This is a genomic window from Paenibacillus nuruki (assembly GCF_963311185.1).
GTDB classification, from domain to species: Bacteria; Bacillota; Bacilli; order Paenibacillales; family Paenibacillaceae; genus Saccharibacillus; species Saccharibacillus nuruki.
This window is the reverse complement of the sequence record NZ_OY725677.1, coordinates 4,348,014-4,405,684: the sequence shown is the minus strand read 5'-3', so window position 1 is coordinate 4,405,684 and position 57,671 is coordinate 4,348,014. Positions and strand designations below refer to the sequence as shown.

Annotated in this window: 56 protein-coding genes and 1 riboswitch (2 of these 57 cut by a window edge); of the genes, 17 read left to right on the top strand and 39 right to left on the bottom strand. The window is 40.1% G+C overall.

Going from position 1 to position 57,671, the window contains the following annotated elements:
• A protein-coding gene (locus RCP16_RS19565) for an FtsX-like permease family protein (RefSeq protein ID WP_308641104.1) crosses the window boundary here: on the top strand, positions 1-1,201 show its 3' portion. Its footprint begins 692 nt before the window's first position; 1,201 of the gene's 1,893 nt are visible here — the last part of the coding sequence; its start codon lies off the left edge, out of view; it ends in the stop codon at positions 1,199-1,201.
• A 148-nt stretch (positions 1,202-1,349) separates the two neighbouring features.
• Here the strand turns inward: RCP16_RS19565 and RCP16_RS19560 are convergent, their stop codons facing one another.
• Positions 1,350-2,444 carry a metallophosphoesterase gene (locus RCP16_RS19560; RefSeq protein WP_308641103.1) on the bottom strand — a complete coding sequence of 365 codons (1,095 nt, stop codon included), beginning with the start codon at positions 2,442-2,444 and terminating at the stop codon, positions 1,350-1,352.
• Positions 2,445-2,663: 219 nt separating this feature from the next.
• On the opposite strand from RCP16_RS19560, the gene RCP16_RS19555 reads away from it, so the two are divergent.
• Positions 2,664-2,849 (top strand): hypothetical protein, encoded by a 186-nt coding sequence (locus tag RCP16_RS19555; protein ID WP_308641102.1) that lies wholly within the window; start codon positions 2,664-2,666, stop codon positions 2,847-2,849.
• A gap of 184 nt (positions 2,850-3,033) precedes the next feature.
• Here RCP16_RS19555 and RCP16_RS19550 read toward each other — a convergent pair whose 3' ends face one another.
• The 5 genes from RCP16_RS19550 to RCP16_RS19530 all read right to left on the bottom strand — a co-directional run bounded on the left by RCP16_RS19550 (position 3,034) and on the right by RCP16_RS19530 (position 7,330).
• Positions 3,034-4,479 carry a DEAD/DEAH box helicase gene (locus RCP16_RS19550; protein ID WP_069326535.1) on the bottom strand — a complete coding sequence of 482 codons (1,446 nt, stop codon included), beginning with the start codon at positions 4,477-4,479 and terminating at the stop codon, positions 3,034-3,036.
• A 191-nt stretch (positions 4,480-4,670) separates the two neighbouring features.
• Positions 4,671-5,246 carry a hypothetical protein gene (locus RCP16_RS19545; RefSeq protein ID WP_308641101.1) on the bottom strand — a complete coding sequence of 192 codons (576 nt, stop codon included), beginning with the start codon at positions 5,244-5,246 and terminating at the stop codon, positions 4,671-4,673.
• A gap of 107 nt (positions 5,247-5,353) precedes the next feature.
• Positions 5,354-5,857 (bottom strand): GNAT family N-acetyltransferase, encoded by a 504-nt coding sequence (locus tag RCP16_RS19540; RefSeq protein ID WP_308641100.1) that lies wholly within the window; start codon positions 5,855-5,857, stop codon positions 5,354-5,356.
• A 73-nt stretch (positions 5,858-5,930) separates the two neighbouring features.
• Positions 5,931-6,416 carry a transcription elongation factor GreA gene (gene greA, locus RCP16_RS19535; RefSeq protein ID WP_069326531.1) on the bottom strand — a complete coding sequence of 162 codons (486 nt, stop codon included), beginning with the start codon at positions 6,414-6,416 and terminating at the stop codon, positions 5,931-5,933.
• A gap of 236 nt (positions 6,417-6,652) precedes the next feature.
• Positions 6,653-7,330: a TIGR00266 family protein gene (locus tag RCP16_RS19530; RefSeq protein ID WP_069326530.1), complete on the bottom strand. Its 678-nt coding sequence runs from the start codon at positions 7,328-7,330 to the stop codon at positions 6,653-6,655.
• A 263-nt stretch (positions 7,331-7,593) separates the two neighbouring features.
• Between RCP16_RS19530 and RCP16_RS19525 the strand changes: the two genes are divergently transcribed.
• Positions 7,594-9,087, top strand: coding sequence for a peptide MFS transporter (locus RCP16_RS19525; RefSeq protein ID WP_308641099.1), 1,494 nt, complete (start codon positions 7,594-7,596; stop codon positions 9,085-9,087).
• Between the two features lie 88 nt (positions 9,088-9,175).
• Here the strand turns inward: RCP16_RS19525 and RCP16_RS19520 are convergent, their stop codons facing one another.
• The 6 genes from RCP16_RS19520 to RCP16_RS19495 form a co-directional block, all read right to left on the bottom strand.
• Positions 9,176-10,471 (bottom strand): glycosyltransferase family 2 protein, encoded by a 1,296-nt coding sequence (locus tag RCP16_RS19520; RefSeq protein ID WP_308641098.1) that lies wholly within the window; start codon positions 10,469-10,471, stop codon positions 9,176-9,178.
• Complete coding sequence (locus tag RCP16_RS19515) at positions 10,464-10,607, bottom strand: hypothetical protein (RefSeq protein WP_175425122.1); 144 nt, start codon at positions 10,605-10,607, stop codon at positions 10,464-10,466. Before RCP16_RS19515 ends, RCP16_RS19520 begins: the two co-directional genes overlap by 8 nt.
• A 32-nt stretch (positions 10,608-10,639) precedes the next feature.
• Positions 10,640-11,545: a GGDEF domain-containing protein gene (locus tag RCP16_RS19510; RefSeq protein ID WP_273592777.1), complete on the bottom strand. Its 906-nt coding sequence runs from the start codon at positions 11,543-11,545 to the stop codon at positions 10,640-10,642.
• Positions 11,546-12,661, bottom strand: coding sequence for a glycosyl hydrolase family 8 (locus tag RCP16_RS19505; RefSeq protein ID WP_308641097.1), 1,116 nt, complete (start codon positions 12,659-12,661; stop codon positions 11,546-11,548). It abuts the gene before it with no gap.
• A 248-nt stretch (positions 12,662-12,909) separates the two neighbouring features.
• Positions 12,910-14,010, bottom strand: coding sequence for a dual-specificity RNA methyltransferase RlmN (gene rlmN / locus RCP16_RS19500; protein ID WP_069326525.1), 1,101 nt, complete (start codon positions 14,008-14,010; stop codon positions 12,910-12,912).
• Positions 14,011-14,053: 43 nt separating this feature from the next.
• On the bottom strand, positions 14,054-14,371 hold the full coding sequence (locus RCP16_RS19495; protein WP_069326524.1) for an ArsR/SmtB family transcription factor: 318 nt from the start codon (positions 14,369-14,371) through the stop codon (positions 14,054-14,056).
• A gap of 168 nt (positions 14,372-14,539) precedes the next feature.
• Between RCP16_RS19495 and RCP16_RS19490 the strand changes: the two genes are divergently transcribed.
• Positions 14,540-14,917 carry a nuclear transport factor 2 family protein gene (locus tag RCP16_RS19490; RefSeq protein WP_308641096.1) on the top strand — a complete coding sequence of 126 codons (378 nt, stop codon included), beginning with the start codon at positions 14,540-14,542 and terminating at the stop codon, positions 14,915-14,917.
• Positions 14,918-15,185: 268 nt separating this feature from the next.
• On the opposite strand, the gene RCP16_RS19485 is transcribed toward RCP16_RS19490, so the two are convergent.
• Genes RCP16_RS19485 through tenA form a run of 4 tightly spaced genes read right to left on the bottom strand, consistent with a single transcriptional unit; the run spans position 15,186 to position 18,799 of the window.
• Positions 15,186-15,926, bottom strand: a complete 741-nt coding sequence (locus RCP16_RS19485; protein WP_308641095.1) for an energy-coupling factor transporter transmembrane component T family protein — start codon at positions 15,924-15,926, stop codon at positions 15,186-15,188.
• Positions 15,923-17,521, bottom strand: coding sequence for an ABC transporter ATP-binding protein (locus tag RCP16_RS19480; protein WP_308641094.1), 1,599 nt, complete (start codon positions 17,519-17,521; stop codon positions 15,923-15,925). The genes RCP16_RS19485 and RCP16_RS19480 overlap by 4 nt, the downstream gene beginning before the upstream one ends.
• The gene (locus tag RCP16_RS19475) at positions 17,499-18,095 is read right to left on the bottom strand and encodes an ECF transporter S component (RefSeq protein ID WP_308642513.1); all 597 of its coding nucleotides are present in this window, start codon (positions 18,093-18,095) and stop codon (positions 17,499-17,501) included. Before RCP16_RS19475 ends, RCP16_RS19480 begins: the two co-directional genes overlap by 23 nt.
• Before the next feature lie 17 nt (positions 18,096-18,112).
• Entirely contained in the window at positions 18,113-18,799 is a 687-nt protein-coding gene (gene tenA / locus RCP16_RS19470) for a thiaminase II (RefSeq protein ID WP_137224091.1), read from the bottom strand.
• Between the two features lie 144 nt (positions 18,800-18,943).
• A riboswitch (TPP riboswitch) is annotated at positions 18,944-19,047 on the bottom strand.
• A 171-nt stretch (positions 19,048-19,218) separates the two neighbouring features.
• On the opposite strand from tenA, the gene RCP16_RS19465 reads away from it, so the two are divergent.
• Both RCP16_RS19465 and rluF read left to right on the top strand, forming a co-directional pair.
• Positions 19,219-20,115: a TIGR01777 family oxidoreductase gene (locus RCP16_RS19465; protein ID WP_308641093.1), complete on the top strand. Its 897-nt coding sequence runs from the start codon at positions 19,219-19,221 to the stop codon at positions 20,113-20,115.
• 116 nt (positions 20,116-20,231) lie between these two features.
• Positions 20,232-20,939, top strand: a complete 708-nt coding sequence (gene rluF / locus RCP16_RS19460; protein WP_083243365.1) for a 23S rRNA pseudouridine(2604) synthase RluF — start codon at positions 20,232-20,234, stop codon at positions 20,937-20,939.
• 84 nt (positions 20,940-21,023) lie between these two features.
• Here rluF and RCP16_RS19455 read toward each other — a convergent pair whose 3' ends face one another.
• Entirely contained in the window at positions 21,024-21,380 is a 357-nt protein-coding gene (locus RCP16_RS19455) for a nucleotide excision repair endonuclease (protein ID WP_069326517.1), read from the bottom strand.
• A 160-nt stretch (positions 21,381-21,540) separates the two neighbouring features.
• Complete coding sequence (locus RCP16_RS19450; RefSeq protein WP_308641092.1) at positions 21,541-21,942, bottom strand: GNAT family N-acetyltransferase; 402 nt, start codon at positions 21,940-21,942, stop codon at positions 21,541-21,543.
• A 137-nt stretch (positions 21,943-22,079) separates the two neighbouring features.
• Here RCP16_RS19450 and RCP16_RS19445 point away from each other — a divergent pair, with 137 nt between their 5' ends.
• Positions 22,080-23,438, top strand: coding sequence for a hydroxysqualene dehydroxylase (locus RCP16_RS19445; protein ID WP_308641091.1), 1,359 nt, complete (start codon positions 22,080-22,082; stop codon positions 23,436-23,438).
• A 115-nt stretch (positions 23,439-23,553) separates the two neighbouring features.
• Here RCP16_RS19445 and RCP16_RS19440 read toward each other — a convergent pair whose 3' ends face one another.
• Complete coding sequence (locus RCP16_RS19440) at positions 23,554-24,321, bottom strand: TIM barrel protein (RefSeq protein WP_308642512.1); 768 nt, start codon at positions 24,319-24,321, stop codon at positions 23,554-23,556.
• Positions 24,322-24,475: 154 nt separating this feature from the next.
• On the opposite strand from RCP16_RS19440, the gene RCP16_RS19435 reads away from it, so the two are divergent.
• Complete coding sequence (locus RCP16_RS19435) at positions 24,476-27,055, top strand: winged helix-turn-helix domain-containing protein (RefSeq protein ID WP_308641090.1); 2,580 nt, start codon at positions 24,476-24,478, stop codon at positions 27,053-27,055.
• 339 nt (positions 27,056-27,394) lie between these two features.
• Positions 27,395-27,937, top strand: coding sequence for a hypothetical protein (locus tag RCP16_RS19430; protein ID WP_308641089.1), 543 nt, complete (start codon positions 27,395-27,397; stop codon positions 27,935-27,937).
• A gap of 68 nt (positions 27,938-28,005) precedes the next feature.
• Here RCP16_RS19430 and ypfJ read toward each other — a convergent pair whose 3' ends face one another.
• On the bottom strand, positions 28,006-28,848 hold the full coding sequence (ypfJ, locus tag RCP16_RS19425) for a KPN_02809 family neutral zinc metallopeptidase (protein ID WP_069326512.1): 843 nt from the start codon (positions 28,846-28,848) through the stop codon (positions 28,006-28,008).
• Between the two features lie 262 nt (positions 28,849-29,110).
• Between ypfJ and RCP16_RS19420 the strand changes: the two genes are divergently transcribed.
• Together RCP16_RS19420 and RCP16_RS19415 are read left to right on the top strand one after the other, a co-directional pair.
• Entirely contained in the window at positions 29,111-29,965 is an 855-nt protein-coding gene (locus tag RCP16_RS19420; RefSeq protein ID WP_308641088.1) for an alpha/beta fold hydrolase, read from the top strand.
• Positions 29,966-30,173: 208 nt separating this feature from the next.
• On the top strand, positions 30,174-31,694 hold the full coding sequence (locus tag RCP16_RS19415; protein ID WP_273594622.1) for a diguanylate cyclase domain-containing protein: 1,521 nt from the start codon (positions 30,174-30,176) through the stop codon (positions 31,692-31,694).
• Positions 31,695-31,746: 52 nt separating this feature from the next.
• Here the strand turns inward: RCP16_RS19415 and RCP16_RS19410 are convergent, their stop codons facing one another.
• From RCP16_RS19410 to RCP16_RS19400, 3 genes are all read right to left on the bottom strand, one after another.
• Positions 31,747-32,250, bottom strand: coding sequence for a GyrI-like domain-containing protein (locus tag RCP16_RS19410; protein ID WP_308641087.1), 504 nt, complete (start codon positions 32,248-32,250; stop codon positions 31,747-31,749).
• A 63-nt stretch (positions 32,251-32,313) separates the two neighbouring features.
• Complete coding sequence (locus RCP16_RS19405; RefSeq protein WP_308641086.1) at positions 32,314-33,255, bottom strand: helix-turn-helix transcriptional regulator; 942 nt, start codon at positions 33,253-33,255, stop codon at positions 32,314-32,316.
• An 86-nt stretch (positions 33,256-33,341) separates the two neighbouring features.
• Positions 33,342-33,917 (bottom strand): GNAT family N-acetyltransferase, encoded by a 576-nt coding sequence (locus RCP16_RS19400; RefSeq protein ID WP_308641085.1) that lies wholly within the window; start codon positions 33,915-33,917, stop codon positions 33,342-33,344.
• Between the two features lie 191 nt (positions 33,918-34,108).
• Here RCP16_RS19400 and RCP16_RS19395 point away from each other — a divergent pair, with 191 nt between their 5' ends.
• Entirely contained in the window at positions 34,109-34,990 is an 882-nt protein-coding gene (locus tag RCP16_RS19395) for an arylamine N-acetyltransferase family protein (RefSeq protein WP_308641084.1), read from the top strand.
• Between the two features lie 96 nt (positions 34,991-35,086).
• Here the strand turns inward: RCP16_RS19395 and RCP16_RS19390 are convergent, their stop codons facing one another.
• Positions 35,087-35,884, bottom strand: a complete 798-nt coding sequence (locus RCP16_RS19390) for a class I SAM-dependent methyltransferase (RefSeq protein WP_308641083.1) — start codon at positions 35,882-35,884, stop codon at positions 35,087-35,089.
• Between the two features lie 240 nt (positions 35,885-36,124).
• Here RCP16_RS19390 and RCP16_RS19385 point away from each other — a divergent pair, with 240 nt between their 5' ends.
• On the top strand, positions 36,125-36,949 hold the full coding sequence (locus RCP16_RS19385; RefSeq protein WP_308641082.1) for a YkgJ family cysteine cluster protein: 825 nt from the start codon (positions 36,125-36,127) through the stop codon (positions 36,947-36,949).
• Positions 36,950-36,991: 42 nt separating this feature from the next.
• On the opposite strand, the gene RCP16_RS19380 is transcribed toward RCP16_RS19385, so the two are convergent.
• From RCP16_RS19380 to RCP16_RS19360, 5 genes are all read right to left on the bottom strand, one after another.
• Positions 36,992-37,279 (bottom strand): hypothetical protein, encoded by a 288-nt coding sequence (locus RCP16_RS19380; protein ID WP_069326606.1) that lies wholly within the window; start codon positions 37,277-37,279, stop codon positions 36,992-36,994.
• A 335-nt stretch (positions 37,280-37,614) separates the two neighbouring features.
• The gene (locus RCP16_RS19375; protein WP_069326504.1) at positions 37,615-38,667 is read right to left on the bottom strand and encodes an LLM class flavin-dependent oxidoreductase; all 1,053 of its coding nucleotides are present in this window, start codon (positions 38,665-38,667) and stop codon (positions 37,615-37,617) included.
• Positions 38,668-38,827: 160 nt separating this feature from the next.
• The gene (locus tag RCP16_RS19370) at positions 38,828-39,610 is read right to left on the bottom strand and encodes an isocitrate lyase/PEP mutase family protein (protein WP_308641081.1); all 783 of its coding nucleotides are present in this window, start codon (positions 39,608-39,610) and stop codon (positions 38,828-38,830) included.
• Between the two features lie 26 nt (positions 39,611-39,636).
• A complete protein-coding gene (locus tag RCP16_RS19365) occupies positions 39,637-40,707 on the bottom strand; it encodes a bifunctional transcriptional activator/DNA repair enzyme AdaA (RefSeq protein WP_308641080.1) in 1,071 nt (356 codons plus the stop codon).
• A 166-nt stretch (positions 40,708-40,873) separates the two neighbouring features.
• Positions 40,874-41,215: a zinc ribbon domain-containing protein YjdM gene (locus RCP16_RS19360; protein WP_273592798.1), complete on the bottom strand. Its 342-nt coding sequence runs from the start codon at positions 41,213-41,215 to the stop codon at positions 40,874-40,876.
• 173 nt (positions 41,216-41,388) lie between these two features.
• On the opposite strand from RCP16_RS19360, the gene RCP16_RS19355 reads away from it, so the two are divergent.
• On the top strand, positions 41,389-42,150 hold the full coding sequence (locus RCP16_RS19355) for an AIM24 family protein (RefSeq protein ID WP_137224669.1): 762 nt from the start codon (positions 41,389-41,391) through the stop codon (positions 42,148-42,150).
• A 106-nt stretch (positions 42,151-42,256) separates the two neighbouring features.
• On the opposite strand, the gene ulaA is transcribed toward RCP16_RS19355, so the two are convergent.
• The 4 genes from ulaA to RCP16_RS19335 form a co-directional block, all read right to left on the bottom strand.
• Positions 42,257-43,525: a PTS ascorbate transporter subunit IIC gene (ulaA, locus tag RCP16_RS19350; protein ID WP_273592799.1), complete on the bottom strand. Its 1,269-nt coding sequence runs from the start codon at positions 43,523-43,525 to the stop codon at positions 42,257-42,259.
• A gap of 25 nt (positions 43,526-43,550) precedes the next feature.
• Complete coding sequence (locus tag RCP16_RS19345) at positions 43,551-43,817, bottom strand: PTS sugar transporter subunit IIB (RefSeq protein ID WP_069326492.1); 267 nt, start codon at positions 43,815-43,817, stop codon at positions 43,551-43,553.
• Positions 43,814-45,880: a BglG family transcription antiterminator gene (locus tag RCP16_RS19340; RefSeq protein WP_308641079.1), complete on the bottom strand. Its 2,067-nt coding sequence runs from the start codon at positions 45,878-45,880 to the stop codon at positions 43,814-43,816. The genes RCP16_RS19345 and RCP16_RS19340 overlap by 4 nt, the downstream gene beginning before the upstream one ends.
• A gap of 417 nt (positions 45,881-46,297) precedes the next feature.
• Complete coding sequence (locus RCP16_RS19335) at positions 46,298-47,443, bottom strand: glycerate kinase family protein (protein WP_308641078.1); 1,146 nt, start codon at positions 47,441-47,443, stop codon at positions 46,298-46,300.
• Positions 47,444-47,715: 272 nt separating this feature from the next.
• On the opposite strand from RCP16_RS19335, the gene RCP16_RS19330 reads away from it, so the two are divergent.
• Complete coding sequence (locus tag RCP16_RS19330) at positions 47,716-48,642, top strand: prenyltransferase (protein ID WP_273592801.1); 927 nt, start codon at positions 47,716-47,718, stop codon at positions 48,640-48,642.
• A gap of 80 nt (positions 48,643-48,722) precedes the next feature.
• On the opposite strand, the gene RCP16_RS19325 is transcribed toward RCP16_RS19330, so the two are convergent.
• The 5 genes from RCP16_RS19325 to RCP16_RS19305 all read right to left on the bottom strand — a co-directional run bounded on the left by RCP16_RS19325 (position 48,723) and on the right by RCP16_RS19305 (position 55,139).
• Complete coding sequence (locus RCP16_RS19325) at positions 48,723-49,805, bottom strand: type II asparaginase (protein WP_069326603.1); 1,083 nt, start codon at positions 49,803-49,805, stop codon at positions 48,723-48,725.
• A 280-nt stretch (positions 49,806-50,085) separates the two neighbouring features.
• A complete protein-coding gene (locus RCP16_RS19320) occupies positions 50,086-52,227 on the bottom strand; it encodes a carbohydrate-binding domain-containing protein (RefSeq protein WP_308641077.1) in 2,142 nt (713 codons plus the stop codon).
• Positions 52,228-52,267: 40 nt separating this feature from the next.
• Positions 52,268-52,954, bottom strand: a complete 687-nt coding sequence (locus tag RCP16_RS19315; protein ID WP_137224681.1) for a DUF4956 domain-containing protein — start codon at positions 52,952-52,954, stop codon at positions 52,268-52,270.
• Positions 52,947-53,714, bottom strand: coding sequence for a polyphosphate polymerase domain-containing protein (locus tag RCP16_RS19310; RefSeq protein WP_069326486.1), 768 nt, complete (start codon positions 53,712-53,714; stop codon positions 52,947-52,949). Before RCP16_RS19310 ends, RCP16_RS19315 begins: the two co-directional genes overlap by 8 nt.
• 237 nt (positions 53,715-53,951) lie before the next feature.
• On the bottom strand, positions 53,952-55,139 hold the full coding sequence (locus RCP16_RS19305) for a hypothetical protein (RefSeq protein WP_273592803.1): 1,188 nt from the start codon (positions 55,137-55,139) through the stop codon (positions 53,952-53,954).
• Between the two features lie 135 nt (positions 55,140-55,274).
• On the opposite strand from RCP16_RS19305, the gene RCP16_RS19300 reads away from it, so the two are divergent.
• Entirely contained in the window at positions 55,275-55,955 is a 681-nt protein-coding gene (locus RCP16_RS19300; RefSeq protein ID WP_137224687.1) for a response regulator transcription factor, read from the top strand.
• On the top strand, positions 55,955-57,235 hold the full coding sequence (locus RCP16_RS19295) for a sensor histidine kinase (RefSeq protein ID WP_308641076.1): 1,281 nt from the start codon (positions 55,955-55,957) through the stop codon (positions 57,233-57,235). Before RCP16_RS19300 ends, RCP16_RS19295 begins: the two co-directional genes overlap by 1 nt.
• Before the next feature lie 93 nt (positions 57,236-57,328).
• On the opposite strand, the gene RCP16_RS19290 is transcribed toward RCP16_RS19295, so the two are convergent.
• Positions 57,329-57,671, bottom strand: the final stretch of a protein-coding gene (locus tag RCP16_RS19290) for an ABC transporter ATP-binding protein (RefSeq protein ID WP_371748128.1). Its footprint extends 1,460 nt past the window's final position; only the last 343 of its 1,803 coding nucleotides appear in the window; its start codon lies beyond the right edge, outside the window; it ends in the stop codon at positions 57,329-57,331.

Genomic DNA, 57,671 nt, shown 5'->3' with positions numbered 1-57,671 from the left:
CATTATGGTGAGTATCGGAACGTATCTGTTATTCACACAATTGAGCGTATATATAATTCATCGCCTTAAAGAACGCAAATCTTTTTTCTGGTACAAAACGAATATGTTACTCCTTTCCGATCTTGCTTATCGGATGAAAGATAATGCTCGTACATTTTTCCTTGTTGCTATTGTATCGACCGTCTCATTCTGCGCGATTGGCTCGTTATATGGTATTCAATCGGTGTTGATCGCTAATACCACATCGTATAGCACTTATCCAATAACGTATTTCTCGACAGCCAAAGATACTGCGCGAGCACAACATCTTCAGTATATTAACGATACATTGAATACACATGCGATAGACTTAACCCCTGCTACATTAGACGTATTACGTTATAAAATTTCTGAGTCTGCGGATCCAGTCAGTATTATTCGTCTGTCCGATTATAATGCCTTTGCTACTTTGTTAGGAGAGCCTACAATAACATTGACTGATCAACAAACGGCTATTCGAACAACATCAACGATTGGCAATCGTTTTAACGATGAACTGATCAACAAAAACATCACTTTAGAAAAAGGTCTTTCGATTCAGACCGCTTCTCAAGCGACTTTATCTCAAGTTATACCCGCGCTAAGTGAGTATCTCGTCGTCCCTGATATATTTTATCAAAAACTACAACACCCGACGGCAACCGACCAAATTGATGTGTGGAATGGAAAAATGGATTCGTCTACGGCTATTCAATTAGCGCAAGACATTCAACAGTCGGTCAAGCCTTATCAAGCCCATTATGTCTTCTTTGCTAAAGAGTATGAAGTATATAGCCAGAAGCAACAATTTGGCTTACCACTCTTTATGAGTTTATTTATCGGTATTGTATTTTTTGTCTCCGCAGGTAGCTTCTTATACTTCCGTCTATACAGTGATCTAGAAGAAGATAAGCAGAAGTTCAAAGCGATCTCTAAATTAGGGCTAACCACCAAAGAGCTAACTAACGTGTTAAACTGGCAGATTGCCTTACTGTTTTTTGCTCCGATTGCGGTTGCTTTGATTCATGGAGCGGTTGCTTTGACTACATTATCGAATATGTTCCACTATTCCTTGCTCAAAGAATCCAGTATTGTACTAGGTATTTTCTTACTTATACAAATGGTTTACTTCTTTATTGTACGTCACTTTTATATCGGACAAGTGAAATCGGCTTTGCGCTAGATGTTAAAACACATGCAATAACATAACAAAAAAAGCTTCCTGTTCACCACCATTCGCTGGCGTGTCATCAGGAAGCTTTTTACGTATATTGTCACTACATAGGATACGTACAGCATGATGTTAATCAAGTGCTGTATCGGATCTGATTTTATTTTTGGAAATGAATATCAATTTCGACAATCTCTGAGCGTGTGCCTATTCTCATCGGTGTTCCCCAGAATCCATATCCTGACGATACAATCGAATGAAGTTGCCCTTTTTGCAAATAGCCCCAATCGTTCTCATAGATACGATTCGTAATCAACTGTGCTGGAGCGACCTGTCCACGATGGGTATGACCGGAGACGACTAGATCGGTTCCTAATTTCTGCTCAGCATCCAGTTCATATGGTTGATGATCCATCACAATAATCGGCTTCGAATGATCGACTGATTCTAGCAATTTCGCTAATTCGGCGCGTGGACGATCACTATAATCTTGACGACCCACCAGTGTAATGCCATTATCTAACACAATCGATTCATCATAGAGGATATTCAGATCACTATCATCTAATACTTGAATCAGATTGATCCCTTTTTCAAAACGATCATGATTCCCAAGAGACGTGTATACAGGGGCTTCGATCCCTTTAAGAGTATTCGGAATATTGGTTTTGACAAAGTATGGTAAATTATCGTCGATCACATCGCCCGGGAATAATACCAGATCCGGCTTTAATTCGTTGATCATTTTTACCATTCGTCTCGCATGAGATTCATTGGATAGTACACCGAAATGGGTATCGGATACCACAATGACTTTCATGTCTGACTTGCCTGTGACCGGCTTATCGATCTGAATATCATAGTTACGTACGACAGGACTATAAGCATTAAACATTCCGATAGTCGCTACAATCACAAACACAAACAATGTACTCCATCCCGCCCATACAATGACTAGATGTTGAGATAAGGATGTAAAACGAGTTATCAATACTCCTAAGTTCATTACGGGTAGCCACAATATCAAAATGTATAACATCATAAACCAGACTGCACTTATTAACTTAATGGTGATACTTTCACGTACCCAGAAGTTCAAGAAGAATGAATAAGCTAAAATAAGCAGCACCACAACAAAGATATATCTTACAAAATGATGATCTGGTAACACCTGTCCAAACCATACCCAACCATTCCATCCCATATACAGCAAGATCAGATTATACACAACAAAAACAATGATTCCGATTAACAAATAGGTTGACTCCTGTCTCTATTTTATAATGATTACTTTTTGCTTGTTACTATCTCTATATAAGTATATACGATATACAATCATGTACCAAATGATAAAAGTATAATTTATTTCTTAATTATAGAAATACGCAAATACGAATTTTTTGCAGTAAAAAAGTTGTATACTAATCTAGACTTCATTTCTACTACTTACTTAGCTATCGGAGGTTACTATCCTGTGTCTGAACTACTGGATCCTCTTGAACTACCCAAGTTAGAGCAGATGACTACTCCATTAGAAGGAAGTCCACTGATCAATTGGTTATTGTTTCTTAAAGGTACTGATCCATCACACTGGGAGGTGCTATCTATGAATGAACCTGAATTAAAAAAAGCGATGACTACTCTGGAATTTCTAAGTTAGGATCGTGAAGCTCGTGTGCGCTATGAAGCCGCCAGAAATTTTTGCATGATGAAGCTTCACTTGTCGATTCTGCAATGGCAGAAGGCGAACGCCGTGGTGTTGAAGCTGGTTTTCAAAAAGGAATTGAACAAGGTATAGAAATAAGTAAGAGCCTATCAATAGTGATAGGCTCTTTTTTTCAACTTTATTTCAACGCTTTGTGCACTTTGAGTAGTTTACCTTTAACTGTCGTATCCTTCATCACTTTCAAAACATGAGGACCTTTACCGTTCAGAATCTCAACATATGTCACATTATCTTGAATCGTAATAATTCCAATATCTTCAGCGGTTACGCCTTCGATACGAGCAATCGTCCCTACGAAATCGACAGCACGTAGTTTTTTCTTTTTGCCACCATTAAAGTACAATTTCATAATTTCTTTGTTCAACTGCTCACTTTTGGCAGGTTTACGTTCTGCACGAATCCCCATTTTACCTTCAAAAGCTTCACGCGCACGATCCACTTCTACCGCATCAGGAGCTTCTTTATGCGGAATGGCAAATCCAATATAGTCTTGAATTTCACGCAAAAATTTATCTTCAAACGGAGTCACAAAAGTGATCGCTAGACCGCTTTTGCCTGCACGTCCTGTTCGTCCTGTACGATGCACATAGCTTTCTTTTTCCAGCGGTAGATCATAGTTGATCACATGTGTAATATTGTCGATATCAATTCCACGAGCAGCCACATCGGTTGCTACCAGATAACGGAATTGTCCACGTTTGAAATCTTCCATCACAGCAAAGCGATCTTCTTGCAGCATTCCGCCATGAATCTTAGCACATGTGTAATCATTAGCGGTTAACCGTTCACTTACCATATTCACGTTATCCTGTGTACGACAGAAAATAATACAGCTATCTGGATTTTCAACGACTGTAATATCTTGCAATAATGTGAATTTATCTGCATCTTTTACTTCATATAACGCATGTTCAATCGTTGCTGTCGTAAGCCCTGTCGCTTGAATCTCAATATGCTCAGGCTGACGCATATGACGGTGACATAGACGTTCGATATCTTGTGGTAATGTTGCAGAGAACAATAACGTCGTCCGGTCTTTAGGCAATGCTTTGATAATATTTTCAACCTGCTCAATAAAGCCCATATTTAGCATTTCATCGGCTTCATCGATAATGAGGAATTCTATTTTGTCCAAAGCCAGTGTGCCCCTCTGAATATGATCCAATACACGTCCAGGTGTACCGACAACCACATGACTTTTCTGTTTTAATTCAAGTGTTTGCTTCGCATAAGGTTGTTTTCCATAAACGGCTGTCGCTTTGATTCGTTTAAAGCGCCCGATATTTGTAATATCTTCTTTCACCTGTGCAGCAAGCTCGCGTGTAGGTGTTAAGACTAACGCTTGTGGTTTATTTTCGTTCCAATCGACTAACTCACACAATGGAATCCCGAAGGCAGCCGTTTTACCACTACCGGTTTGCGATTTCACGACAAGATCTTGACGCTCTAGTGCAACTGGAATGACTTTTTGCTGTACTTCAGTAGGCTGTGTATAGCCCAGTTGTTGTAATGCTTTTAAAATATCTTCACTTAATTCATACTCTTGAAAATTAGACTGACTCATGAAATACCTCTTCTTTTTATAAATTAACATGTTCGATCGCTCGACCCAACATGCTGAATAATGAACATACACTTACTTGGATAACGATACCCAGCGATCATGTAACAGATCATATCTACTTTGACTGACTCTATCCAGTATACGCTATATTGGTAAGTAACATTTGAGAAAATAGTAAAAAAAGCAGTATCTTACTTCTCAAATTCAATAATAGTGATCCTTTTTAATAATTCTTCGACTTCTGTTGTTACTTTATCCCAGATGATAGTCGCTTCTTGCGCTAACACATGTTGACGATCTGTATCACTTCCCGCTTGCAGGGGATGGCAAATAGCTAACGTTCTTCTTGCAAACACATGCATAATAGCTGAAGTATCTACACCTTTTCCAGACAAGTGATCTAATTCCAATTGATTAAAATAGTAATCCAGTTCCTCGGATAATTTACTGCGAATCTTAGTCGTGTCTTTGCGGGATAAATCTGCATCTTGAAAAGCTAATTCGATAGCCGTCGTCATCATATATCTGGCTTCGTATCGATTGAGAGCGTATTGTTGATGTTGCATATGTAGTAGAAATGCTAATTGCAAAGCAGTCAGCCGAAACCAATATAATTCTGCACTGATCGCATTTATTTCTTTAGTGGATAACAGCAATGAAGAATCATGAGCAAGAGAGAATCGTTCACTTTGAGGCAAACGAATCAGTGATTTGGCAATTTGCCGTGTAGCTTTTCCCAAATGGATACGAGTAGGGAGTTGATCCATAGTAACGATGTCTCCTTCAATCCAGCAAAATAGACGTAATACAACTCCTTACCCATTACGTTTAACAAAGAAAATAAAATATAATTGTACCTGTATACTTGAATTCGTTAGATGAGTTCCAATACCATTTTTTCTTCGTCCCAATACTGCCCCTCATACTTCAACGCATTCTTTTCCAAGCCACATACTGTAAAGCCTAGACTGATATATAATTGCTTAGCCGCCCTATTTTCAGAAATGACAGTCAATCCGATCTGCTCTAATCCTTCCAGTACACTAGCTCTTTGTACCAATTCTTTCATCAACGCTTTGCCTATCTTTTGACCTCTACAAGACGGTGACACGTACATCGCATAGATGTTGCCTTTATGTATCGTTTTAAGATGTTGTTCTCTAACAAAAGTCACCATTCCTACAAGCTCTTGCTTATCAAAACAACCTAATGTAAATCGATTACTTGAGGATTGAAGCTTATGTTGTATCTCTTCGATCGGTTTGGAGACTTCGCTATCATATGTAACTAAAAAAGCTTCAGGATTTTCTTGTAATGACCTTAATCGAAGTGCACGATAGGACACTGCATCTTCACTTGTTAAACGTCTGATGTCCATCTTATCCCCTCCTACCCTGATATAAAAAAACAAAGCCCTCAGAAAATCTTTGGCTTTGCCTTTTGCACTGCAATTATACGATTTTGATTTCCAACAGTTTATACTTGAATGTTCCCATAGGCGCTTCAAAAGTAATCGTGTTACCGACTTTTTGTCCGATCAACGCTTTACCTAGCGGGCTTTCATAAGATAACTTGTTGTTAATAACGTCTGCTTCAGCAGGTCCGACAATTTGGTATTCGATATCTTCACCGAACTCCAAATCATGTAGGAGTATCGTAGAACCGATACTGACTTTGGAAAGATCCAAGTTATCTGCATTTACGACCTGTGCATTACGTAACATTTTTTCTAAAATCAGAACTCGTGTCTCCATAAATGCTTGATCGTCTTTTGCCGAATGGTATTCGCTGTTTTCTTTCAAGTCTCCATAACTGATTGCCAGTTTCAGACGTTGTGACAACTCTTTACGGCGTGGTCCCTTCAGTTCTGCAAGCTCATCTTCCAGCTTATTGATACCTTCTCGGGTCAATATAATTTCTTCTTTTTCCTTAGCCATGTGCTCAACTCCCTCTTTAACAGTATACGCTATATTGGCACACTTTCGTTACTTTAATTGTAAAATAAAGTGATTAAATTTAAGAGGTATGCTGTTCTGATCGCAATAAAACGCATACATTGGTTAATCATCAACTTTCATCCTTATTGTTGTTGCCTTCTACATCTGTATCTCAATAATAAAAGCCAAGCACATCTCAGAGAATCTGAGTTAGCTTAGCTTTTTCGGTAAAACGCTTATTTATTCGGAATAAACTGCTTAATCCAACTACCAAAACCAGCAGGATTACGAGATTGGATCAGAATCACACCTTCACCGCGGAAGCGACAAACGATTCCTTCTCCACTGGTGACACTGGATAACCAGCCTTTCGATGCTTTTTCGATTTGATAATTCATATATCCTGGCCATGCGACCAGGTGAGCATTATCGACAATCACTTCTTCCCCATGAGCTAGATTAATCGCATGAATCGACCCGTAGGAAGATAAGAAGACTGTGCCTTTTCCACGAATTTCAATAATAAAGAATCCTTCACCTGAAAATAACCCTTTTTTCAGATTTTGCATCTGTGTGCCGACTTCGATGCCTTCGGTACCAGCAAGAAAGCCGTCTTTTTGTACATACAGACTATAGGATCCATCTAATTCAACAGCAGTAACGTCTCCTATACTGGAAGGGGCAAGTAATACTTCTGCTGGGCCACGCGTCGAACGCAGTTCTTGAAAAAAGAATTTTTCTCCAGTTAACATACGACCCAGACCGCCCATCAGTCCGCCATCCATCGTTCCTTTAATATCTACATTTGGAGACATAGAGACCATAGCGCCTGACTCGGCTTTGATCGCTTCTCCTTGCTCTATATGTACCTTCAACATGGCAAACGCGCCTTCATACAAAATATCATATTTCATCTTTGTTCACCTATCCTCTCAATGTATCAAGCTTATTTTATATTATGACATTTCACCTTTGGCGTTGTATATATGCGCTCGGTTCAATCGTCTCGGCAATTTCTCATTGATGATATGAAGAATATGTTGTATTCTGATGGTTCGATTGCTGAAGTGACGTGTAAATATTTTCGATAGCCCTATATGATGATATGTAAATATTTAACGTTCTATTCTGTATTCTATCATGAAAATAAAAGATGTTCAGAGCAGGAGGTTCATTTGTGTCAGATGTGAATAAGCAACAAGTTGTAGACAGTGTACCGCAGAAAGGATTCTTCGGTCATCCGAAAGGATTATTCACTTTATTCTTCACTGAATTCTGGGAGCGATTCTCTTATTATGGAATGAGAGCGATTCTTGTATTCTATATGTACTATGAAGTATCTAAAGGCGGACTCGGCTTCGATGAAGCAACCGCACTTGCGATCATGTCCATTTATGGATCACTCGTCTACATGTCCGGTATTATTGGAGGTTGGTTAGCTGATCGGGTATTTGGCTCATCCAAAGCGATCTTCTATGGCGGAGTCTTGATTATGATCGGTCATATTGTGCTCGCTATTCCAAATAGTGTACCGCTATTATTCGTATCAATGGGCTTAATCGTACTCGGTACAGGATTACTCAAACCGAACGTTTCGAATGTGGTCGGCGAAATGTATGCGGAGAGCGACAATCGTCGTGATTCCGGTTTTAGTGTTTTCTATATGAGTATTAACTTGGGTGGATTTATCTCACCATTGATCGTCGGTGGATTGCAGACCAGTTATGGCTTCCATTGGGGCTTTGCTACAGCAGCTATCGGAATGTTTATCGGGCTAGTTGTTTTTGTTTTGACGAAAAAGAAAAATTTAGGTCTAGCAGGTACAATCGTAGGTAATCCATTATCTGCTGACGAGAAGAAAACAACGATCAAAATTTTTGCAATCAGTGCTGTGATTATTGCGATTATCGTCGCTATAGCGATTATGATGGGCTGGTTAACGTTAAAATCTTTTGTAACTGTAGTGGCTGTACTCGGAGTACTTATTCCAATCTGTTACTTTGTCACCATGTATCGCAGTAAAAAAACAACCGATGTAGAGCGTTCGCGTCTACTTGCTTATATTCCTTTATTTATTGCGGCTGTGATGTTCTGGTCAATTCAAGAACAGACATCAACTGTACTCGCAACCTATGCAGATAAACGGACACAATTGGACTTTATGGGTATTCATATTGCTCCTGCTTGGTTCCAATCGCTCAACCCGTTATTTATTATTGCGTTATCACCTGTGTTTGCAGCAATCTGGCTGAAGCTTGGTAATCGTCAACCGATTATTCCACGTAAATTCTCATTAGGATTGTTGTTCGCCGGGTTGTCTTTCTTGGTTATTCTTATTCCTTCTTACTTCGGTGGTGAAAATGCACTTGTAAGCCCGCTGTGGCTTGTACTGAGCTATTTTATTATTGTCGTTGGGGAATTATTCCTTTCTCCTGTCGGGCTGTCTGCAACCACTAAGCTTGCTCCTGCGGCTTTCTCTGCACAAACGATGAGTCTATGGTTTTTATCCAATGCAGCAGCGCAAGCGATTAATGCGATTCTTGTGCAATTTTATAGCCCGGATACAGAAATGATCTATTTCGGAGTGATCGGCGGCGTGTCGATTGCTTTAGGTGTTATTCTGTTTATTATGGGACCTAAAATTCAAAGCTTTATGAAGGGCGTACTGTAAAATAAATAAGTACACTCTAATAAATAAAAGCCAGCCTCTACAATAGAGACTGGCTTTTATTTTGTTTTTATAATTAAAGCTTATTATTTTAGCCAAAGCGTTTGGTTTTGTACCATTTGCTTTCTCTACCTGTAATTCGATCATACGTAATCGAGAAGAATGCTTTGACCGAAATAATCAGGAACAGTTGCGAATACGTGAAGTACGAGACGCACGATAAAATAAAGTTACGCGTATTACTTTGTCCGATATCTGTTGCCAGTGCCATATTAATCTGTAATACATAGATATAATACATCAGTGCCCAACCAATCACGAGATACACATAGACATCGCCTACAAATTGGAATGGCGAAATCACGGCTGGATTAAATAGCTCAATGATCTGATACACAATATTGGCGAGGAAAATGATATCCGAGACGATAATCGCAATCATAAACCAGAAGTAGCTAGCCGCATAATACATCACATGAAGCTTAATACGCCAGCTTGTTTTATCGAACAAATGATGAATATTGTCCATAACTACGCTGTAATTGCCTTTCGACCAGCGTTCCCGTTGCTTCATATAAACACTAAGTAGTTCCGGTTCTTGTTGGTACGCTTCAGCTTGTGGAGCCAGTGCAATTAACTTGCCACGGGTCAAAATTTCAAATGAAATCGCGGTATCTTCGGTAATCGCCTGCGGGTCCCAACCACCGATCTCTTCCATCAAGTCTTTGCGTACAATAAAGTTCGTACCCGGAATCGTTCCAAGCCCAAATAACTCCCACATGCCTGTGTGATGAACACGCTGAATCGTAATCAACTCTAGATTGATACAACCGGACAAAAAGTTCTGACTACGATTACGTGCTTTGTTCCGACCAAATACAGCGCCATATTTCTCCGGTTGTTCCATCGCTTTTTGAGTAAGAAAAAGAAGTGCATTTTTCTCAGGTGCAGCATCTGCATCATATACACATAACCATTCCCCTGTAGAAATGACCATCGCATCGTTTAATGCTCCTGATTTTCCCCCGCTACCTGTCCGTTCCATAATCGTAAAATCACGATCTCGATATGCCTTTTGTTCTTTTAATGTATGGAGGCGACTGGCTGTATTATCGCTACAATTATCAGCAACGATAATAATCTGTACTTTGTCTTGCGGATAATTCAGCTTGAGAATATGTTCGACTGTAGACATAATAACGATCTCTTCGTTATGAGCCGGAACAATAACAGTCACCTTAGGGAAATGATCCATATTTTCAGGAATCACCGTCGGGATTTTGTTCTGCTTAAACATAAAACGAATCGCGCCCCACATAATCACAATGGATTCAAATACAGCGATCCAAATACTCATAATCGAGATGAGTAAAATAGCATCAGACATGATTTTTCCCCCGGTCATACTTTCTATTTACATTGGCACGAAAAACCAGTGTCATGATCGTCAATACAATAATAGCGATCCCAAATAAACTGCTAATTACAATACAAAGCGGGATAAACCAACTCGTATATTCCATGTATTATTACCTCCTTTTCAATAGACATTGTGTTAGATATATTCTGCAATCAAATCCGTCTCGGTGTTGCGTTCCAAAGCAGCAATAATCTCATCAATATTCTCGTATGTGCTAAACTGCTCTTTTTGAAATACGAAAGCTCCTGCACGAATAACCAGCTTCAAGTCATTGCCTTTTTTGTCCAAAAATTTCATATCCATCATGGCATTCTTGATCCGATCGGTTAGTAATTGTAAATACTGCTGATCCGTCATAGGACACAAAATAATAAAACGTCCATCTTCAATCGAAAATTTATAATCTTCATAACGAATCTGCTTCTGAATCGTCTCCGACAACTCTAGCAATAGTTGCGAGTATAGCTGACTGCCTAACGATTCTTGTACCAATGCCAAAAATTCGATCTTGAACATCGCTACCGAGAATGTGTATCTATCTGAATAACGTCTGGCTAAATTCGATTGCTTCACTACCGTATCGCCTAATGCTTTTTTATTACCTAACGATGTATACAAATCCACTTCTGGATCACGTTTACGTAAAACTTCTAGGCGCTCACTGACCCTTTTGTTACGGATCAATGTCGATTTGATAAACGCGGCTATTAGAATATTGGCAGGAATCAAAAACAACTCAAAAAAGATCAACGTATTTACAGGCGCATATGTCACCATCCATACAAAATAAGTCACTAAAAATATAAAAATAACAACTACTGCAATGCCCATAGAAACTACAAATCCGAATAATAAAGCACACATCGCAACGATATTTAAAGATATTTCTAGCAGACTATACGAGTGACTGGTATAGATATTGAAAAAAACAAGAATTTCTTGCACCATTGCAAGTACAATCAAAATAATATAACCCCATGTCATCTGGCTAATAAGGCTCGTATTCGTACTTAATTCTTTACGTTTCCGACTCGTTCTCATTTACTTCGTTTCACTGCCCTTCTGCAAAAGTGTCTCCGCTAAAAGAGGAAATAAATTGTCAAAAATATGGGTATCGCCATCAAATACATAGCCCCCCGGATAAGCTTGATCCCAGCCTCGCATCGTCAACATTTGAGCATATAACTGTTCTGCCCAAGCCTGATCTTTCTCCTTAAGGGCTAATAAAATTGCGAGTCCGTAGACTGCTGGTGATTCGTAAGCCACATCTGCTGTCTGGTTTGCACGCTTATACCGACCGGCTAATTGATGGTGTTGCTCAAATTCTTTTTTCATAAAAGCGGTCAATTCGATTGAAGGTTGCCCCAATTCACTACGATGCAGAGCCAAAATCAATTGATCAATCAGATTAATCGTATCGTCATAATTGTATTTGCCTGTAGCTACACTATACGTTCTAGGGTAAAACACTCCATCATTCGGAGTATTCCGCAATAGATCGGTGTACTTGTTATACTCTTCAGCAGAAATCATATTTGTCTGCTTCATCTGTCCCAGAGCAGGGACATCAATATACGTTAAGCTCAGGACATCTGCGGAATATCCGTGTTCAAAATCATGATAGTCTACCAGATAACCATGTTGTTGATCTGAAGCAAGTAATGTATCGACAATTTGCTTGGCTGTTGTGGTATAACTCTGCTGTTGCCATTGTGTAGATGCTTGTAATAATGCACCTACGATTCGCAGATCATCACCCAGTGCATTCGTATTCACTTTGGACTGGCCATTCGGCTCTAATTTCCAATAAATATAATGCTTCTCTGGATTCAAAAAATACTGATTCAACAACGTATAACTGTGTTCAAAACTCTTCTGATCATCGGTCATTAATGCATATTGCATCCATAATCCTAACGATTCAGACAAGGCTTCTTTCCCTGCGACAATATCAGGATTGGTTGAAGGAGCAGGTAAAAGGCGACTGGCTAACGTTCCATTTTCATTGACCATGTGTGATGTAATAAAGGTTGCTGTAGGGGGGATGCTGGGTTGAGACCGGTATGTATAGACTCCCCATATAATTCCGATGATGATAATAAATGCTAGCATAAAGAACATCCATTTCTTTACAAAATGATGTTGATTTCTTCTCATATCGTTCTCCTATGGTGTATGTTCTTATTTTCCGTTAGCTCGTGATGATACTCTATTTATCGGCTAACTTTTGATAGATAATTACTTTTTCTTTTAAAATTCGACAAGATGTGCGATCTGACTATGATTGAGCTACGATCGATGCATTATAAAATAAATTAAAAAAAAAGCTGCCGAAGTTGACCGACAGCTCGCATTTTCACGTATTTATCTAGTTAACGATAAGAAAGGCTTTATCCATCTGTTTTTTAAGAACCGACAACTACTGGATTTTCTTCTTTTTCTGCTTGTGCTGCTTTTTTGATCTGTTTACTGCGCAATTGTCCGCAAGCGGCATCAATATCTGTACCGTGCTCTAAGCGAACCGTACAGTTCACACCATTCTTTTTCAACGTATCATAGAAGGTGATAATCGATTCTTGGGAGCTGCGTTGATACTGACTATGCTCATCGACCGGATTATAAGGGATTAGATTGACACTCGCTGATTTGTTCATATGAGCGATCAGATCTGCTAATTGCTGTGCATGTTCTTGATGATCATTCACATCACGTAGCAAAATGTATTCTAACATAATACGGCGATTCGTTTTGGTCAGATAATACTCTACAGCAGACATTAATTGCTCTAGCGGATACGCACGGTTAATTTTCATAATACGTGTACGTAGTTCGTTATTCGGTGCATGTAATGAAAGTGCAAGATTGACCTGAAGATCGCTATCTGCAAATTCTCTAATCTTATCAGGTAGACCACTTGTAGATACAGTGATTCGTTTAGGAGCGATAACTAGACCTTTGCGGTCTTTCACGATATTTAAGAAATCAACCATATTTTCAAAGTTATCAAATGGTTCGCCGATACCCATTACTACGATATGAGTCACCAATTGGTCTTGCGCGGCTGCATCCAGATGAAATTGTACTTTCATAATCTGCTCGACAATCTCACCTGCGGTTAGATCACGACTTTTCTTAATCAGACCACTAGCGCAAAAGCTACAACCAATATTACAGCCCACTTGCGTGGTGACACAGACCGATTGACCATACTTCTGACGCATCAATACGGTTTCGATCAAGTTGCCATCTTCCAAACGGAACAGAAATTTTACTGTACCATCGGCAGATTCTTGCTTCACATGTTCAGTTAATGTTTGAATCGCAAAGTGCTCGGTAAGCAAAGCGATACAAGCAGGATTCACTTCAGTCATGTTATTAAATTCAGTTACACGCTGACGATACAAATAATCCCAGACTTGACTTGCGCGGAATTTCTTATGTCCACGTTCACCTAGCCATGCTGATAATTGATCTAATGTTAATCCATAAATGGACGGTTTATTCATGGTATACCTTCTTTCAAAGCGAATAAATTTGAGAATATATAGATTACACTAGATCTTCTTCTTCGGTTTGAAGAATCGATGTTAGTAATCCAGGAAATTGAGTGTCTAGTTCACTGCGGCAAATGCTATAAAAATGCTGTCTGCCTTCGATGCGTAATTGGATAAGCCCTATTTCGCGTAATATTTTAACATGATGAGACAATGTTGATTTGGAAATATGACTCATCTGAAAACCTGCACAGCTTTTTTCTCCATGATGGGCAAGACACAGTAGTATTTTCAGTCGCACAGGATCACTTAGTGCACTGAATACGTCTACAAGCTTGATTGGTGTCGGTGCTACAGCTTCTAATATTTTCATACTCTTCAACTTATCATTTATTGGAGCAAGTATCAATTGAAAAGTACGATTTTGGTCGAACTATTTATTACTTTGAAAGTATGCTACACTTTAATAGTTCGATTTTCATCAAACTATTAATCAAAATAACGGTATGATTGTGTTTTTAATCAAAGGGAGATTTGTAAAATGACAACCGCGGTACACACACTAAATGACTATTTTCGCTTATTCGATGCTTCACGTACTGATGAACAAGCGATGGAACAATTACTGAGTTTATTTATTCCTGATGTAGAGATCGTATTAAATGGATCATCACGTAAAGGATTCAAAAACTTTATCGACATGTTCTATCAATATAATATCGATATCAAACATATGCATGAACCGTGGGAACTGCAAAACAACGGAACCTACGAATCCCGCTGGGCAGTATGTGGAATGTCGAGCGAAGGAACCGTATATGCCAAAACAGGCATTGATATTGCTCGTGTAAATGAAGAAGGTCAGATTGTCTATTTAGAAAATGTACAAGAGAATCAAGATGCTTTTAGTAAATATTGATACTTCTATGTAGATTAATGTCTATGTTTATTGCGATAGGATCTGACAGCTGTGATTGTGATCCATGTAAATAGTGCAACGATAGCAATCAGTATTCCCATCGTAATAAACAAACTGCTCCATACGATATGCAAAAAACTCACCTCTTTTTTTATTAAAGACTATTGGTAATTATAGTAAGTTTACATAAGCTGTGATCGGCATGCAAATACTATAGAAAGTAAAAAAAGGAGCATCTTGACTACAACAAGATGCTCCTTCTATGAATCTATGTTTTTAATACTACAGCTATACACAGAACAACCACCAATAACAATCCACAGTACCATCCATCTCTCCCCGTTAATTGCGGAGTCAGATAATACGTGCGCTGGCGCGTGCCTGTGAATCCGCGTGCTTCCATAGCTATCGCTATTCGTTCAGACTTCCGAATACCCTGAGTGAATAGCGGTAGGGCGTAGCGGATGAAGGATTTCCAACTATTCTTCTGCTTATATCCTCTAATCTTATGTGCTGATTTCATTTGAGCTAGTTCCGTCTGAAAAAGCGGGATAAAGCGAAATCCAGCTAACAGTCCATAAGCCCATTTAGGCGACAATCGGCATTGATGTACCAGACTCATAATCATAGCGGTCAGATCGGTTGTAGACGTGAACAGCAAGCCATAAGTGACAAAGCCAAGCATACGAAGTGCGATCATTAGTCCATTGTTTAGACTTTCTTCGGTGATATGGAACCATCCCCATTGCCACAGAGTATGCTCCCCTTTACCAAAGGCCGCCATCATCCAAAAAATCATCACAAAAAAGATCGTATACGGCAATAACCGTTTGAGCAAATAAGGAATACGCCATCCACCTAACGTCAATCCAATCACCAGTGCTACTATCCAGATCGCTAAGGTGATCCGAGGATCAGTGACTGCCATCAATACACACATCACTAACAAATGAGTTACCAACTTGATCGTCGGATTCAATGTTGATAACCAGGAATCATTGCTTTTCATATAATACTCCGCTCCTTCTCTGGCTTCATCAGTTGATAATGAAGCGGAGCAATAATCGCATGATGACCGATAGATTCGGGATGTGTAAATAGATGATACGGTGCACCATTATAGATTACTTTGCCCTGATCAAACACAATCACTCGATTGGCGTATTCATCGACCAGATCCATATCGTGTGTCACCATCACAATCGTAGTGCCTTGCGCTTGCCGTTGTTGTAATCGCTTGATTAATTCAGCCGATGTACGTGCATCTTGTCCGAAGGTCGGTTCATCTAATAGAAGTAAAGATTGGTCAAATAACAACATGGTCGCTACACTCAAGCGCCGCTTTTGCCCCAGACTGAGTGTAAATGGATGTTGATCCTGATAGTTTTCTAAGCCGAATTCCTGTAGCAACTGTACCGTTCTGGCATACACTTCTTCTTCGCTCCAATTGCGTTGTCGTCCTCCAAAAGCAATCTCATCAAATACAGTATCTGTCACAAATTGCAGTTCAGGATTTTGAAAAACAAATCCTGCTTGCTCATATAGATCGCGATCACTCCACTTTTTCAAAAGGATATCTTGAAAGTAAAGTTGTCCGCTACGGATACGTTCTAGACGGATCAGGCTTTTGAGAAATGTGCTTTTGCCACTTCCATTCGCACCGACAATCGCTACCCATTCCCCTGACGGAATACGGATATTCATATCACGCATCACAGACTTTTGACGATAACCGATATCCAGTTGCTCGGTTACGATGATAGCAGACCCACCCTTACCTTCTTGGTCTGCATCTAATGCAGAAGCACGTCGTTGTTGTAAAGTCTGTTGCAATCGCTGTGCTAACGGATGCGAAGGATGATCTTGCACATCGTCCCATGTATACGGAAATAATTTGGGTTGCCAGATGCCTGCTTCTTGCATCTCTGCTCGATATCGCTGGATCATCTCTGCTGGCTCTCCTTGCGCAATCATACTGCCTTGCGCATTCATAAGAATGACTCGATCCATCCACTGTATACAGCCATCTAAAGTGTGCTCGACAAATACCATTGTCTGTCCATGCTGATCTGCTAGTTCATGTAGCAATTGAAAGATTTCTTTACGACTGACTGGATCTAATTGTGCGGTCGGTTCATCGAAAAAAAGAACTTCTGGTTCAAGCGCCAACAGACATGCTAATGCTAATCGTTGCTTCATGCCACCAGACAATGTCTCGATCGGCGTATGCCCATCTATATCCAGACCTACTTGCTTCATGACAGTCTCTATCATGGCATCCATTTGAGCACGGGGAATCAAGCGATTTTCTAAGCTAAAAGCGATCTCTTCATCCACATGAAGCATGCAGAACTGGGAATCTGGATCTTGGAACATGACTCCACATTGAGGGGCTAATCGAATCTCACCTTCCACCTCGGCTTCTACATGTTCAGGAATAATGCCTGATAACACAGATAATAGTGTCGACTTCCCACTTCCACTAGGTCCCAAAATAAGTAATTTTTCACCTCGTGAGATCGACAGATCAATACCGTTCAAAACGTTAGCTTCTCGATTATAAAAGCGTACCGACAGGTCTTTACACTCCAGAAGCGATTCCATTAGGTTTTCCCTTCTTCCGCCGTGCTTTCATAATTTCGTATTGATCCAGCACTCCTGTTTTGCACAAAGCTTCTACGACAATCTTAGCTAACCCTCCACCTAAGATCATTCCACTGATCATTTGAATAATCAGCGTTAACAGCAATATCTGAGTTGTATAGTAACCGAATCCGTTAGCAATAACGTTATAAAGGACTCCACCTACCGCTGCCAATGCACCGGACAACATGAGAGTCATCAAGTTATATCGTTTGTAGCCAAATAGAGCGAAAGCAATCTCTGCTCCAATCCCTTGAAACACACCGATCAATAAGGCAGATAAGCCAAAATGACTACCGGTTAATAGCTCTACCGCCGCAGCCGCTACTTCAGCGATCAATGCCGCCCCTGGCTTACGAATAATATAAGCCACAATCGGGCTTGCTATAATCCAGATGCCAAACATAAATCCTGCACCTACCGGTCCAACCAGTGCTGAGATCGGTATCCATAACGTAGACCAACCTAGATAAATCACACCGCAAGCTACAGCTAAAATAACTGTTAATACAACCTCTTTCATTTTCCATGTCATATGGATCGGCTGAGCATTCATACGCGTGCAACCTCCATCGGTACAGGCCAATCTTGTAGCGTGTAAGCCATGTCCCAGAACATATATTCAAATTGACAGCTCAGTAGAAAATGTTCTTTCATACGTGCACGATGTGCAGGTGTTGTCTGCTCTGCCCATTGATCTAAGCGAGCGCAAAATTGATGCGTTATTGTATCTGTTCGATTGCCATAGAAGCTGATCCAATCATAAAAAGGATGAGATGCATCAGGCTTCACCTCTTCCAGTAACTTCACACCAATTTCCCAGTATGTCCACGGACAAGGCAATAATACAGCCAAAATATCACCCAGATCACCTTCATGAGCTACTGTTAACATATGACGAATATAATGATGAGACGAAGGCGAAAGCGCATATCCTTGTAAATCTTCATATCTTACGCCTGCTACATCACAGAAATTATTATGAGGATGAATTTCACTATGAAGCACAAATGAAATCTGTTCATTAAACATCGCCATATCTTCGCGTGTTGGACACTTGGCAATCGCTGTTCCATAGATACGCATAAATGAATTCAAATACTCAAAATCTTGTTTTACATAATGGATTAACTGCTCACTACGCAGATCACCTTTGGCAATGCCTTGAACAAAGGGATGATTGAAAATCGCTTCAAAAATAGGGTCTGCTGCCTGTCTAATTTCCTGTGAAAATGTCATAATTGTATCCTCCTTAGATTGAAGCATCAGGATCGATGCTTGGTTAATAAAGAAGGACCACTGCTGGAATATATGGAAAAATACATGCAAAAAAGCCGCCCCGTGATGGAGCGGCAGAATAGGTGTACGTATTGTACAGGTACTCTTGCACAGTCTCCACTTTCCTACGCTAGTATGAACTAGATCAGGTTCCAAGGGTCCGGGATCTTCCCGTCTCAGCCTACACAAAGGCTCCCCTAGTGGTCATTCGATTCATTTGCATCTTACTGTACACACGATTGAAGAGACTGTCAACTGCTATAAGAATCTTGTGGTTTCCTTTTTTTACCGTTATACACTTATAAAATGGTGTAAAATATAGATATTATTAGGTATTTGCACGCAGATTAAAATATCTGAATAGAAGTGAGTTGATGGGGATGACACGTAAAGTGGTATTAGCAGGCGGTACCGGATTTATCGGGCAGTATTTGGAAAAAAAATTTACAGCTATGAATATAGATGTTCAGATCATTTCCAGACAATCTCCACATATCGCATGGGATGATTATCAAGGAATTGTGCAAGCGTTAGATGGCGCAGAGATGGTGATTAATCTGGCGGGGAAATCGGTCAATTGTCGTTATAACGAGCACAACAAACGTGAAATTATGAATTCCCGAGTAGAAACCACACAGACTCTTGGAAACGCTATCTTGGATTGTGAGCATCCACCTGCGGTATGGATGAATTCCAGTACAGCGACTATTTATCGTCATGCAGAAGATCGTCCGATGACCGAGACGAAAGGCGAGATCGGAACTGGCTTTTCAGTCGATGTTGCCAAAGCTTGGGAAGAAGCTTTTTTCGCGTTTAACCTTCCTCATACACGACAAGCAGCATTACGAATAGCGATTGTACTCGGTCCGGGCGGTGGGGTTATGACTCCTTTTCAAAATCTTGTTCGCTTTGGACTAGGGGGTCATCAAGGATCAGGCAAGCAGATGTTTAGCTGGATTCATGTTGAAGATTTATTCCAAATTATTTTATTTATTCAAGAGTGGGAATCTCTTGAAGGAGTATTTAACTGTACGTCGCCGAATCCAGTCACCAATCGAGAACTGATGGCGACCATGCGTAAAGTGATGCATCGTAAAGGCGGTCTGCCTGCTTCCACATGGATGCTGAATCTAGGTGCTCGAATCATCCGTACCGAGCCTGAATTGGTACTTAAAAGTCGCTGGGTGGTTCCTAATCGCCTGATCAAAGAAGGATTCATGTTCAAATACGGTCGCTTGGAAAAAGCACTACAACATATTTTGCATACCAAGTCATAATCTATAGATCTGTGAATGATTCTTTTAAAATACAGCAAAAAAGGGTATCGTAGAGATAGACTTGAGTTCGAGCAGAATAGCTGACTCAAAAATTAGAGTTAAAGGTGTGCTTATACGTGCGAATTAATAAATATATTAGTGAATCTGGAATTACATCCCGCCGGGGTGCTGATAAATGGATCAATGAAGGTATTGTCACGATCAATGGTGTGGTTGCCGAGCTTGGAAGTCAGGTGGAAGAAGGCGACGACGTTCGAGTGAATGGCAAGCCGATCCAAGTGGAACAGGAAAATGTCTATATTGTGCTTAACAAACCGGTAGGCATCACCAGTACAACCGAGCGTCATATTCGGGGAAATATCGTTGATTTTGTTAATCATCCTTTACGTATTTTTCATGTCGGGCGACTCGATAAAGACTCGGATGGCTTGATTATGCTGACCAATGACGGCGATATCGTCAACGAAATTTTACGTGCTGAAAATAAACATGAAAAAGAATATATCGTAACGGTCGATCAACCGATTACGCCTTCTTTTCTAAAAAACATGGCGTCTGGTGTAGAGATTCTCGATACGGTTACATTGCCTTGTCAGGTCGTTCAACAATCCAAATATGTATTCAAAATCATTTTGACTCAAGGCTTGAATCGTCAGATTCGCCGGATGTGCTCTGCTCTTGGTTATGAAGTACGTGCGCTACGCCGTACACGTATTATGAATATTCGTCTGGGTAATTTACCAACAGGCAAGTGGCGTGATCTTACCACCGATGAACTCAATCGCTTATTCCGTGATCTGGAATATACGCCGAAAAAACGCTAACACAACGAAAAATAAAAAGACCTCTTTGATGATCTGTTACCGAATGTAAGGTAGCGGATCAAATAAAAGAGGTCTTTATTACGTTTACTTGTAAAATACTTTTTCTACATTGTATTTTGCATGTAGTGTATTGATAATGTACGTCTCATAAATCTCACGATCCATAGCGTTGTCGATCAAGCAGACTTCAATTTTCGTCACTTCATCACGGTGATCTTTGATCGGTGATACGGTGTCTTCGAAATGCTTTTTGACGCGTGGTCTAAGCTTACGTGCTTTACCAACAAATAGTAATTCATCTTGTTCGTTATAGAACATAAAGATACCGCCTGTTTCACGCGAAATCAGATGAAAATCGGTAAATCCATAAATATGGCTAAGCTCAGGGTTAATTTGTTTCGTAATGGTAACATCCGCTGTTGGGATTGTTATATTAATCAATATGGTCACTTCCTCATTCTATATAGGTGTTTATCCTATCATAATTTGCACTCGAAAACTACGAATACTCTCATCTTACCATGTTGTAGACCATCATCTCTATAGGTTTCTAATGATTAGCAGTCAGTATCATTTGTGAAAACCAACGTTTTGAAAAATTCTATTCCTTTTTCCACCACATGCCCAAGGAATGAGGAGCTGTATAAGTAAATCCGTACTGAGCATACAATTGATCTGCTGGTGGATCTGCAAATAATACCGCATGGGATTGAGGAGATGCATTCTCTTCTAAGTATGTTTTGATTTCACGCATAATCGCTTTGCCGTATCCGTTACCTTGATATTCAGGACGTACACAGATATCGGTAATATGAAAAAACAATCCACCATCGCCTACGACTCGACCCATCCCTATCGCTTGCCCTTCTTCTTCAAGCACAACAGCAAAAAGTGTATTCGGCAACCCTTTAGTGGCTCCTTCGACACTCATTTCACTTAAACCTGAAACCTTGCGTAGAGCCAAATACTCTTCCACAGATGGAATACGATGAATAATCTGCATCTCATTTCAACCCCTTTTTTATCTCAAATCATAACAAAGAATCTATATACTGAATACAAATGTATACAAATAAAGTTGATGCTCCCTATTAATGGTTAATACTTTAGTAAAAGATGAAAAGGTTGGTGAACTTAATTATGGTACATATGCAAAATGACTCTTCGCTAGAACCTACCATTATTATTGGATCAGGACTTGCTGGTCTTTGTTGCGCATTTGAATTAGCGGATAAAGGTAAGCGTGTTATGGTACTTGAAGCCGCTCCTTATATTGGTGGACGAACTGCTAACTGGGTAGAAGATGGGATGGAAGTGGAATCTGGATTTCATAAATTTCTAGGTTATTATACAGTGCTTCCTGAGATTCTAAAAAATGCAGGCATTTCGATGAGTGACATGGTGCATTGGGAAGAAACAACCAATATTCGTCATACCGAAGCACAAGGTACATTTGGACTCGATCCGTTCAAAGCCCCTCTCAAAACAATTGCTGGTGCGTTGGGTAATAACGATCTTATTTCCCCCGCCGATAAAGCGTCTCTAATTCCTTTTTTCACAGCTGGATTTAAAGATTATATCAGCAAACCACATTACTTGGATCAATACTCGATCAAAGCGTATGCGGAAAAATATAGCGTGTCGACAGATGCAATCGAACGATTGATTCAACCGTTATCATCAGGCATATTCTTTTTACCTATCGAAGAATACTCAGCGTATGCGTTTTTCGGTCTATTCGCTCCTGCTTTACCGCGTCTAGCCAAAGTACGTATTGGTGCTTTCAAAGGAGGCATGACCGATGTGATAACAGGTCCTCTTGCCAAAGCGATCGAAGAACGTGGTGGACAAGTGCTTACAGGTAAAACGGTGTCTCATTTATTATATGACAATGAAAAAGTAGTCGGTGTGCAGTTAGAAGACAGTTCACAGATTTATGGAGAGCAAGTAGTTGTTGCCACAAATATTCGCCGTGCTCAAATGTTATTGTCTGAACATTTCCATAATCATGAATGGTTTCAGGATTTCTTGTCATTAGAATCGATGCCTTATGTAACTGCACAATTTGAAGCGACAGAGAAATTAGCAGATGCTGATCATACAACGTTTGGCCCGGGTACACAATTAGGGTCATTTAGCGAACAATCTCGTACAACATTTAAGCGTCCAACAGGACGAGCTTCGATTATTCTGGTTGATCCTGATAGCTTAATTGATCTGCCGGATGAAGAAGTCTGGGAAATCACCAAAAAATCGCTACACGAAGTGGATCTACCTAATGTAGATACGATGACCCAATATCGGATTATACGAGGGAAAGAGAATTTCTATCGTCTGGCTAAAGGCAATGAACACAAACGTCCCAAACAGATCACTCCGATCGATGGTCTTTTTCTAGCTGGCGATTATACAGACCAACCGTTACTTGCTACTATGGAAGGTGCGGCAATCTCTGGCAGACGAGCAGCTACTGGTATTTTGACAGGACGCGTCCTATAAATATAAACAACAATAGATAAGCAGAAAAAAGACCTTATATCCGTCTAGCATGGGTTAAGGTCTTTTTCTGTATTTTGATATTGGTGTATTTTTTATGGATCAGGTACTTATGAACTTATGATAATGCTGCAAAATACTTCGCACTTTCCACCATAGGTGTACAATCGCTGTGATCGCCTACAAGATTAATTTCAAAAATATAATCTTTCCCCTCTACAAACGACTTCACCATCTGCCAATCGATAAGACCCTCTCCTAACGGTAAAGAATCATGCACTTGTCCCATACTATCCACCAGATGATAGTACACTGCATAAGGTGCTGTACGCTCAAGCACTTCACGTAATTTATGATTATCTCCCCGGAAGGCGATAAAGGTATGACTGACATCTACATTTAAAGGCAATGATAATGGGATAATCAGATCATCGATTAAGTATGGATTAGAATAGCAAAACAGTCCTTCTGTTGAATCTTCCCAGACAATCTGTTCTCGTCCGTATTCTAAAATAGCTGCAATCTCTTCTCGCAAAGCTATCGTTCGTTCGCGTGATACTTCTGCATTCTCACTGCGTACATAATGTGCATGTAACACACATTTAGCTCCTTCTTCTTTACAAATTTGAACCAATTGTTGAGTCGATTCATGATAAAATCGGCGCAATTCTAAATTTGTGCTCATAATATCTAAAAAGGTATGTTGATATCGGGATGGATGGTGTAAATATACTGTAACTCCTCTGGCTTTTAACTCGCGTATTCGAGTACGAATAAAGTCTGTTCGTTGCATATCTGTAGCACTCAGGTAAAATTCAATAATCTCAGGGTTATAGGAAAGCCGATTATCTAAGCTAGGCTGATCTAAGCTTCCTTTTAGTCGCATATAATTCACTGTATTCTCTCCTTTTTTCGCTCTATCTATTCTATCGTTTTTGATGTATCTATATATTACAATATACGAAATAAACCTTGATCAATTAGGATAAGAGCCTTTGTAAAAACCTTTTATCTTAATCCAAGGAGACAGGACGGGATCTATGGAAAGTTCTATATTGTTAAAAACAAAAGTCTCTAAACCGATGATTCGAACCTATACGATCGACCGTCCCGAATGGATTCATCGTGTAGAACAAGGCATGAATTTTAGAGTCAATATGGTGTATGCGCCAGCAGGTAGCGGCAAATCAACTCTGCTTGGACAATGGCTATATGAGAAAAAACAACCGTATGCGTGGTTATCGTTAGATGAACGAGATAACGATCAGCGCAGGTTCTGGCGTTATATTATCTATTCGTTATCTTGTTATCGGATTCCTGATCTGGAAGAACGATTGTTACCGCTATTGTCCAGTTCATCCATAAGCGGAATGACTTCTTTTATCGATATGTTTATTTATGAATTAGAAAAAGTAGAGCAACCGTTAGCGATCATTTTGGATGACTATCACTTTATTCGAAGTTTGGATATTCATAACAATCTTTCGTATCTCATCGACTATTTACCGAGGCATGTGCATCTGTATATCTCTTCTCGTCATGCTCTTCCTTTTGTACATATCGGCAAATGGTTGGTACGACAGCAATTAAATATTATAGCTGCCGGCGAAATGGCTTTTTCAGAAGAAGAAGTGTCTTTATTTTGCAAGCAAACGATGGGCTATTCATTACCTTCAGAAATGATTCATATGCTTGTTGAACAGACTGAAGGCTGGATTGCCGGTATTCAGTTGGCTTTGATTTCAATTCAACAAGGTGATGATCAGCATCGCTTTTTTCTAGATTTTAATGGAAAGCATCGTAATATTGCCGATTACTTATTTCAAGAAGTGTGGAGTCGGTTAGACGAAGAACTGCAATCTTTTTTGTTACAGACTTCGATTTTGAAGCGTATCAATGCTGGACTCTGCGATCAACTTACCGGACTCAGTGATAGTCAGGATAAACTACATCGTCTGCAACGATTGACTCTATTTCTGATTCCACTCGATGAAGAAGGCAAATGGTATCGGTACCATCATTTATTTGCTGAATTTGTGCAAAATGTATTACGTCAATCATCTGAATCGCTGTGGATCGAAGGGCATCAAAAAGCCAGTCAACTCTACAAAGATCGTCATTGGATCGAAGAAGCGATCGATCATTCTTTGATCGCACATAACTATGAACAAGCTTCTCAATTAATAGATGAACATATTGAAGAATGGCTAGGCAAAGGTGAACTGGATACGTTACTGCACTGGTTCACCTTGTTCCCTGATGACTACGAACGTACGATTAAACTGTGTTTGATTCATGCTTTTATTTTGAGTATTACAGATCGTTTTGAAGAATCAGCACAGTTACTCAAAGCTTGCGAGCAACGTATACAAGAGCTAGGTCTTACAGGCAGTGCTTCTAAGCATCTAGGTATTTTATTTCTGGTCAAAACCAATATGATTTTTGTCTCGCGTAACTTTGATGAATGGTTTTCTTTTATGCATCATGCAGGTCGGGAATTACCTCAAGAATCGGTTTTTTTCAACTTTAATTATAACAAAAGTGAACCTTTTGTTCGAAATACAGCTTTTGGTCTAAAAGGTCTGCTGAACCAACAAACAGCCAATGTCGGCAAAGAAATGGTACATTTTCTTACTCAACATCATGGAGAACAGTCCCTACTCTGTCAGTATATTATGCAAGCGATTGCGGAAGGGGCTTATGAACGCAATGATCTGACGACCTGTATGCACTGGTTGCAAGTGGTATCCAAACAAGAAAGTTACCGTATGGTTCCGGGAATACTGGTTCCTTTTCGCTTAACGACTATTAAGTTGAAACTAAAAGAAAAGCAGTATATTACAGCGCGGACGATTCTGGAAAACACTTTACAACTGCTTGAAGAAAGTGCACATCATAACTGGCGCAAACATCTCTATGCTTTTAGTGCATGGATAGACCTATACGAAGGCAACATCGAGCAAGCGGTTAATACACTCGATTCGATTGCGATCACACCACAACATCGTGTTTCTTTAGAACAATCTCTAGCATTTACAGTATTAGCACGTGTACTTATGGTCAAAAAAGAATACAATACTGCTTTAGAAATCTTATCTTCGATTCGTTTTTTAGCGGAAAATGAGCATGCGATTCATATTGAATGTACGTCTATTGTGCTTCAGTCTATTTGTACTTATCGCAAAGGACAGACCGATACTGCTGTGCTATTACTTCAGCAAGCGATCGAATTAGTACTGCCTTTTGACTATATACGGACATTTGTAGATGAAGGCGATATCGTCTATATCTTATTGCAAAAGTTAAGCCATACCCGTAGCGTAGCCAACCATCCAACGATGTCTGAGTATATTACCAAGTTACTACGTGTGTTAGAAGCAGAAGGCAAAGTGCCTTTTCCAACAACTACTCATCTTATCGAAGCATTAACACCCAAAGAATTAGCAGTGCTTAAGCTGATCCATCAAGGTCATTCCAATCAACAAATTGCAGATCAATTAGGACTCACCATCGGTACGATCAAAGTATACATCAACCGAATATACAACAAGCTTGAAGTGACTTCTCGTGTACAAGCTCTGCTCAAATCACAAGAATTGGAATTGTTTTCAGAATCTTAATCTGATGAAATGATATATAGTACTTCATAAAAAAGTGACTCCTCTGTCATAAAAATCTATTGAAGTTAACTTTAGTTAATAGATGCGTACTTCTTGGTTTGCTACAATAAAAACAACCCGGATCATGGGAGAATAATTGACATTAAATATAAAATCTTCTGTTATCTTTCGAATCTCTTCTATGATCACACCTATCCGAACGGTTTCCTCCCATCATATCTTTGTAGACCTCGATTCGGCAGATTACATCGAGGTCTTTTTCTCTTATTTTCAGCTTAGAAGCCAAGGGATATGGTTGTTATTTATGTCAGCATTACTTTATACACAAAGGAGTCGTTTATGATGAACTATCGTATGCAAGTCTGTTCCAACGCTATGTATCAAGAACAATATATGACCTTTGTTTTGGAAAATCATGTGAAACTTCCTACGCCTCATCCTTTATTATTCACACTTGGTTTTACGCCGTTTCCACTGCTTTTGGAAGAGGAATGTTTTATCAGTCTGGATGCTTATCAGGAAGTGGTAGGGGCTTGGAGTTACTTGTATGGAACTGCTGAAGATGCTTACTATAACACCGACGTTATACAGATTCAGTCTATTATTTTCAGCCCTAAATATCGCAAAACTAAAATGTTTACACATGCTCTGCAACATTTAGTAGAACATATTGATCAGTCTGGACGGGGGATCAAAGAAGTTCGCTTCTGGATTGCTTCTGAACCTTCATTACAGCGATTATGTTCCAAGCTAGCGAAAAAGAATTCTACATTAGCCACTCCACAAGGATTAATTGAAGAATATCGGGTTCCTTTCCAACAACTTTATCATTATGCTATGAACTTACATAGCAAACAACATGCTATACAAGGACAACAATAAAAAAGTCTGGTAACAGGATTTCTCTACCTCGGTAAAGAGAACCTGTTGCCAGACTTTTTTTGAATTATTTATAAGCTACTTGCATTAAAGGTATCTCCACCTGCGATCGTGCCTGACTCAAATCCTTTATAAAACCAACGTTTACGCTGTTCTGATGTACCATGTGTAAAGCTATCTGGTACAACATATCCCTGTCCTTGCTTCTGAAGGGTATCATCACCCACAGCGCTTGCTGCGGTGAGCGCTTCTTCGAGATCACCTTCTTCTAGCAGGTTCGTTCCTTGCGCATCATGTGCCCAGACACCTGCCAGATAATCGGCTTGCAACTCTAACTTAACCTGCACTTTGTTGTATTGCGTTTCGCTCATATTTTGACGGGTAGATTGAATCTTATCCATAGTTCCAAGTAGTGTCTGTACATGATGACCTACTTCATGTGCAATCACATAAGCCATGGCAAAATCACCGGGTGCTTTGAACTTTTGCTGAAGTTCATCATAAAAACTGAGATCAATATACAGCTTCTGATCCCCCGGACAATAAAAAGGCCCTACTGCTGAACTGGCTGTACCACAAGCTGAATTAACACTATCGTTATACAGTACCAGTGTAGGATTCTTGTACGTTAATCCTTGCTTTTTAAATTGGGCGGTCCAGACATCTTCTGTACTTGCTAAGACTACAGATACCATATTCGCTAACTCTTGTTCTTCTGCGGTTGCCTGATAGGGTGCAGATGATTCGGTCGTTGTCGACGTTGTACCGTTCAATAATTCACTAGGATTGCCTCCTAACAACGTCACAATCAAAATAATAATAATCCCGCCGATACCTCCACCAATAATCGTTTTACCGCCTTTACCTCTGCGATCTTCTACATTGGAACTTGTTCTTCTACCTTGCAACTTCATCTTTTTGCCCCCTAATGACTGATCCAAACCGTTTGCTTTAACGTATGTATACATGATATACCCCAAAAGAATTAGGACATCCCAATTTTCTGGTTTGCGCTCTATAAATTATTTATTTGGTACGGATCTACATAGATGATCTTCACGCTGATTTTTAGAAATTCGTTTTACATAATAAAGTTAATCTTGCAATATAGCGTTTTTTTTCAAATAAATATGTTTAATACAGTAACAATCACTTACACATCAGGAGGCGACAGATATGGGACGTTATATACAAGTAGAAGATCATGTGAAAATCTATGTAGAAGATATTGGCGAAGGGATTCCTGTTATATTTTTACACGGCTGGCCAGCTAACAGTCAAATGTTTGAATATCAATACTCTATCTTGCCTAAAGAAGGATATCGCTGTATCGGAATGGATTTCCGTGGATTTGGTAAATCGGATGCACCGTGGGAAAGTTATTCTTTTGACCGGATGGCAGATGATCTCAAAGCTGTTATTGATGAGCTTCAGATTGAAAACGCTGCATTGATTGGTTTCTCTATGGGTGGAGCAGTGGCTACTCGTTACATGGCACGTCATCAAGGAAAAGGCATCTCTCACCTTGCATTGATGGGTTCTGCAACGCCTGTATTTACACAGCGTCCTGATTTTGAATATAACATGACGAAGGAAGACCTGAATGCACAACTGATTATTCCGACGTACGAAGATCGTCCAAAAATGCTATCTCAATTTGGTCTGAAATTTACCCATCATAAGTCTAGAGCAGCGCTGATGGTATGGTTAGAATTATTGTGTTTCCAAGCGTCTAATCATGGCACGATCAAAGCCGCAGAATCTCTACGTGATGAAGACCTACGTGCAGACTTGCCACATATCAATGTACCAACAGTCATTTTTCAGGGTCAAAAAGATAAAATCTGTGATCCTAAGTTAGCAGAATTAACACAACAAAGTATTCCTAATTCACGCCTTGTAGCGTTTGAAGATAGCGGTCATGCGATGATGTTTGATGAGCAAGAGAAGTTTAATTCAGAGTTATTATTGTTCCTGAATCAAATGTCTGGTGGCAATAATACATTAGGCGTAGCAAGCCATAATCTATAAGTCATTTTAATATAGATACAGAAAGAAACGCTGGCGATATACAGTTATGATCGTCAGCTTTTTTTCTGCTTATTTTTTGACACATAATGACGATATTATACATAGTATCTCTTATTCATTTTTAATTGAACAATAGGTATGTGTAGCAGGTATACACTGTTGGCTTCTGCTTCTAAATCTATTGGAAAGGAGATATATACGTTTGAATGTGTTAGAACCCTTGATTCCTATTGTTCTCTATGTTTTACCGATGCTATTCTTTTTCTATATGGGTATTGATGTCTTGTTACGTAATCCCAAGAAGTCAGAACATCGCTTGGTGAGTATTGCGATCGGATGTTACTTTTTACTTTTTTTAGAAGAGTACGTTCGTTATCAATTACCGCTTGAATATAGTTCAGTATTGTCCGCTTTTTGGTTCGCCAATGTAGGTATTATTTTACCCGGGTTGGGTTTTCATTTTATCGTCAAGATTTCTGGCACGTATCGCAAAATGCCAAAATGGTTGTATCCGTATATTTTCTATCTTCCTCTCCTTATTATTCCGTTAGGGATTATCAATGATACGCAGTATATTTCTTCACAACAATTTGTCGCAGCAGGGATCTGGAAATTGCCTGTTTATAATACTTCTTATTATGCTGCTCTTACTGCAAGTATTCTGATCAGTGTTGCTTCACTTGTCTTTCTTTCCCGTTATCAAGCATCGAATCGTTCTTCTGAACATCAGGCGATCTATCGAGTGTTACGATACGGTATGATCCTATCCTTGAGCTGGATTGCCTTTTTTGGATATTTCCAATTTGGTGAGAAACTTCCGCCTTATCCGTATCTGTATGGTGGATTGATCTGGTGTTTTACATTACAAGTCGCCATGAAAAAGTACGAATTTTTAAATTTTAATCACCATCGCTATAAAAAGTTATTTGATATGAATCCAGCAGCGATTCTGTTAGCACGTCGATCTGGTACGATCAAAGAAGCGAATCCAAGTGCTAGACAGCTCTTCTCATTTGTCGATCTGGATATTACCAACTTGAATACGATAGCAAGTCAGGAACTATGGAAGAAGCTTCAACAACAGCAAGGCATTATTGATATGGAGACGAAGATCTGGAATGGTGAGCAATGGATCGATATTCTGGTCAAAGGGGATTATGTCGTTGTGGATCATGAAGATCATGTGATTCTTATTATGCGTGATATTACGATCAAAAAAGAGCAACAACGCCAAATCGCTTTTCTTGCATATCACGATTCTTTAACAGAACTTCCTAATCGTCGTTACTTTTATCAAGAGTTAGAAAAATGTATGGTCAAAGCTCAACAACAGCAAGAACAACTGGCTATTATTCTAATCGATCTCGATTATTTTAAAGAAACCAATGATCGGTATGGACATCAAGCTGGTGATGAAATGCTTCAGCATACTGCCAAGCTTATTCAACAAGCTGTTGGAAATACAGGTATGGTGGCACGTCTAGGAGGCGATGAATTTGTTCTATTTATTCATCCTGTCGAACACCAGATTCAAGTACAGAAAATTCTCAATCAGATCAATACCCTATTTGCTCAAGCTCAATTTGTATATGGAGAAGATACTTTAGCGATTTCAATGAGTTCTGGAGCCAGTATCTATCCGCAAGATGGTACAGATGTCGATACTCTATTGAACCATGCAGACAAAGCGATGTATCGTAATAAGCATCAACGTAAATTGAAAATATAAAACCCGTCTATATCACCTGATTGTGATATAAACGGGTTTTCTTACATACTTTCTAGGATTGAATTGCAATATAAATCTTCACTTCCGCTTGCTCTGGATTGGCTGTCGATTCATACACTTCAAAATCTCCTGTATATGTCCGCACTTCAGAAGCATGTTCAAAATAATTCCAGATCGTGCCCCATGTCTGAGCTACTGTCTCAAATACAGGTCCTTTCGATGTCGTAAATACCATATACCGGCTAGCAGGGACAGTGATCTCTAATGGCCGTTGTCTGGTGATCGGTTGCTCCAAATGATCGTCTGCTTGTTGCCCGATCACCACCGTATACGCCCCATTAGCATCACTTTCATAATCGGTATACAGCGCATAGGTTGGAGCATGCTGCGAAGATGCCGAAGGATGCTGGGCTTTATCATGTAAGTAGGATGCCCATAACTGCGGTAAGCGAGCATTAGCCATTCCTAATTCATCTACATTCGTAGTGCGTGTACCCATCCCATGTACGACAAAAGCAGGTAAGTCGATAATCGTCGTTGTCGCTACTGTATTCATTATTCATCCCTCTTTCTGTTCTTTGATCTCAAGTATACAGAGGGAATATAGACAACAGTCTGTCTAGTTAGAATAACTGTCGATGACTTTTTGCGCTCGTCCAATTAATTCTGGAATCAGTTCCGCAGGAGTCTGAATACGAACCTGATCTCCAAAGCTCAATAACATATTATAGAACCAATCATCGATTATAAAAGCACCTTGAACTTCAATACGTCCATCCGATTGCACCGAAATCCAATCAGGATCAAACATATCATTTAGACGATAGCGCACTTGAGCACCAAATAGTAACGTCACGTTTTGCCGTTGTTCTTCATAAGTGTTGCTATTGTTCCATTGATACTGATCCCAATCAGGAATCGCCCGTGGATTAAACGAATCCTGTGTACATTCTAATTCTAATATACGAGACAGGCGGAATAAGCGAAATTCTTCGCGTAATGTACAATAAGCATGCAGATACCAGACATATCCTTTTAAAATCAAAGCAGACGGTTCGACAGCTCGTTCACTTTCAATGCCATTTGTATTGAGATAGTGTAGATGTACTTTGTATGTATTCGTGATCGCTTCGCGCAATAGATTCACTTTGTCACGTGTTGCTGGATTTTGCCCCCACGGATTGAAGTCAAACACAATGCCTGCATGTTGAATCGGTGTCTGCATCCGATCTGTCGGTCGAAGTAACGCCTGCACTTTATCCAGTAAAGTCGCAAACATCTGATCATTAAATACAGTAGTCATGCCTTTTACCGCAGAGATCATCGCATCAATCTCGCTTAAGGTTAGAAATTGACGAGCAATCGTATACTGCTCCATAATCTCAAATCCACCTGTTGTTCCTTGATGAGCAACGATTGGAATACCTGCTTGACTGAGCGTATCAATATCTCGATAAATGGTTTTGGTCGATACTTCAAAGCGTGTGGCTAATTCTTTGGCGCTGATTCGTTGTCGATTCAGTAACAGTACAGTGATCGCAAGTAATCGATCTATTTTCATAATGTCTCCTTACCTCTTAGCGCTTGGCAATTAAAGCGCGACATCTTCTAGTGCAGTCAAAAGTGATTTTTGCAAAGCAAAATATCTTACGATTTTGTCTTCGCTACATATTCACTTTGTAATAGAGCAAATACTGCAAGATCCACATACTTCCCCTTTTCATATTCATGTTGTCTAAGTAGACCTTCTTGTACAAATTCTAACTTTTCCATCAGACGGATCGAGGCTTGATTCTTCGGTTCGATTTTGGCTTCAATTTTATTCAGCTCCATCTGTTCAAATCCAAACTGAATAATACATAAAGCGACTTCTTTCATAATCCCTTTGCCCCAATACGCAGAAGATAGATCATAACCTAGTTCAGCCCGATGATGCTCTTGTTCATATCCTAGAAATCCGCATGTTCCGATCACTTTGGCATGCTCACGATCTTCAATCATCCAGCGTAACCCTGATTGTTCTGCAAAAATACGTGTATACCATTTCATCTCATCCAGTGCTTCATCCACCGATGTAAATGGAGTAAATGGCATATATTCAACTACAGCTTCATCCGCATACAATTCGTATAGGTCATGACTATCTTCAGGCTGTGCTTGTCTTAATACAAAACGTGATGTCTCTAACTGGGGAAACTGTTCAAATGCAAATAAGTCGCTCATAATGATCGGTATACTCCTTTTAGGTGATGTATTGTGTTGGACAAATGCTTCTATGTGTTATCTGTACCGTTACAGTTAGGGGATTTAAGTCGCCCAAGGTATCTCATCTTCTCGTATACTACATATAGTTCTACTCTTCCTATTTTACCATTCTAATTCCATTACATTTAATATAATTGAGGTGAGTATCTATGTACACATTATCTACAACAGAAATTCAAATGTATCTAAAGCAATTAGGTATCGAAGACATTCAACCACCTACCTTAACCTATCTCTGCCAACTGCATCAAGCTCATATACAACGCTTTTCCTGGCAAACCGTTGATATTTTCACAGGGCATCCAGCAAGTATAGATCTTGAGCAATCGATTCCTTTACTGTTAAGCGGACGAAGTGGATATTGTTTTCATCTTAACGGAGCATTTAGTACATTGTTACGTTCTCTAGGTTATCAGGTAGACTGGCATCGTGCAGGGGTACAACCTTTAGGAACAGAGCCACGTATCAATTCGTTTCATCTGGGGTTAACTGTTCATATCGAAGATGAGCAAGGCATAACTCAACCGTGGATTATTGATGTAGGACTAGGTGATATGCCGTATACGCCACTGCCTTTGAGTTATGGTGCTTATGCTCAATCTCCTTTTCAATATCAAGTGGCTGCTTCCAGTATTGATCCCAAAGGATGGCGGTTAGAGCATGATGCTCGTGCTTCGATTGTCGGTGTTGATATTGATCATCAAGTGGTATCCGATCTCGAACCTTTTCAAGCAAATCATGAATTCTACAGTCGCTCTGCGCAGTCTCCATGGTTTGATGTATTTCTTTTGCGCCAGCGTGATGAACATGCCAGTCATGAATTACGTGGATGTATGCTCAAAACGATTGATGTTACAGGGGTTCAGCATACTGAAATTACCAATCAAAAAGACTGGATAGATCAATTACATGATGTGTTCGGTGAGTCATTGAGCCGCTATAGTGCTGTTGAAAAAGATGATATCTGGAAACGAGTACAGCAAGCACATGAACAATGGAAACAGACCAAAGGATTACCAAGCTATTCGTAAATCATTATCTACAAACGTAGATACTATATCTAGAAAAGACTAAAAAGCCACTCCTGTATCGGGAGTGGCTTTGCTGTTTGTATACATGTATTTTGATTATGAATGCAATTGCTCTGCAACTACGGTAAATGTTTTGGGAATCCCTTTGTCAAACACTTCTGATGATTGATTAGGCAATTCTTCGAGTACTTTGATCATCAGACCAGATGTCGCTACTGCTGTCACAATCTCACCAATCGTCCACTGACGTAAATACACTTTTTGCTCGTCTTTGTCCGCTTGATCGGATTCGGCATACTTGGAATACGAGACCGTTTTTTCTGTTAATGAAGTATCAAAGTAATCGCCTGTTACTTTGTGCTTACGGATATTAGCGGTTGTGCCTTTGGACGTAATCAGCTTGGTTGAGATCGGATGGAAATCTTGTAATACCAATCGTCCACCTGAAGCAAGCAAGCTGGATACCACATGGAATAATGGCTGTAAGTCAGTAAAATAATGCAAAATTCCAAATTCCATAAAGACAATATCATATTGATGGTTAAGCTCATTTAACGGCAATTGCAACACATCAGACACAATATATTGCAAAGGTACACCTGCGGCACGTGCCAAATCTTGAGCATATTGCTCATTTTCAGCCGAAAAATCAACGATTGTTAGTTCAGCACCAAGTAGCGCTAAAGCCACCGCTTTGTTGCCATTAGAACCAAGTAAATTGATGATTTTTTTGCCCTGTATATGTTCTTCCATATGTTTAAAAGCAGTCCCGATCCGTTTTTGCGGATCTTGTTTGATTTTCTCAGCCGCTTCCTCAGGTGTACCAAAGCGGTTAACCCATGATTGATACGTACCGTTGTTCCATGCATTCTTATTCTGTTGCGATGATTCCATAACAAACCCTCCATAATAGGCATAACGCGCAAAAATATTATTTTACCTATCGTACCATCTTATTGATGGGTGTAGTTATTTTTATCGCTTTTTATTGAATTTAGATCCATCAGTGCTGGATGTATATCATCTGTATCATGACTCATTGGCATCGATAACTAGAACTTCATTTCCAATTAGCGATATAATAGTCTATATGTATACCGAACGTTAGCAACAGGAAAGGACGTGACTTCATCTGTGTCCGATACAATGTCTTATTCATTTTCTCGAAATCAACTCTGCTTTTGTGGAAGCGGGCAAAAGCTGAAACATTGCCATAGAACAGCTGCACCGGATAGTCGTGCTGCTCATCTGTATCACCTGTACCAAGAAGTTGATCAGACGATCGAAGATTATCGGGCGACAAGTGTACAGCAACCTCCTTGTTCGGCTGGTTGCCGGGCTTGTTGTTCAGATTATGTGCCTATCTCCCAAGTGGAATTTGAATTGTTATTGATCTATATGAAGCGCAATTGGAGTCAGGCTGATATTCAACAAGCTTTTGCCAAAGCCGCTACCGATTGGGAAACATTTCGTATCGAGAATCCACCAATGTATGCTTCATTAGCCCATCCTACAAATACAATTGAAGAATTGGATGCGATTCGTCATCATGCTACACGTAATAGTTTTGCTTGTCCTTTATTAGATGCGGAAAAAGGGACTTGTCGTGTGTATCCTGTACGTCCCTTTATTTGCCGAACACATGGAAGTTCGCATACCTTTTATGGCACATGGAAAGAACGTCTTCGTCCTGAAAAAATATGCGAATATATTCCCGGTGGTAAGCCTCATCGCAAGATCACGCCTAATATTGCAGATCGTTGGAGCGAATATGAACGCGTTGCTGATGTGATGATTGGACCGAAGCGTCGTCCGCTACGCCAATATCCGATTATGTACTGGTTAGTGTTATACGCCAAGCATGGTGGCGGTGTCACAACAGATATTGGTAATCTGGATAACTTTGAACTTTCGTTGCAAGATCATAATGATAAAATGGCTCAATATACAGGCAAATAAAAAAAGAGCAACGATAATTAGCTATCGTTGCTCTTTTTTCAATTATTTCTTGTGCGTATACTCTGCGTTAGCTTTGTTTAACATGGATTTCCAATCGCTAAAATCAGTCTCACGATTCACATGGCGATCAAATAGTTCGCCTTCGACATTCTGAATTTCATCTAGCGTATCCGCTTGGAAGTTACCTTTTTTCAAAAATTCTTCAAAGCTTTTCAAACTAGAGTATTTGCTCATAAACGCTGGATTAAACAACATATCTAAAGATACGTATCCTTCGCCCTGTGCTTCTTTTTGCCCTTGCAAATCTTTCAACAAATCTTCCATTGACATCGGTTTTTGCTTTTTCAAATGACCACTCCTATATTGGGTTTTAGCAATAGATAACTTTCGTTCGATTGCAAACATCTTGTTATTGTAAGCTATTCCAACAGAAAGAACCATACTTCTACATCTAAAATAGAATGTAGATACTTACTATGACTTCTTCTATAACATACTTCTTCTTATTATACCATTAACCGCTGTAGATACCCAGAAACAGATCGCAGAAATTATCCATAGCTCATTGTACAATAGATAAAGATGATAGTGACAAATAGGAAAAAAACCTTCAGCATCACATATACGGTTACGTATAGATGCTTTACTGAAGGTGATAGGGATCTTTATTTATTGCTTGCTTCCCACTCTGCCACTTCGGCACGAACCAGTGGAGCTACTTCTTTACCTAATAATTCGATTCCATGCATAACTTGATCATGTGGCATCGTGCCGACGGGTGCATGTAAAAAGAATCGAGTAATCCCAACCTGTTTACGCAAATTAATAATTTTGCGAGCGACTGTAGCTGGATCACCTACATAGAGCGCACCTTGCTCACTACGTGCAGCATCAAAGCTATTGCGTGTATAAGGACCCCATCCACGCTCTTTACCAAGCTTATTCATACTTTGTTGTGTGGAAGGGAAAAATTGCTCTACAGCGAGTTCGGTTGTATCTGCAATAAATCCATGGGAATGACAAGCAACAGACAATGTTGAAGCATCATGTCCAGCGTGCGCTGCTGCTTTGTAATACAGCTCAACCAATGGAGCGAATTGAGCAGGTTGTCCGCCAATAATGGCTAGGACTAACGGTAAGCCTAACATACCTGCACGAATCACAGACTCTGTATTGCCTCCACTGCCTATCCATACTGGCAATAACTCTTGTACAGGACGTGGATAGACACCTAGATTATGAATAGCAGCACGATGCTGTCCTTGCCAGCTTACTTTTTCAGAAGCTCTAATTTTTAACAGCAAATCTAACTTCTCATCAAATAATTCATTATAATCATCCAGATCGTAGCCGAATAATGGGAACGATTCGATAAAAGAACCCCGTCCTGCCATAATCTCAGCTCGTCCATTCGAGATACCATCCAATGTCGCAAAATCTTGAAATACACGCACAGGATCAGCTGAAGAAAGAACGGTAACTGCACTCGATAAACGAATACGCTCGGTTTGCGAAGCCGCCGCAGCTAAAATAACCGCTGGTGAAGAAGCCGCATAATCTTCCCGATGATGCTCCCCTACTCCGTATACATCCAGTCCTACTTGATCCGCAAGTACAATCTCTTCTACTACTTCACGAATACGTTGTGCATGACTCATCACTTCACCAGTTTGTGCATCGGGTGAAGTTTCTACAAATGTGCTTATGCCTATTTCCATGGAAAAATTCCCTGCTTTCTTATTCTATTTATTTTTATCTATATCGCTATAAATTTGTTATTTACTAACTTTACAAGTAATATCTTTATATTGAACCTTTTTTAGATGAATATCAAGTCTTTTATAACAAATATAGATAAAAAGAAGAATAAAAAAGCAATCATTCATAGGATAATGCGTCCTGGCCTATTTTTTGTAACGTATGCATCACTTGCTGATAGGGCGAAGGTCCATAACTAATTCGGGATACTCCCCATGATGATAATTCTTTCAATGAAGGGGTGTCTGTAGTAAACATAATATTGATCGGTAATGGAGAATGAGTACATAACATTTGAATCGAAGAAGGATCGCTTAATCCGGGTACAAAAAATCCATTAGCCCCAGCATTCGCATACGCTGTAGCACGCATTAAAGCATGTTCTGTATGTTCCTTTTGCATAAAAACCGAAGATAGCGGATCGGCTTGTAAGAAAATATCGGTACGTGCATTAATGAATAAAGGAATCCCTAACTGATCCGCCGCCTGACGTGCAGCTGATATACGTGCACACTGCTCTTCTACCGAATATAATCGTTGTTCACCAATAATCTGATCTTCGATATTGATCCCTACAGCGCCTGCTTCGATAATCATTTGTACCGATTGAGAGACGTGTTCAGGTGTATCCCCGTAACCACTTTCGATATCAACCGTGATAGGCAACTGTACGTTGTGCTTGATCTGTTTAAGATTCGCGATCACCTGTGCAAAAGGTACCGCTTGTCCATCTTCATACCCGTGTGCAGTAGCTACTGACCAACTACCTGTTGCAATCACTTTAGCGCCTGTACGTTCAATCACAGCTGCGCTACCTGCATCCCAGATATTGACCAGAATGAGCGGATTTCCTTTCACATGTAGATCATGTAATACTTGTGCTTGCTGTATTTGCGTAGACATTCAGCAGACTCTCCTTCTATGTTGGTTTATTGTTCTTTACGTTGAGCTTGTGTGACTTGAGCTTGTTCATTTTGTAATAACCATGCTTTACGTGTGAGTCCACCGCCATAGCCACCCAGTTCTCCATTGGAATTAATCACTCGATGACAAGGAACTACAAGTGCCAATGGATTCGCTCCATTCGCTTGAGCAACCGCGCGAAAAGCAGATGGTCTACCTAGCGCTATCGCAATCTGAGCGTAAGAACGTGTTTCTCCTGCTGGAATCTTCATTAATTGCTCCCATACTTGTTGTTGAAAAGGAGAACCTAATAACGCTAACGGTGCTGTAAATGTAGTACGTGCTCCTGCAAAATACTCATTCAACTGTTGCTCGATTAAGCGAATCGTTTCGGTCATACCCGGAATAATCGCCGATCGGGTCTTGATGCGTAATCGTTCGACTTCACGTTCTAGTCCTCTACGATCTACAAATTCTAATAGATATAATGCTTCTTCACTTGCTATAGCGATCATTGGCCCGAGTGTTGTATCGATCCAAGAAGCTTTGAGTATACGATCTTCTGTTAGTAAAGTCGGTGCTGCACCCATAATGCGTGCAAAAGCATCTCGAAATCCACTGCTCGACTCATAACCTGCGGATAATTGTGTATCAATAACAGTCTGTCCGGCACGAATATGTTTGAGTGCTAATCCCATACGCCGAGCCCGTGCATATTCAACAAATGTCATCCCAAAACGCTTTTTAAATTGGCGACGAGCTGTAGATTCATCTACCGACAATTGGCGAAAATCTTCTTCACGCCAGCGCTTTTCGGGTTCTTTTTCGACAGCTTCAACCAGTAAACGCACCACATCAGACACATGGTTGGGATGCGATAAAGGGCGACAACGCTGGCATGGGCGATAGGAAGCGAGTAATGCTTGTTGCGCTGTTGCATAGAACTCACAGTTTTCAAACTTCGGCTTACGCGCTGGACACGTCGGACGACAAAATACACCTGTCGTTTTGACACCGACATAGAACAATCCTTCGTATTCTGTCTTTTTTTCAAGTAATGCTTGGTAATACTCTTGCTGGTATTCAGGTGAGATCATAGAGAGGCTCCTTTACAAGAAGTGGATACGTTGATTATAATTTCCCGACTGTATCTTCATCGCCGAAATTCAGGCATTGATTTTTTTTATACGAAAAAAGCTAAGCACAATGCTTAGCTTGATTGCTGTTAAAAGACGACTGTATAATCCTTTTTAAATCAGTAGATTAAATCTTTTTCACAAATTCAGACTTCAATTTCATTGCACCAAAGCCATCGATTTTGCAGTCGATATCATGATCGCCGTCAACCAGACGAATATTTTTGACTTTTGTACCGATTTTGAGTGTAGAAGAACTGCCTTTGACTTTTAAGTCTTTGATAATCGTGATCGAATCGCCATCTTGTAAAATATTGCCGTTAGCATCTTTAACGACTTTTTCTTCGTCAGCCGAATTAGCTTCAGCGGTTGGATTCCATTCATACGCACATTCCGGGCAGATTAACATATCACCATCTTCATATGTATATTCAGAATGACATTTAGGGCAATTAGGCAAGCTTGACATCTTTTCATTTCTCCATTCGTTCGGTTCATGTGACAACCTGTTTATGCTTATATTTTGCCATAGAGTTGGAAGTTGTACAAATCTTTATTCAAGAGTAACTATTATTTCCTTATTGCGCTTTATTTAGTTAAACTAGAGGTATCCTTTTACTATATGAACAGGAGGCGTTACATATGGCTTTTACGATTAATAACCTTACCGATAACAGCAATACGGTGATCAAAGACAAAGTGGGTAGCTTCACAGTCTTGGAGTATATCAAAGATCTCAGTTGTACCTCGGTGGGCGAAGCGACTGCTCAATATTATATGTCCAAAAGCAACATGCACCGCAAACAATTAATGATCGAGATTAACAATAGTGAAATTATGATGCGTGCTGGAGCGATGCAGTATACGGTCGGTAATATGGAAATGACGACAGGGGTCAAAGGCGCTGGTGGAGCAGTACGGGGTTTCCTTAGTGGAGCGGCAACAGGTACAGGTTCGATCAAGCCACTCTATAACGGAACAGGTACGATTCTGTTAGAACCAACTTACAAATATATCTGGTTAATTGATGTTGATAACGATGAAATTGTCATGGATGATGGATTGTTTTTGGCTTGTGAGACGACACTCAAAATCGGCGTTGTCGCCCGTAGTAACTTTTCTTCTGCTGTACTTGGTGGTGAAGGATTATTTAACATGAGCGCTAGTGGTAAAGGTGTTATTGCTCTCGAAGCACCTGTTCCTGCTGAAGAAGCAGTAGTGATTGAACTGCAAAATGATGTGCTCAAAGTCGATGGAAACTTTGCGATGATGTGGTCGAATACACTCAACTTTACCGTCGAGAAATCAGGCAAAACCAAAATGGGTTCTTTGGCATCTGGCGAAGGATTAGTGAACGTCTATCGTGGTACAGGAACGGTCTGGTTAGCTCCACCTTCTAACTAATACACATTAGACTCTTCTCATGTGGTATCACAAAAAAGGTAAAGAACGCTTTTAAGCATTCTTTACCTTTTACTTTATGACCAACTTCTAAGATCTACATACTGTATTACGCCGCTCCGAAAACCTTCATAAGACCTATAATGATAATTCCTACAGCGCCAAAGTCGGTATCGCCAAACGTAGAACCACCAAATCCGAACTGTGTCAGGAAGATCAGCAGTATAGCGGGTAAGAAACTAATTAATAATCCATTGGCAAACGCACCCATCATCGCTCCACGCCGTCCACCTGTTGCATTACCGAATACACCTGCCGCTGCGCCTGTGAAAAAGTGAGGAACCAATCCAGGAATAATCACTTTTAAGCCGACAGCCGGTAAAATAAACATCGATAACAACCCAGCTAAAAAGCTAAACAAAAAGCCGATAATAACTGCATTCGGTGCAAAAGGAAATACGGTCGGGCAATCGAGGGCAGGCTTCGTATTGGGAGCCCATTTCTCGGCAATTCCTTTAAACGCAGGTACAATCTCTGCAATCAACATCCGTACGCCGGCAAGAATAATGTATACGCCTGCTGCAAAGGTTATCGCTTGAATCAGAGAAAAGACGATAAAGTTAGAACCACCAGACAATTCCGTCTGAATATACTCTTGTCCTGCAAATAAAGCTACAACAATAAAGAAGATCGACATCGTTAGGGATACTGCTACAGAAGTATCTCGCAAAAAGCCTAACGATTGGGGAACTTTGATCTGCTCGGTTGTTTTTTCTTTATTTCCAAACCATTTACCAATCGTAGCGGAGACAAAGTAACCGATCGAACCAAAATGCCCGACAGCAAAATCGTCGCTACCTGTAATCTGGCGTACATACGGTTGTAAAATCGCTGGGAATACCACCATACATAATCCCAAAATAATCGATCCTACAATCACCAGTGGTGCACCACTCATACCACCAACGGTTAAAGATACCGCAATGAGACAAGCCATAAATAAAGTATGATGTCCGGTTAAGAAAATGTATTTTAGCGGTGTAAAACGTGCCAGTATAATATTAACGATCATCCCGAAGACCATAATAAGAGCCGTAGACGCTCCGAATTGACTTTGCGCTGCCGCAACAATCGCTTCATTGGTCGGGATAATGCCGGGAACTTGAAAAGCATGCGTAAACATTTGACCAAAGATATCTAGAGCACCTGTTAATACGGTTGCCCCTGCTCCAATAATCACAAAACCCATAATCGTTTTGAGTGTACCGGAGACGACGGTAGCAATAGGCTTGCGCTGTAAAAGAAGTCCGATAAGCGCAAACAGTCCAACCAGTATCGACGGTGTGCCTAGAATATCGTTCATTATTAAGTTCATCATATCGGCTCTACCTTCTTCCCTAAAATCAAGCTAGAAGCGGTTCTAATTTGGATTTAATTTCAGGGATACTCATCATATTTTCAAGGGATACGACAGTACGACCCCCATCACTGAGTTGTGCCATAATATCTGCCGCGCCAATAAAGATATCAGCTTGCTCGGATTTGGCTGACGATAGATCGGTGTGATCCACATCTGCTACTTTGCCCATTTCAGTTAATGCTTTCTTGATATTGATCTCCATAATAAAGCTGCTTCCCAATCCGTTTCCACATACGACCATAATTTTCATTCTGTTTCCTCCTTAGAATAGTGATGAATATATTGCATGAGTACATTTTTATCTGGACTGTTCAAAATATCTTCGATATTGGATGGCTCACCAAGCAGATGTGTCAATTGCACCAGTGCTCGCAAATGAGACGAACGGTCTGCCGCCGCCAAAATAATAATCAGACGTACAGGCTTATCCGGTGCAAAATAAACCGCTTCTTCTAAGCGCAAAAAGCTCATGGATAACGAGCGTACCCCTTGATCTGGACGAGCATGTGGAATCGCTACTCCTGGTGTAATCACCACATACGGCCCATTTTGTTCGATCGATTGGATCATCGCTTCAATATATTCTTCTTCGATCGTACCCATCTCTAATAGTGGCTGAGAGGCTACTGCAATCGCTTCTTTCCAATCGCTGACATTCGACTGGAAAGTGATCGTCTTTTCTGTAATCAATTGTTCCAGCAAAGGTTTCTCTGCCCCCTCTAGGGAATGCTTATTTGTTCTATGCGTATAGGTATAAATGTGTGCTTGTAAGGCTTTTTCTAATTCATCCGGTTGCAAAATCGTAGCATGCTGACCAATCACTTTGAGCAGTGAAGCAGTATCTACTTTTTCGATCGTGTATCCGTATAATTCTTGCATCACTTGTTGTCGTAGCTTTTGTTTATCTGGAATCTCCATAATCGGTGGAACCACGAACAGTGGCGCAGAGGTTCTCAAATGTACCGTAGAGAACACCAGATCATAACTCAAGTTATAATTCGCCATACCTCGCACCGACAAAGCATCTAAAAACAACAGCTCAGGAAACATTTCACGTAGCGTATACATCAGAATATGACTGATTCCTATCCCGTTCGCACATACGACAATGGCTCGCTTACGATCATCCAGTACCGTCCCCTGCCTGCGTAGCCATCCACCAAAATGAATCGTAAAGTAAGCGGCTTCATCTTCAGGCACTTTGACACCGATACTTTTTTCAAGTGGAATCAACGCTTTGTGAGTTAAATGATGAAGTTCAGGATAGACTTTCTGAATCCGCTCGGTCATATGATTGATCAATGAAATACCGTATAACATGCGGTAATAGGCAGGTCTTAAATGCACATATAGTTGCTGATACAACACGTCTTGATCTTGCAGACTGACACATGCCCAACGTTCAAATTCGGACACAATCTCACGAATTAACTGCTGGATGACTTTATCTTCTTGTAGTGGTGAAATGTCTCGCGTGCGGTTCATACTAAGCAAATGCAGCGTCGCATATAGATATTCGTTTTGATTCCATGGCTGTCTAAAAGCAGACGATTGAACCATTTGCTTCACCAGTTGATACTCCTGTGTGCCGGTTAACTCTTCCCAACTTTGTTGTACCGGTAAAGTAGAACCTTTGCCAATCAGTTGATCGGTACATAGCATCAGGTAGGTCAGTTCTTGTAGACGCTCATCAGCAAAGCTAATAGCCAGTTGATGCTCTACATGTTCCAACTGCTGACGGATCTGTTCTAGCTGTTCAGCTTGCTCTTCCCAGATACATTGAATAATCAATAAATGACTGGGGCTATTCAACACTTCTGGCAACCATTCTTCGATCAAATGGCGTTTGCGATGGTTGCTTCCTTTGAGCACGTACCCATCTTTTTTTGAGTACTCGATCGACAGCTTATAGGTATGCAATTTCAACTTGAGTCGTTGCAAATCTTTGAGTACGGTATTACGAGAGACGCTGGCGATCGACTGAAAGTGATACACCGACAGCGATTCCGGACTTAATAGCAACAGCAGTCCGAATACCTTTTCCCGATCTCCTTCTGAAAAGAGATATGAGCGCTTGGTTAACTTTACAGGTACGTCTTCTGCTCGTATCACATCGGTTAAGTAGTAACCCACTTGCCGATCGTACGAGATCACCGAGTAACCGTGATGCACTAACCAATCATTTATTTTGTTAATACTGTATTGCAATTGTCTTCGGGTAAGCTCCATATGAGTTTCCAATTCGACCATCGTAAGCGCAGATGACTGTTGGAGTAATTGTAAGATGCCGGCACTTCGTTCATCTAAAATCATCTTTGTGTTGCCTCCCTTGTGATAACGATACAATAATACATAACAAATCTATACTGTTTTTGAGTCCCTTTATTGTCGACTAATCTGCACAACAATATACACTTCCTTTGCCAAGCAGATTCAAAAGGAACGTATTCACAGGAATTAAAAAGAAGTTACTGCTTATCATATTGATCTCCTTGTCAAAACAACAGTCTTATATATCAAGCCATTCCAACAACAAGAAGTTTCACCCAGCGATTGGTTATCCTATCCTTATTTAGAGCTACCTTATTCCGTCATCAGCCTCAACTAGGGATCGCTATCACTCCTATCAAAAAACGTTCCCGAATATCTCTACGGGAACGTTTTGGAATCCTTTTATATGTTGGTAATACGTGCTGATTGGTTGATTAACTCGTGAAATATTACTTCTCTTTATTGATCACGCAAAGCCAGTATTCTAGCAATATTTTCACAGGTACGTTCTACATTGTGTGGCCCTGCTTGCAATAAAGAAGGAAGATCAGACGCTCCAGGCACAATCCCGAATATGGCATCGATCCCTTCATCGTATAATGTATCAATACCTTCTCCAATATAACCCGCAATCGCAATCACTTGTTTACCTGATGCCTGCGCCGCTCGAGCCACACCGTAAGGTGTTTTGCCAAATGTGGTCTGAGAATCGATTCCACCTTCACCTGTAAATACAAAATCAGCTTGTTTTAATTTCTCTACTAAGCCACTATATTCGATCACGATATCGATGCCTTTTTGCAAAACAGCTTGTGTAAAAATCATCAATCCTGCACCTAATCCACCTGCCGCCCCTGCACCCGGAAGATGAGCAACATCTTGATCCAATTGGTGCTTGACCATGCTAGCATAATGGTTCAAGTTATCATCCAATTGCTGGATCATCTCAGGTGTAGCTCCTTTTTGTGGGCCAAATACTCGGGAAGCTCCATCTTCACCACACAATGGATTGGTGACATCACAAGCCACAATCAACTGCACTTCTTGCAGACGTGGATCAAGTAAAGAGATATCAATCGTTATTAATCGATTCAGATCACCACCGCCTCGCGCAAGCGGTTGCCCCTCAGCATCAAGAAAGCGCACTCCTAAGGCTTCCGCCATTCCTGTGCCACCATCATTTGTCGCACTTCCACCGATACCAATAATGATCTTGTTCATCCCACGATCTATACACTCTCGAATCAATTCACCGGTGCCGTAAGTCGTTGTTATGAGTGGATTACGAGTATTCTGATTGACATGATGGATACCACTGGCTGAAGCCATCTCGATCACACCTGTACTACCATCGCCCATAATACCGTAAGCAGCGGTTACCGGTGTTCCGAGCGGACCTGTCACTTCTTTCTGATACAATTGTCCACCTGAAGCATCGACTAGCGATTGAACCGTACCTTCTCCGCCATCTGCCATCGGAACATGGATATATTGTGCTTCTGGATAGACTTTACGTAACCCTTTTTCCATAGCGATACAGACTTCTTTGGCAGTCATACTTTCTTTGAATGAATCGGGTGCTAATAAAAATGTTGGTCTATTCATCCTCTCACCTCACTACAGTATAAATCTGTAAAGGATCGTCCATTCTTCTATCTGTATTTCTCATATTGCCTTGTTGAACATACACTTAGTATAGCGCTATCAAATTCAAAAAAATATTGATAAAAAGACGAAATGGATTGTGCAAATGACCTATACATTTTATCATCATCACTTGAATATTTATGCGTCCAATTCATTTCAATGAGGGTAATAGACAAAGAAGCATATCACAGAATACATATTATCTTTGATCTATGAAAGGAGCTAACTGCTTGAATCCATCGGCGATGTTATTTTTGAAAAATGGTCTACGATTATTACGACCGGTTGCTGTTATTGCTTCTAGTGTTGTCATTATCTTTTCAGGTGTTTTTCCACTGTTTGCTTATTATGATCTGCCTAATGGAGTCTTGAGTGCTGTCTCCTTGTTGTTACTGGTAGGTTGCTTTGTTATTCATGGTGCATTAACCCATGCACTGAATGACTATACCGATTACTTATCAGGGACAGATCAACATAGCCCTGCTTACTTATCCGGAGGTAGTCGCGTTATTCAAGAAGGTCGTATCGCTCCACATACACTCAAATGGATCGGTTATGGGCTTGCAATCGGGTTATTAGTCATTGCTGGAATCCTTGCTTTACTCGGTTATTATCCGTTAGCGTTATTACTGGTGATTGGTGTATGGGGAGCGGCTTCATACTCGCTACCACCGTTACGATTCAGTTATATTCCATTGGCAGGTGAATGGTTAAGTACATTTCCATCTGCTTTTTTCTTAGGATTAGCAGGCGTCTGGATCATGTTAGGCGATTTTCCAGAATGGGCAGTCCAAAATGCAGTTATCAATGCGCTCTATTGTATTGCATGGGTAATGATTCACCATATTCCTGATCTACAAGCCGATCAACAAGCTTCTCCAGTGAAGCGAACAAGTGTAGTCTGGTCAGTGGCTATGTTCGGTCCGAAATATAGTGCATTGCCTGCGATTGTATATATGATTTTGATCGGATTATGTGGATTATGGTTAGGTACAGATCGGTTATGGGCAGCAATCGGAGTGGTTATAATTGTGATCTTGTCTATCTTTTTTATTATCAAAACAGATACACAGAATGCCGAGCAAGTGACTACTTGTGAGAAAAAATTGTTATTGCTCGCTATGATCAATGCAGTATGGTTAGGCATATTTATCTAAATAACAAAAAGAGTCGATACCGTCTAGCTTCATCATCGGTATCGACTCTTTTATTACACATTTCTAATTACGTCCTACTTTTAATACGCTTCAAAGTAACTTTGAATGGTCGTAGGATCTTTGGTCTGAGTAAGTGCTAGCATCAACAGAATACGGGCTTTCTGCGGATTAAGTGAATCTGCATATAGTGTTCCAATTTCAGCATCCGAATCTAACGGAGTGACAACACCGCTACCTGTACGTGTAGAACGAACTACGGTTACTCCTTGATCAACAGCCCTAGCGGCACCTTCACTTGAACGTGTAGATAACGATCCATTGCCACTCCCTGCCACTACAATGCCTTTAGCGCCTGAAGCTACTGCCGCATCATACAGATAACTACCATTATTTTGATATTCGTATAAAATATCAACCTGTGGTAATTCCGTTATGCCTTTCACATCAAAAATAGTATTGGCTGTGTGTTTGCGTGTAGATTGATTATAAAAGTACACTTTATCGCCTGATACTACACCAAGATAACCTTGTTCTACTGATTTAAATGTATCTGTTCCTGTGGTGTTGGTTTTGGTAATATAACGTGCTGCGCCAATCCGATCATTAAGAGCAATCATCACACCTTTGCCAGTGGCTTCAGGGTTACTCGCAATTTTGACCGCATTGTATAAGTTAAATGAACCATCCGCACTGATCGCTGTTGCTGGACGCATTGCGCCTACAACGACTACAGGCTTATCACTTTTGACAACTAAATCTAGAAAATAAGCCGTTTCTTCTAATGTATCTGTACCATGTGTTACTACAATCCCATCGACATCATCTGAAGCCAGTAACTCATTGATCCGATTGGCTAATTGGAGCAAAACAGCATTGTCTATGTCAGGGCTACCCACATTAGCAATTTGTTCGCCACTAATATCTGCTACTTTTTTCATTTCAGGTACCGCATTGATCAGTACATCAATCCCTAGTGCACCTGCTTTATATCCAGTTACATCGGTGTTGGATTCGGAAGAGCCAGCAATCGTTCCGCCTGTAGCAAGAATCTTGATCTTAGGCAAAGATGTTTGTACAGCTGTAGTCTGAGAAGTGGTGCTCGTTTCTGTTGCCGCTGATACCGAATAGCTCATGACAGGCATCAACAATACCGCTGTTAACATCGAAATGCACCATTTTTGTTTCCATTGTACTGATAATTTCATATCCATCCCCCTCAATAAGTAGATCATACTGACATCATCGTAAATTTTATGTAACTTAATATCACATTAATGTAATATTAATATTGATTATAACGATATAACGTGAAATAACTCAATACTTTTGTATATTTATGCAAATAATATGTTATTTTATATAACACAAAATAAGGATATCAGCTTATTTATCTGATATCCTTATTTTTCATGTTAGGTTATATTCATATATAGTATAAAAAGATTACTGTGCCGTATCTGATGTGCTATCTGTTGTTGTGTTGTTCGTCATATTTCTAGACGGTCTTTGACCTCCGCCCCCACCAAATCCTGTATTAGCTGTCGTTACACCTGATTCGTTCACCCATGTAATCTGGCTCGCTAATTCAAAATCAACCACTTTAGTACCACCTGTGTATTCACCGTCTGCATATAGTCCATCTGTTGCTGTACCTGTAGATGTTCCACCTGTATAGATAGAATATGAACTACCTTTCACTAGATCCGGTGAGCTAACTACAACCGATTGGTAATCTTTTGTCGGTGCCAAAGTTAATATATTTTTACCTGCGCTATCTTGAATATGAACTAATGTGCCTGCATTTTGAGTGGCAGAATAACTCATACTGATTGCCGCTTGAGTAGAATCATCAGAAGGTGCTTGAGTCATGCCTGAACTTCCGACAGCAACTACATATCCACCTGTCATCTCAAAAGTACCATCATAATCGAGTGAACCATTTCCATTCGTTGTTGGGCCGTTCACGATCACAGTTCCGCCTGACATTGTGATGGATCCATTGGAATCTAATCCATCGCCTTGAGCATCTACAGTGAGTGTACCACCTGTAATATTTAATAAAGCATTTTGAGAACTTCCTTGACCTCCACCGAATCCACCTGGAGGCGCGCTGTTACCTGCTGGATCTGTTGTAGATGTAGGATCTGTAGACGTTGTTGCTGTCGTACTGGACTCTGTTGGAGTTGGTTCTGTTGTTGAAGTCTCTGTCGTTGTGGTATTCGCATCACCCGAAGCATTTACACCGTCATCAGAAGCTATGACATTGGTGTCTCCACCAGATACATTAATATTGGTTGCTTCTAACCCTTCGTAACTGGTTGTAATATTGATTTTGCCACCCGAGATATTCAGATCCACATCAGCATGCATAGCATCATCGCCTGTCGCAATTTCAAGTGTACCGCCTGTGACATGTACAGTTGCATTACTATGAACAGCATCATCTGCGGAATCTATTGTGAACGTACCCTCATTAATCGTGATATCACCTGTTGCTTTCAGCCCTTTGGTACTCGTTGATTCGGTAGCTGTTGCATCGGTATCAGTTGAAGATGTTGTTGTCTCTGTAGACGTTGTTGCTGTAGCTTGAGCATCTTGAGTTTGTCGTCCACCGAATCCTCCGCCTTGACCGGGTTGCTCTTCAACTTTTGCTTCCGCTTGAGTATGACCTCCACCGGATACAATATTAAATGTTCCATCGTCGATCACTAATTGCTTTTCAGATTGAATACCATCGTTGGTCGATTGAATATCAAATGTCCCGCCTGCAATAGCGATAAATCCTTTATCGGCATCAGTATCATTCGTCGATTTAATACCATCGCCACCCGCTACAATATGGAATGTACCCTCTTCGATCGCAACCATATCTTTACCTACAATACCGTCATCTTTTGCTGTGATATTCAGTGTACCGGATACGATTTTTAGATCATCTTTACTTGTGATTCCATCTTTATAATTGGCGTTGACCGATAATGTACCTTCCCCATTGATCGTCAGATCGGCTTTGCTAAAAATCGCTGCGCTAGGCTCATCTGTGGTATCATCTGCTAATGTATACGTTGCTCCATCCGTGATCACATTTTTAGTGCCATCAGCTAATGTCATAAATGCGTTTTTAGCTTCTTTGATATAGATTGGCGCGCTATCATTATCTGTAATCGTTACGCCGTTCAATACCAGTATCACATCTTGATCATCCTGTGAATCGACAACAATCTGTCCGTCTGTCAGTTCACCACTAAGCACATACGTACCACCTGCGGTAATTGTAATGATGCTACTGGTTGCAGTTGCGCCATTGCCTGTAATCGTAGCACTGGAGCCTGTTAATTGAATCGCTGTATAGTCGGATGATTTCCAATCGATAGCATCATCGCCACTGTCAAAAGTCACTAGATCCGAGACTTTCAACGCCGTGGAAGAGGAAGCAGTTGTTGCTGTTGTAGACACTGTAGCGGTTGAGCTAGTTGCCGCCGCCAATGCCTCGGTTGCTGTCGGTGTGGCTGAACTGCAAGCTGATAATGCCAGTGTACTGAGAAGAACAATGCTCAAGTTCGTTTTTGTTATCCATTTTTTCATCGTAATCGTTCCCTTCGATTGTTGGTTGGAGTGTGGTGATTTAATACGCTTCTGCCGCTGTTGGGCTCATCGTTAAAGACAGATCGAGGTTGCCATTTCTGCACCGGATCGCATCTAGAAATTCTTTCTGGTTGGTGACTTGATTCATCGTAACCAGATAGACCAGTTCATACAGACTTCCAAGCTCGGTCGTTCTAATTTTTTTCAAATCATACTGTACGTTAAATTGGTTGAAAACTTCAGCAAATGCTTCATCATACGCTAAATTTTCAGGAATCGTGACTTTGAGTGTTTTTTGCAATTTTTTGCTAACGCCAAATTTGAAGCGATTTAACACAAACATCATCACACATAGAATGATAGTAAATAGTACTGCATAACCGAAATACCCTGTACCACAAGCAAGTCCTGCTGCCATTGTGAACAATACATAAGCGATATCTTTCGGATCGCCAGGAGCACTTCTAAAGCGAATAATCGAGAAGGCGCCCGCAAGACTGAACGCTCTTGCGATATTGCTACCGATCAATAAAATGATGATAGCGACGATGACAGGAAGCAGTACCATCGTTAACGTGAAATTCTGTGAGTACCCGCTCGGGTTGGTTTTCATATACGTAAAGCTAATCAATCCGCCTAGAACAATAGCGACAAATATTGTGAGTAACGAAGTGGTTAACGTTAGGTCTGTTGTCGTTGTAGCCGCAGTTAGTAATGAATCAAGCATAAAGAATGCTCTCCTTTTCAGTTGGAATCGTTTCTACAGGTTGGTTTAATCTTGATTTCAATAGTTGTTTGTATTCGTTGCCGTATTTAGAAAAGCTGGTACGGTACATCTGATGCTCGGACAACTTTTGCGATAACCATAATGGAATTGTTTTTTCCGCTTTTACTTCCATCAGCCATTGTCCTTTGTCCATCAGTTGGTCGCCATAATCGCCTTGTTCTAATTTCAGATCGTAGCGTCGGGTACGGATATTGCTATCAAATGTAATTCGTAGATCACGATTGTGCTTGCTGAATAACGCTTTGCGATCATAGGAGAGGTACAATTTAGGTTCCAGATCGTAGATTTGCAAAAAGTAAGTCAGTTCATTCAGTACCTGCTGATTCATATACTCTTGATACAGTGGAGCAATACCGGTACGAACAAATTCATACGCTTCATCTAGCTTTAACGCTGTACGGCGTTTGTTCACCAGTCCCATCACTTTCTTTTTGATCTCTAGATATACTTTGGCATGTTCACCAGGAACACCATAAGCGCGTAAGCGCAATTTTTCTTTATATTTGGGTTTGGAAAGACTCATCCGAATCAAGGAATCATGCGGTGTATCAAAGTACAGATTGCTAATCGAGTAGAAATCATGTTGCTTGCAATATTCATCGACTTCCATATGCTCCAATAATTCGTTATACAATTTGAAGTAAGACTGAGTGTCCATCAAATATTTACTTTCGTAGCGGTTAAATACTTCGATTGCCATGTGGATCATTTCCTTTCATGTATACATGTGTTAGGTTTTTATTTATTGGTTTGTTTGGTTGTAGTGGTGTGCCTCGCTTGCTTATATTTGAATCTTACAGCCCTAACCTTTAGTGAATCTTAAATGTTTTACATTGCGAAAACATTTCTACAAAACACAAAAAAAGCCATGACGCATATAAGCGCACATGGCAATAATGAATAATCTATATAATTCGCTTCTATAAGAAGAATAAAGTCAGCCTTGTTTTATTTTTAATATAAATCGCTGCTTGTAATCGATCCATGCACAATCTTCTGTCCATAATGTACATCCCTGATCATTATAGATATAGAATTGTCGATCTTCACTTCCCAGACGCTGATCTATTGTAACGATTCCTTCTTCTATCATCGTAACCACTCCTTGAGGTTGCAAAATCTCAGCAATCTGCTCGCCTGTGTGTAACTTATACAATCGAGTCGATGTATCCGACTTACGAGTAGCATAAAAGATTTGGTTCAGATGATATAATTTGTTATACACATGTGGATAACTAATATATTCAGTCTTTTGGTTATCCACAGTGTATAACATGACTAGAGAATCTTCTGTATCAAATCGTTCTAGTAAAATGATTAATTGCTGATCCAATATAAGCAAATCTGCAAAAGCTTCATGACTTTGAGAAGAATGTATAACAAAATCACTCAAGTCTATATCACTAGATTGAACGTTGGAGATAAATTTATCGACTGCAATCACTATTAATTGCTCTACTTCTGGACGGTTATATTCCCAATCTATTTTTCGTTCATGTACCATATGTTCACCTGTCTTGATTAGCAGATATTCTGTTCCATTGCAGTTGAATCCCATAATACAATCTATATTTCGAATCATATCATTAGGTACAAAAGGAATCATCGTCTGCTCTAGTGCATCGATCAACGCATAGTTATAACCTCTTTGTTGACCTGGCAACAAATAAGCGATCAGCGCATACCGCTCATTTAGTGAATAGAAATGATGTACAGACCATACACGATTGATCGACGGTTCATAAGCATCACTGATATCTTGGGTGAATACAAGCTGATCGACTTCTGCTTCAAGATCACGTTTATAACAGTACAGCATACGATAATCATCGCTATAGGCTAGATAGAATAAAGTACTTGTGTTCTGACTGCTACTTAGATTTAATACTTTGTATTGCGGAAAATAATATGTACTTACTTCACCTGTTTGGGCATCACAACTTAGAATTCCTTTATATAGAAACAGATCTTCGATATGTAGATCAAAATCAAAATCGTCTGGAGACATGTCTACGTATTTCTTAATCGTAAATAATTGCATCGTCTGGTACATGAAATGAAGCTGTCTATACTCATATTCTTTAGGCATGTTTATTGTAACAGTACGCATTGTTGGTTTACTCATATAAGCCCACCTTCTTAGATATATTCAAATTTGGCGCAGATCTGGTCGATACAGTAATAAGGTTTAAGATTGGCTAAAGCTTTGACCATTATTATTAATGTATCATAGAACAACAACTAAAGGGTGATCACCATTATGCGAATATTAATAGTAGAAGATGAACTTCATTTGGCAGAAGCGTTAACACAAATTTTGAAAAAAAATCATTATTCCGTCGATGCGGTACATGATGGACGGACAGGGCTAGATTATGCCCAGACCGGTATCTATGATCTGCTCTTACTGGATATTATGATGCCTGAAATGGACGGCATAAGTGTTCTCAAAACGTTGCGTCAGCAAGGAGTCGCAACACCTGTTATTTTGCTAACTGCCAAAGGGGAAATTACAGATAAAGTGATCGGACTGGATTATGGCGCAGACGATTATATCGCCAAGCCTTTTTCAGCAGAAGAATTACTGGCACGTATTCGGGCTGCACTCCGCCGTAAAGGAGAAGTTTTACCGGAAGAAGGACTGATATTTGGAGATATTCAATTAAATACAGCCAATCTCAAGTTATCCGTTAATGGCAAAGAAATGAAGCTAAATTTGAAAGAAAATGAGTTGCTCGAATTGCTCATTACCCGCAAGCAAGGAGTGACTTCCAAAGAGCAGATTATTGAAAAGTTATGGGGATTCGATTCCGATGTAGAGTACAACAATGTGGAAGTGTATATTTCTTTTTTACGTAAAAAGCTCAACTTTCTGCACTCTCAAGTCAAGATCAGTACGATTCGTGGGGTCGGTTATGTATTAGAAGAGGTGACTTCCTGATGTTCAACAAGCTTCGTAATCGATTTCTGATTGTTAATCTTGTCACGATCTCGGTATTAATGCTACTTGCATTTGCTTCGATCTATACGATTACCTACCGTAATGCTCAAAATGATATTCGTAGTGAATTATCTCGAATTGCTACTATTTATCCTCGCAATGCTGGTAATGGACAGATGCCACCTAATCAGGGTGGCATGAACAATACAGGCGGTATGAATAATAACGGTCAACCTAATGATAATACCTTTACAGAACGCTCGTTATCTTTTTCCATTGAGACGGATAGCAATTGGAATATGACAGCCGCTCATTCTCCCTTTGAAATGGATAGCACTTTGTATCAATCGGCACTGACTGAAGCCAAAACAATCAACAAAGATAATGGACAATTTAAGCTAGATAGTAGTGATTGGGCCTTTATCAAGCAACCTACAGGTTCAGGGTACAAATTGATTTTTCTCGATATTACCGCTCAACAAGATATTTTACGAAATCTGATCTATACTTTTGCGGCTGTCGGCTTGATTATGTTAGTCGCGTTATATTTCACCAGTCGATTTTTTGCGAACCGTTCGATTCAACCTGTCAAAGAAGCTTTTGATAAACAAAAACAGTTTATTGCGGATGCTTCTCACGAACTCAAAACACCGCTGGCTATTATCAATACCAATGCAGATGTTCTTCTATCCAATCGTGAAGAAACGATCGAAAGTCAGGCAAGATGGCTAGAGTATATCAAGTTAGAAACAGAACGCATGGCTCGCTTAACCAATGATCTTCTTTACCTCACCGAAATGGAAGGTTCTCGTACACAGATGGTCTATACGCCTTTCGATCTTAGTGAAACGACAGAGCGTATTATCTTAACGATGGAAGCTGTTATTTTTGAAAAAGAACTCACTCTTGATTATCATATTGAACCGAATCTTAGGATCAACGGTAGTCAGGAGCAAATTCATCAAGTGATTATGATCTTACTGGATAATGCTATTAAATACGCCAATGCTCAGGGTACGATTACTATTATGCTCAAACGCCAACCACATGAAGTATCGCTGACAGTGACCAATACAGGCGAAGGTATCGCACCAGAGCATCTTACTCGTATCTTCGACCGCTTTTACCGTACAGACACTTCGCGTGCTCGTAAGCAAGGTGGCTATGGCTTAGGGCTTGCTATTGCTAGCTCTATTGTCGATCAGCATAGTGGAAAGTTGTATGCGACCAGTACAATCGGCGAATCGACTACATTTCATTTGCAATTACATGCGATCTAACTAGTCAATTGAGTCATCTAGATGTACACAATAATAATCATATTCATTACTTATCACTAAAAGCGATCACTACAAAAGTGACCGCTTTTTTTATTAATCTATCAAACGTTGAGGATCATGACTTCGAGTTTGCCGGAACTGTTTATTTGTCCATTCTGCGTAGGAAGAATGAGTGTTTAGTAATTCTTCATGCCGTCCTGTACCTGTAATCTGTCCAAACTCCAAAACGACAATCTGATCTGCATTCGTAATCGTTGAAAGTCTATGGGCGATAACAATCGTTGTACAACGGCTCATCAAATGCTCTAAAGCTTGCTGAACTTCATGCTCCGAATCACTATCCAGACTCGCTGTGGCTTCATCAAGTAGCAGAATATCTGGCTTACGCAGTAAAGCACGAGCGATAGCAATCCGCTGTTTCTGACCGCCTGACAAT

What these genes read in the sequence shown, in the direction of transcription:
- RCP16_RS19550 (WP_069326535.1), bottom strand. Translation starts at nt 4,479, where the DNA reads ATGAGTCAGTCTAATTTTCAAGAGTATGAATTAAGTGAAGATATTTTA.
- RCP16_RS19545 (WP_308641101.1), bottom strand. Translation starts at nt 5,246, where the DNA reads ATGGATCAACTCCCTACTCGTATCCATTTGGGAAAAGCTACACGGCAA.
- RCP16_RS19540 (WP_308641100.1), bottom strand. Translation starts at nt 5,857, where the DNA reads ATGGACATCAGACGTTTAACAAGTGAAGATGCAGTGTCCTATCGTGCA.
- greA (WP_069326531.1), bottom strand. Translation starts at nt 6,416, where the DNA reads ATGGCTAAGGAAAAAGAAGAAATTATATTGACCCGAGAAGGTATCAAT.
- RCP16_RS19530 (WP_069326530.1), bottom strand. Translation starts at nt 7,330, where the DNA reads ATGAAATATGATATTTTGTATGAAGGCGCGTTTGCCATGTTGAAGGTA.
- RCP16_RS19520 (WP_308641098.1), bottom strand. Translation starts at nt 10,471, where the DNA reads ATGTCTGATGCTATTTTACTCATCTCGATTATGAGTATTTGGATCGCT.
- RCP16_RS19515 (WP_175425122.1), bottom strand. Translation starts at nt 10,607, where the DNA reads ATGGAATATACGAGTTGGTTTATCCCGCTTTGTATTGTAATTAGCAGT.
- RCP16_RS19510 (WP_273592777.1), bottom strand. Translation starts at nt 11,545, where the DNA reads ATGAGAACGAGTCGGAAACGTAAAGAATTAAGTACGAATACGAGCCTT.
- RCP16_RS19505 (WP_308641097.1), bottom strand. Translation starts at nt 12,661, where the DNA reads ATGAGAAGAAATCAACATCATTTTGTAAAGAAATGGATGTTCTTTATG.
- rlmN (WP_069326525.1), bottom strand. Translation starts at nt 14,010, where the DNA reads ATGAATAAACCGTCCATTTATGGATTAACATTAGATCAATTATCAGCA.
- RCP16_RS19495 (WP_069326524.1), bottom strand. Translation starts at nt 14,371, where the DNA reads ATGAAAATATTAGAAGCTGTAGCACCGACACCAATCAAGCTTGTAGAC.
- RCP16_RS19490 (WP_308641096.1), top strand. Translation starts at nt 14,540, where the DNA reads ATGACAACCGCGGTACACACACTAAATGACTATTTTCGCTTATTCGAT.
- RCP16_RS19485 (WP_308641095.1), bottom strand. Translation starts at nt 15,926, where the DNA reads ATGAAAAGCAATGATTCCTGGTTATCAACATTGAATCCGACGATCAAG.
- RCP16_RS19480 (WP_308641094.1), bottom strand. Translation starts at nt 17,521, where the DNA reads ATGGAATCGCTTCTGGAGTGTAAAGACCTGTCGGTACGCTTTTATAAT.
- RCP16_RS19475 (WP_308642513.1), bottom strand. Translation starts at nt 18,095, where the DNA reads ATGACATGGAAAATGAAAGAGGTTGTATTAACAGTTATTTTAGCTGTA.
- tenA (WP_137224091.1), bottom strand. Translation starts at nt 18,799, where the DNA reads ATGACATTTTCACAGGAAATTAGACAGGCAGCAGACCCTATTTTTGAA.
- RCP16_RS19465 (WP_308641093.1), top strand. Translation starts at nt 19,219, where the DNA reads ATGACACGTAAAGTGGTATTAGCAGGCGGTACCGGATTTATCGGGCAG.
- RCP16_RS19450 (WP_308641092.1), bottom strand. Translation starts at nt 21,942, where the DNA reads ATGCAGATTATTCATCGTATTCCATCTGTGGAAGAGTATTTGGCTCTA.
- RCP16_RS19445 (WP_308641091.1), top strand. Translation starts at nt 22,080, where the DNA reads ATGGTACATATGCAAAATGACTCTTCGCTAGAACCTACCATTATTATT.
- RCP16_RS19440 (WP_308642512.1), bottom strand. Translation starts at nt 24,321, where the DNA reads ATGCGACTAAAAGGAAGCTTAGATCAGCCTAGCTTAGATAATCGGCTT.
- RCP16_RS19435 (WP_308641090.1), top strand. Translation starts at nt 24,476, where the DNA reads ATGGAAAGTTCTATATTGTTAAAAACAAAAGTCTCTAAACCGATGATT.
- RCP16_RS19430 (WP_308641089.1), top strand. Translation starts at nt 27,395, where the DNA reads ATGATGAACTATCGTATGCAAGTCTGTTCCAACGCTATGTATCAAGAA.
- ypfJ (WP_069326512.1), bottom strand. Translation starts at nt 28,848, where the DNA reads ATGAAGTTGCAAGGTAGAAGAACAAGTTCCAATGTAGAAGATCGCAGA.
- RCP16_RS19420 (WP_308641088.1), top strand. Translation starts at nt 29,111, where the DNA reads ATGGGACGTTATATACAAGTAGAAGATCATGTGAAAATCTATGTAGAA.
- RCP16_RS19410 (WP_308641087.1), bottom strand. Translation starts at nt 32,250, where the DNA reads ATGAATACAGTAGCGACAACGACGATTATCGACTTACCTGCTTTTGTC.
- RCP16_RS19405 (WP_308641086.1), bottom strand. Translation starts at nt 33,255, where the DNA reads ATGAAAATAGATCGATTACTTGCGATCACTGTACTGTTACTGAATCGA.
- RCP16_RS19400 (WP_308641085.1), bottom strand. Translation starts at nt 33,917, where the DNA reads ATGAGCGACTTATTTGCATTTGAACAGTTTCCCCAGTTAGAGACATCA.
- RCP16_RS19395 (WP_308641084.1), top strand. Translation starts at nt 34,109, where the DNA reads ATGTACACATTATCTACAACAGAAATTCAAATGTATCTAAAGCAATTA.
- RCP16_RS19390 (WP_308641083.1), bottom strand. Translation starts at nt 35,884, where the DNA reads ATGGAATCATCGCAACAGAATAAGAATGCATGGAACAACGGTACGTAT.
- RCP16_RS19380 (WP_069326606.1), bottom strand. Translation starts at nt 37,279, where the DNA reads ATGTCAATGGAAGATTTGTTGAAAGATTTGCAAGGGCAAAAAGAAGCA.
- RCP16_RS19375 (WP_069326504.1), bottom strand. Translation starts at nt 38,667, where the DNA reads ATGGAAATAGGCATAAGCACATTTGTAGAAACTTCACCCGATGCACAA.
- RCP16_RS19370 (WP_308641081.1), bottom strand. Translation starts at nt 39,610, where the DNA reads ATGTCTACGCAAATACAGCAAGCACAAGTATTACATGATCTACATGTG.
- RCP16_RS19365 (WP_308641080.1), bottom strand. Translation starts at nt 40,707, where the DNA reads ATGATCTCACCTGAATACCAGCAAGAGTATTACCAAGCATTACTTGAA.
- RCP16_RS19360 (WP_273592798.1), bottom strand. Translation starts at nt 41,215, where the DNA reads ATGTCAAGCTTGCCTAATTGCCCTAAATGTCATTCTGAATATACATAT.
- RCP16_RS19355 (WP_137224669.1), top strand. Translation starts at nt 41,389, where the DNA reads ATGGCTTTTACGATTAATAACCTTACCGATAACAGCAATACGGTGATC.
- ulaA (WP_273592799.1), bottom strand. Translation starts at nt 43,525, where the DNA reads ATGATGAACTTAATAATGAACGATATTCTAGGCACACCGTCGATACTG.
- RCP16_RS19345 (WP_069326492.1), bottom strand. Translation starts at nt 43,817, where the DNA reads ATGAAAATTATGGTCGTATGTGGAAACGGATTGGGAAGCAGCTTTATT.
- RCP16_RS19340 (WP_308641079.1), bottom strand. Translation starts at nt 45,880, where the DNA reads ATGATTTTAGATGAACGAAGTGCCGGCATCTTACAATTACTCCAACAG.
- RCP16_RS19335 (WP_308641078.1), bottom strand. Translation starts at nt 47,443, where the DNA reads ATGAATAGACCAACATTTTTATTAGCACCCGATTCATTCAAAGAAAGT.
- RCP16_RS19325 (WP_069326603.1), bottom strand. Translation starts at nt 49,805, where the DNA reads ATGTTAACAGCGGTATTGTTGATGCCTGTCATGAGCTATTCGGTATCA.
- RCP16_RS19320 (WP_308641077.1), bottom strand. Translation starts at nt 52,227, where the DNA reads ATGAAAAAATGGATAACAAAAACGAACTTGAGCATTGTTCTTCTCAGT.
- RCP16_RS19315 (WP_137224681.1), bottom strand. Translation starts at nt 52,954, where the DNA reads ATGCTTGATTCATTACTAACTGCGGCTACAACGACAACAGACCTAACG.
- RCP16_RS19310 (WP_069326486.1), bottom strand. Translation starts at nt 53,714, where the DNA reads ATGGCAATCGAAGTATTTAACCGCTACGAAAGTAAATATTTGATGGAC.
- RCP16_RS19305 (WP_273592803.1), bottom strand. Translation starts at nt 55,139, where the DNA reads ATGAGTAAACCAACAATGCGTACTGTTACAATAAACATGCCTAAAGAA.
- RCP16_RS19300 (WP_137224687.1), top strand. Translation starts at nt 55,275, where the DNA reads ATGCGAATATTAATAGTAGAAGATGAACTTCATTTGGCAGAAGCGTTA.
- RCP16_RS19295 (WP_308641076.1), top strand. Translation starts at nt 55,955, where the DNA reads ATGTTCAACAAGCTTCGTAATCGATTTCTGATTGTTAATCTTGTCACG.